The sequence below is a fragment of the Lachnoclostridium sp. An138 genome, from assembly GCF_002160765.1.
Classification (GTDB): domain Bacteria; phylum Bacillota; class Clostridia; order Lachnospirales; family Lachnospiraceae; genus Laedolimicola; species Laedolimicola faecalis.
Genome location: NZ_NFLF01000016.1, coordinates 1 through 57,671, shown reverse-complemented (window position 1 = coordinate 57,671; position 57,671 = coordinate 1). Strand labels below are relative to the sequence as shown.

At 50.0% G+C, this 57,671-nt stretch carries 54 protein-coding genes and 1 riboswitch (1 of these 55 running past the window's edge); of the genes, 51 read left to right on the top strand and 3 right to left on the bottom strand.

The features are described 5' to 3' along the window. The 16 genes from B5E82_RS13130 to B5E82_RS13050 form a co-directional block, all read left to right on the top strand. Positions 1-645: the 3' portion of an ABC transporter permease gene (locus B5E82_RS13130; RefSeq protein ID WP_087308015.1), read on the top strand. It extends 306 nt beyond the left edge of the window; the window shows 645 of its 951 coding nt (coding positions 307-951); the start codon falls outside the window, past its left edge; its stop codon occupies positions 643-645. 22 nt (positions 646-667) lie between these two features. Next, positions 668-1,840: a zinc-dependent alcohol dehydrogenase gene (locus B5E82_RS13125; RefSeq protein ID WP_087308014.1), complete on the top strand. Its 1,173-nt coding sequence runs from the start codon at positions 668-670 to the stop codon at positions 1,838-1,840. Positions 1,841-1,861: 21 nt separating this feature from the next. After that, positions 1,862-2,902 (top strand): 2-hydroxyacid dehydrogenase, encoded by a 1,041-nt coding sequence (locus B5E82_RS13120; protein WP_087308013.1) that lies wholly within the window; start codon positions 1,862-1,864, stop codon positions 2,900-2,902. A 15-nt stretch (positions 2,903-2,917) separates the two neighbouring features. After that, a complete protein-coding gene (locus tag B5E82_RS13115) occupies positions 2,918-4,396 on the top strand; it encodes an FGGY-family carbohydrate kinase (RefSeq protein ID WP_087308012.1) in 1,479 nt (492 codons plus the stop codon). Positions 4,397-4,490: 94 nt separating this feature from the next. Beyond that, the gene (locus B5E82_RS13110) at positions 4,491-5,498 is read left to right on the top strand and encodes a class II fructose-bisphosphate aldolase (RefSeq protein WP_087308011.1); all 1,008 of its coding nucleotides are present in this window, start codon (positions 4,491-4,493) and stop codon (positions 5,496-5,498) included. 12 nt (positions 5,499-5,510) lie between these two features. After that, the gene (locus tag B5E82_RS13105; RefSeq protein WP_087308010.1) at positions 5,511-6,728 is read left to right on the top strand and encodes a hypothetical protein; all 1,218 of its coding nucleotides are present in this window, start codon (positions 5,511-5,513) and stop codon (positions 6,726-6,728) included. A 309-nt stretch (positions 6,729-7,037) separates the two neighbouring features. After that, positions 7,038-7,310 carry a nucleotidyltransferase family protein gene (locus tag B5E82_RS13095; protein WP_087308008.1) on the top strand — a complete coding sequence of 91 codons (273 nt, stop codon included), beginning with the start codon at positions 7,038-7,040 and terminating at the stop codon, positions 7,308-7,310. After that, positions 7,291-7,719: an HI0074 family nucleotidyltransferase substrate-binding subunit gene (locus tag B5E82_RS13090; RefSeq protein ID WP_087308007.1), complete on the top strand. Its 429-nt coding sequence runs from the start codon at positions 7,291-7,293 to the stop codon at positions 7,717-7,719. Before B5E82_RS13095 ends, B5E82_RS13090 begins: the two co-directional genes overlap by 20 nt. Positions 7,720-7,763: 44 nt before the next feature. After that, the gene (locus tag B5E82_RS13085; RefSeq protein WP_087308006.1) at positions 7,764-8,957 is read left to right on the top strand and encodes a pyridoxal phosphate-dependent aminotransferase; all 1,194 of its coding nucleotides are present in this window, start codon (positions 7,764-7,766) and stop codon (positions 8,955-8,957) included. Then, entirely contained in the window at positions 8,947-10,428 is a 1,482-nt protein-coding gene (locus B5E82_RS13080) for an MBOAT family O-acyltransferase (protein ID WP_087308005.1), read from the top strand. Before B5E82_RS13085 ends, B5E82_RS13080 begins: the two co-directional genes overlap by 11 nt. 9 nt (positions 10,429-10,437) lie before the next feature. After that, a complete protein-coding gene (locus B5E82_RS13075; RefSeq protein WP_087308004.1) occupies positions 10,438-11,868 on the top strand; it encodes a hypothetical protein in 1,431 nt (476 codons plus the stop codon). 80 nt (positions 11,869-11,948) lie between these two features. Further along, the gene (locus B5E82_RS13070) at positions 11,949-12,854 is read left to right on the top strand and encodes a DUF2156 domain-containing protein (protein ID WP_087308037.1); all 906 of its coding nucleotides are present in this window, start codon (positions 11,949-11,951) and stop codon (positions 12,852-12,854) included. A 50-nt stretch (positions 12,855-12,904) separates the two neighbouring features. Next, positions 12,905-13,978: a histidinol-phosphate transaminase gene (gene hisC, locus B5E82_RS13065; protein ID WP_087308003.1), complete on the top strand. Its 1,074-nt coding sequence runs from the start codon at positions 12,905-12,907 to the stop codon at positions 13,976-13,978. Continuing rightward, a complete protein-coding gene (locus tag B5E82_RS13060; RefSeq protein WP_087308002.1) occupies positions 13,979-14,962 on the top strand; it encodes a diacylglycerol/lipid kinase family protein in 984 nt (327 codons plus the stop codon). Beyond that, positions 14,962-17,085 carry a glutamine synthetase III family protein gene (locus B5E82_RS13055; RefSeq protein WP_087308001.1) on the top strand — a complete coding sequence of 708 codons (2,124 nt, stop codon included), beginning with the start codon at positions 14,962-14,964 and terminating at the stop codon, positions 17,083-17,085. The genes B5E82_RS13060 and B5E82_RS13055 overlap by 1 nt, the downstream gene beginning before the upstream one ends. Before the next feature lie 283 nt (positions 17,086-17,368). Next, positions 17,369-19,480, top strand: coding sequence for a glutamine synthetase III family protein (locus B5E82_RS13050; protein ID WP_087308000.1), 2,112 nt, complete (start codon positions 17,369-17,371; stop codon positions 19,478-19,480). A gap of 105 nt (positions 19,481-19,585) precedes the next feature. On the opposite strand, the gene typA is transcribed toward B5E82_RS13050, so the two are convergent. After that, the gene (gene typA / locus B5E82_RS13045) at positions 19,586-21,412 is read right to left on the bottom strand and encodes a translational GTPase TypA (RefSeq protein ID WP_087307999.1); all 1,827 of its coding nucleotides are present in this window, start codon (positions 21,410-21,412) and stop codon (positions 19,586-19,588) included. Between the two features lie 275 nt (positions 21,413-21,687). Here typA and B5E82_RS13040 point away from each other — a divergent pair, with 275 nt between their 5' ends. The 9 genes from B5E82_RS13040 (at position 21,688) to B5E82_RS13000 (ending at position 31,406) form a co-directional block, all read left to right on the top strand. Continuing rightward, a complete protein-coding gene (locus B5E82_RS13040) occupies positions 21,688-22,317 on the top strand; it encodes a single-stranded DNA-binding protein (protein WP_087307998.1) in 630 nt (209 codons plus the stop codon). A 208-nt stretch (positions 22,318-22,525) separates the two neighbouring features. Next, positions 22,526-23,011 (top strand): cob(I)yrinic acid a,c-diamide adenosyltransferase, encoded by a 486-nt coding sequence (locus tag B5E82_RS13035; protein ID WP_087307997.1) that lies wholly within the window; start codon positions 22,526-22,528, stop codon positions 23,009-23,011. A gap of 66 nt (positions 23,012-23,077) precedes the next feature. Continuing rightward, positions 23,078-23,252: riboswitch (Lysine riboswitch) on the top strand. A gap of 305 nt (positions 23,253-23,557) precedes the next feature. Beyond that, the gene (gene dapA, locus B5E82_RS13030) at positions 23,558-24,448 is read left to right on the top strand and encodes a 4-hydroxy-tetrahydrodipicolinate synthase (protein ID WP_087307996.1); all 891 of its coding nucleotides are present in this window, start codon (positions 23,558-23,560) and stop codon (positions 24,446-24,448) included. Position 24,449: 1 nt separating this feature from the next. Further along, positions 24,450-25,205, top strand: a complete 756-nt coding sequence (gene dapB, locus B5E82_RS13025) for a 4-hydroxy-tetrahydrodipicolinate reductase (RefSeq protein ID WP_087307995.1) — start codon at positions 24,450-24,452, stop codon at positions 25,203-25,205. A gap of 293 nt (positions 25,206-25,498) precedes the next feature. Continuing rightward, a complete protein-coding gene (locus B5E82_RS13020) occupies positions 25,499-26,491 on the top strand; it encodes an ABC transporter ATP-binding protein (protein ID WP_087308036.1) in 993 nt (330 codons plus the stop codon). Beyond that, positions 26,475-28,586: a Gldg family protein gene (locus B5E82_RS13015; RefSeq protein WP_087307994.1), complete on the top strand. Its 2,112-nt coding sequence runs from the start codon at positions 26,475-26,477 to the stop codon at positions 28,584-28,586. Before B5E82_RS13020 ends, B5E82_RS13015 begins: the two co-directional genes overlap by 17 nt. Next, a complete protein-coding gene (locus B5E82_RS13010) occupies positions 28,586-29,284 on the top strand; it encodes a DUF4340 domain-containing protein (protein ID WP_087307993.1) in 699 nt (232 codons plus the stop codon). The genes B5E82_RS13015 and B5E82_RS13010 overlap by 1 nt, the downstream gene beginning before the upstream one ends. A gap of 265 nt (positions 29,285-29,549) precedes the next feature. Beyond that, on the top strand, positions 29,550-30,650 hold the full coding sequence (locus B5E82_RS13005; protein WP_087307992.1) for an Rpn family recombination-promoting nuclease/putative transposase: 1,101 nt from the start codon (positions 29,550-29,552) through the stop codon (positions 30,648-30,650). A gap of 120 nt (positions 30,651-30,770) precedes the next feature. After that, positions 30,771-31,406, top strand: coding sequence for a TIGR01906 family membrane protein (locus tag B5E82_RS13000; RefSeq protein ID WP_242966324.1), 636 nt, complete (start codon positions 30,771-30,773; stop codon positions 31,404-31,406). 100 nt (positions 31,407-31,506) lie between these two features. Here the strand turns inward: B5E82_RS13000 and B5E82_RS12995 are convergent, their stop codons facing one another. After that, positions 31,507-31,812, bottom strand: coding sequence for a helix-turn-helix domain-containing protein (locus B5E82_RS12995; RefSeq protein ID WP_087307991.1), 306 nt, complete (start codon positions 31,810-31,812; stop codon positions 31,507-31,509). A 261-nt stretch (positions 31,813-32,073) separates the two neighbouring features. On the opposite strand from B5E82_RS12995, the gene B5E82_RS12990 reads away from it, so the two are divergent. The 7 genes from B5E82_RS12990 to B5E82_RS12960 all read left to right on the top strand — a co-directional run bounded on the left by B5E82_RS12990 (position 32,074) and on the right by B5E82_RS12960 (position 36,627). Beyond that, the gene (locus B5E82_RS12990) at positions 32,074-32,733 is read left to right on the top strand and encodes a signal peptidase I (RefSeq protein ID WP_087307990.1); all 660 of its coding nucleotides are present in this window, start codon (positions 32,074-32,076) and stop codon (positions 32,731-32,733) included. Positions 32,734-32,813: 80 nt separating this feature from the next. Continuing rightward, positions 32,814-33,500, top strand: a complete 687-nt coding sequence (locus B5E82_RS12985; RefSeq protein WP_087307989.1) for a hypothetical protein — start codon at positions 32,814-32,816, stop codon at positions 33,498-33,500. A gap of 175 nt (positions 33,501-33,675) precedes the next feature. Then, positions 33,676-34,464, top strand: a complete 789-nt coding sequence (locus B5E82_RS12980) for a hypothetical protein (RefSeq protein WP_087307988.1) — start codon at positions 33,676-33,678, stop codon at positions 34,462-34,464. Then, complete coding sequence (locus B5E82_RS12975) at positions 34,439-34,963, top strand: signal peptidase I (RefSeq protein WP_087307987.1); 525 nt, start codon at positions 34,439-34,441, stop codon at positions 34,961-34,963. The genes B5E82_RS12980 and B5E82_RS12975 overlap by 26 nt, the downstream gene beginning before the upstream one ends. After that, a complete protein-coding gene (locus B5E82_RS12970) occupies positions 34,944-35,561 on the top strand; it encodes a hypothetical protein (protein WP_087307986.1) in 618 nt (205 codons plus the stop codon). Before B5E82_RS12975 ends, B5E82_RS12970 begins: the two co-directional genes overlap by 20 nt. A gap of 210 nt (positions 35,562-35,771) precedes the next feature. Beyond that, positions 35,772-36,182, top strand: a complete 411-nt coding sequence (locus tag B5E82_RS12965) for a hypothetical protein (protein ID WP_087307985.1) — start codon at positions 35,772-35,774, stop codon at positions 36,180-36,182. Positions 36,183-36,285: 103 nt separating this feature from the next. Continuing rightward, positions 36,286-36,627, top strand: a complete 342-nt coding sequence (locus B5E82_RS12960; RefSeq protein WP_087307984.1) for a helix-turn-helix domain-containing protein — start codon at positions 36,286-36,288, stop codon at positions 36,625-36,627. Between the two features lie 38 nt (positions 36,628-36,665). Here the strand turns inward: B5E82_RS12960 and B5E82_RS12955 are convergent, their stop codons facing one another. Next, positions 36,666-36,983 (bottom strand): DUF1622 domain-containing protein, encoded by a 318-nt coding sequence (locus B5E82_RS12955; RefSeq protein ID WP_330398372.1) that lies wholly within the window; start codon positions 36,981-36,983, stop codon positions 36,666-36,668. Positions 36,984-37,221: 238 nt separating this feature from the next. Here B5E82_RS12955 and B5E82_RS12950 point away from each other — a divergent pair, with 238 nt between their 5' ends. The 19 genes from B5E82_RS12950 (at position 37,222) to B5E82_RS12860 (ending at position 57,298) form a co-directional block, all read left to right on the top strand. Then, on the top strand, positions 37,222-37,653 hold the full coding sequence (locus B5E82_RS12950; protein ID WP_162610778.1) for a MarR family winged helix-turn-helix transcriptional regulator: 432 nt from the start codon (positions 37,222-37,224) through the stop codon (positions 37,651-37,653). Positions 37,654-37,741: 88 nt separating this feature from the next. Further along, positions 37,742-39,574, top strand: coding sequence for an ABC transporter ATP-binding protein (locus B5E82_RS12945; RefSeq protein WP_087307982.1), 1,833 nt, complete (start codon positions 37,742-37,744; stop codon positions 39,572-39,574). After that, positions 39,564-41,483, top strand: a complete 1,920-nt coding sequence (locus B5E82_RS12940) for an ABC transporter ATP-binding protein (protein WP_087308033.1) — start codon at positions 39,564-39,566, stop codon at positions 41,481-41,483. Before B5E82_RS12945 ends, B5E82_RS12940 begins: the two co-directional genes overlap by 11 nt. Positions 41,484-41,851: 368 nt before the next feature. After that, the gene (locus B5E82_RS12935; protein WP_087307981.1) at positions 41,852-42,247 is read left to right on the top strand and encodes a hypothetical protein; all 396 of its coding nucleotides are present in this window, start codon (positions 41,852-41,854) and stop codon (positions 42,245-42,247) included. Between the two features lie 101 nt (positions 42,248-42,348). Further along, positions 42,349-42,696 carry a hypothetical protein gene (locus tag B5E82_RS12930; protein ID WP_087307980.1) on the top strand — a complete coding sequence of 116 codons (348 nt, stop codon included), beginning with the start codon at positions 42,349-42,351 and terminating at the stop codon, positions 42,694-42,696. Between the two features lie 204 nt (positions 42,697-42,900). Further along, positions 42,901-44,292, top strand: coding sequence for an asparagine--tRNA ligase (gene asnS, locus B5E82_RS12925; RefSeq protein WP_087307979.1), 1,392 nt, complete (start codon positions 42,901-42,903; stop codon positions 44,290-44,292). A 166-nt stretch (positions 44,293-44,458) separates the two neighbouring features. Further along, entirely contained in the window at positions 44,459-45,865 is a 1,407-nt protein-coding gene (locus B5E82_RS12920; RefSeq protein WP_087307978.1) for a VWA-like domain-containing protein, read from the top strand. Between the two features lie 3 nt (positions 45,866-45,868). Further along, positions 45,869-47,359 (top strand): ATP-binding protein, encoded by a 1,491-nt coding sequence (locus B5E82_RS12915; RefSeq protein ID WP_087307977.1) that lies wholly within the window; start codon positions 45,869-45,871, stop codon positions 47,357-47,359. Positions 47,360-47,488: 129 nt separating this feature from the next. Continuing rightward, positions 47,489-47,854, top strand: a complete 366-nt coding sequence (locus tag B5E82_RS12910; RefSeq protein ID WP_162610777.1) for an RNA polymerase sigma factor — start codon at positions 47,489-47,491, stop codon at positions 47,852-47,854. A 321-nt stretch (positions 47,855-48,175) separates the two neighbouring features. Continuing rightward, the gene (locus B5E82_RS12905; protein ID WP_087308032.1) at positions 48,176-49,231 is read left to right on the top strand and encodes an ABC transporter substrate-binding protein; all 1,056 of its coding nucleotides are present in this window, start codon (positions 48,176-48,178) and stop codon (positions 49,229-49,231) included. A gap of 95 nt (positions 49,232-49,326) precedes the next feature. Beyond that, positions 49,327-49,665 (top strand): P-II family nitrogen regulator, encoded by a 339-nt coding sequence (locus tag B5E82_RS12900; RefSeq protein ID WP_087166024.1) that lies wholly within the window; start codon positions 49,327-49,329, stop codon positions 49,663-49,665. A 17-nt stretch (positions 49,666-49,682) separates the two neighbouring features. Continuing rightward, positions 49,683-50,831 (top strand): ABC transporter ATP-binding protein, encoded by a 1,149-nt coding sequence (locus B5E82_RS12895; RefSeq protein WP_087307975.1) that lies wholly within the window; start codon positions 49,683-49,685, stop codon positions 50,829-50,831. After that, positions 50,815-51,669, top strand: a complete 855-nt coding sequence (locus B5E82_RS12890; protein ID WP_087307974.1) for an ABC transporter permease — start codon at positions 50,815-50,817, stop codon at positions 51,667-51,669. Before B5E82_RS12895 ends, B5E82_RS12890 begins: the two co-directional genes overlap by 17 nt. Before the next feature lie 29 nt (positions 51,670-51,698). After that, positions 51,699-52,499 (top strand): ABC transporter permease, encoded by an 801-nt coding sequence (locus tag B5E82_RS12885; RefSeq protein WP_087307973.1) that lies wholly within the window; start codon positions 51,699-51,701, stop codon positions 52,497-52,499. Between the two features lie 13 nt (positions 52,500-52,512). Further along, entirely contained in the window at positions 52,513-52,956 is a 444-nt protein-coding gene (locus tag B5E82_RS12880) for a GNAT family N-acetyltransferase (protein ID WP_087307972.1), read from the top strand. A gap of 18 nt (positions 52,957-52,974) precedes the next feature. After that, complete coding sequence (locus B5E82_RS12875; RefSeq protein ID WP_087307971.1) at positions 52,975-53,814, top strand: purine-nucleoside phosphorylase; 840 nt, start codon at positions 52,975-52,977, stop codon at positions 53,812-53,814. A gap of 27 nt (positions 53,815-53,841) precedes the next feature. After that, positions 53,842-54,360, top strand: coding sequence for a cytidine deaminase (locus B5E82_RS12870; protein ID WP_087307970.1), 519 nt, complete (start codon positions 53,842-53,844; stop codon positions 54,358-54,360). After that, positions 54,357-56,462: a hypothetical protein gene (locus B5E82_RS12865; protein WP_087307969.1), complete on the top strand. Its 2,106-nt coding sequence runs from the start codon at positions 54,357-54,359 to the stop codon at positions 56,460-56,462. The genes B5E82_RS12870 and B5E82_RS12865 overlap by 4 nt, the downstream gene beginning before the upstream one ends. A gap of 41 nt (positions 56,463-56,503) precedes the next feature. Further along, positions 56,504-57,298, top strand: a complete 795-nt coding sequence (locus B5E82_RS12860) for a class I SAM-dependent methyltransferase (RefSeq protein ID WP_087307968.1) — start codon at positions 56,504-56,506, stop codon at positions 57,296-57,298. Positions 57,299-57,671: the final 373 nt, after the last annotated feature.

Genomic DNA, 57,671 nt, shown 5'->3' with positions numbered 1-57,671 from the left:
GGCTTGATCAATGGTATTATGGTGGCCAGGTTTGAAGTACCGGCGTTGATTACTACTTTGGCTATGCAAACAATGGCAAGAGGCGCAGCCTATATTCTTACATCAGGAATTCCGGTCTATGGACTTCCCGAGGAAATCCGGACCCTGGGTCAAGGATATCTTTTGGGAATCCCGATTCCAGTTATTATAATGGTTTTGATTTTTGTGTTTGGCTGGTGGCTCTTAGAACAGACACGGTTCGGAAGGTATACCTATGCAATCGGTGGAAATCAAGAAGTGGCCAGACTTTCTGGTATAAATATTATGAAAATTAAGATCATCATCTATACCTTAAGCGGTTTTTTTGCCGGCTTGTCGGGGGTAATTATGTTGTCACGTATTAACTCGGGGCAGCCGAATACTAGTGAAGGATTTGAGATGGATGTCATTACGGGAGCGGTTCTTGGAGGCATCAGTGTGGCAGGCGGTGAAGGAAAACTGATTAACGTAATTGCTGGAGTCCTGATTATGGGTATGCTGAGCAATGGTATGACATTGATGAATCTGGATGAATACTGGCAGTGGGTTGTAAAGGGCATTGTTTTGCTGGCAGCAGTAACTTTCGATAATTTACAGAGAAAAAGAAACGCGAAAGTAAAACTTTAGTTTGAAAGAGAGGAGAAAGCGCATGAATGGTACATGTAAAGCGGCTGTCTGGGTTGGAGAAGAGGATATCCGTGTAATGGATGTTCAACTTCCAGAGTGCAGAGATGATGGAATGATAATTAAAGTGGAAGCTGCAAGTATCTGTGGAACAGACCTGCACGTATTTCATAATAAACCTTCAGTACCGACTATTTTAGGGCATGAGGTTTGCGGTACTATTGTAGAAATGGGTAAAAACGCACATAAAACAATCAAATGCTATACTGGTAGGCTGAAAATAGGTGACAGAATTAACCTGTATCCGTGGATTACCTGTGGAAATTGTACCAGCTGTCTTCGTTTTGGCGTAGGAGCCTGTGGTGTGTGCGAAAATTCTTTTGTATATGGTCTGCCTTATGAGTGTCTGGGAATGTCAGGGAAACCGGTTATGACGTCTTCGATGGAAACAGAACCTTATATCAAAGGGGGGTTTTCTGAATATATGTATATACTGCCAGGAACTTATGTCTGGCAGGTGCCCAAAGATATGCCAAGCAGTGTGGCATCTCTTCTGGATCCGATGGCAGTAGCTATGCGTGCTGTAGAACTGGCCTGGCGTTCTCCAGGTGTTCTTGAGGATGTGCTGAATCCTGCGTCTGTTGCTTTAATTATTGGTGACGGACAGATAGGGGCTTTGACAGCAGGCTGCCTAAGAATGCTGGGAGTTAGCAAAATTTTAATCGCAGGAGGAAGAACGGAGCGTTTAAAAGTAGCGCAGGAGATTTCGAATGCAGACTGCATATTGAATTATCATACACAAAGCCTGGAAGAAAGAAAAGAGATTATTGGTTCCTATACCGGAGGTGCTGGAGCGGATGTAGTATTTCAGTGTGTCGGAAATGGACGAGCATTTCGAGATGGGATCGAGCTGATGCGTTCTGTAGGAACCCTGGTGGAAGTAGGCAATATTGCATCTACAAGTCCGATAGAGTTTGATCCGGCAAGAGATTTGTGTTCAAAGCATGCGACTTATATTGGAATGAGTGTCAATACTCCAATGGCTTTTAATAAAGCTTTCCATATGCTTTGCAAATACAAAGAGCTTCACTTGGAGAAGCTTTTGACAAATTGTTGCACACTGGATACTGTGCTTGAGACTATGATGAATTCAAGTGATCCTAACTATATAAAAGGATGGGTAGATCTGGCAAAATAGGATATTTCTTAGGAGGACAATATGGCTAAAAAAATTGTAGGAATCTATGATCTGGGAATTACAAAAGAAATGATGCAAAAGCTTTACGAGCTGGAGCAGTATGGCTATACGGTGGAACTGATCGAAAAAACAGTTGGAGAGGATGAACTCAGTTATCAGGCATCTATGTTGTCTGTGGAAGTAAATGGACCGGAGAAAACAGAAATAAATCCGGCAGTCTTTGACGCAGTCAAAGATGCAGAAATTGTGGTGACACATTTTGCACCGGTTAGCAAAAGATTAATGGATTCAGCTCCGGGGTTGAAAGTAATCGCTACTTGCAGGACGGGAATGGAAAATATCAATATGAAGGCGGCTGAAGAAAAAGGCATCCAAGTGGTCAACGCGCCGGGGCGGGCAGCGACTGCTGTAGCTGACTTTACTGTGGCAGCGATAATTTGTGAAATTCGCAATATTGCGCGGACAGATGAGGATATTAAACGTGGAGGTTGGGCAAAAAAATTTGGAAACTCTGTGAATTCCTATAACATGTGTGATTACCAGGTGGGCTTGATCGGTTTTGGAGATATTGGGCATAAGATTGCCACGCGTCTGAAGAGTTTTGGAACAATAGTGACGGCTTATGATCCCTATTGTGCGGATGAGAAAATTCTGGAGTGCGGCTGCAAGCCTATGGGACTGGAAGAATTGATTCGCACTTCTGATGTAGTTTCGATTCATGCGCGGCTTACCGAACAGACAAAAAATATGTTTAATGCAGAAATGTTTGCACAGATGAAGCCGACAGCAATTTTTGTTAATACAGCAAGGGCAGGTCTGGTAGATGAAGATGCACTGATAAGGGCGCTTCAGGAAAAGAAAATTGGCGGAGCTGTCTTGGACGTATTCAGGGAGGAACCTTTGCCTGTAGATCATCCGTTACGTAAACTGGATAATGTGACACTGGCTGCGCACCTGGCAGGTACAAGTCAGGGAACCTTTAAAGCTTCGATTGGGATTGTGACGGAAGACTTGGCCCGCTATGCGAGAGGGGAAAAACTGCAGCACATAATGCATGGATGACGGGGGGAATATTGATTGAAGTGGAAACGAGCGTTTTTGGCGTTGGATTTTGGAACCTCAAATGTGCATGTGACACTGGTTGATGGAGATACAGCAGAAATGATATTGGGCACCAGTAGAAAATACCGTTGGTATACACCGGGTCCCAATGAGATAGAATTGAATGCGGAAGAAGTATGGAAGGCTTCTGAAACAGCTGTAGAGGAGTTGATGCGTAAGTTACCGGAAAATTTGGAGCTGTTAGCTGTAACTTTCTCATTTTTTGGCGACAGTATTACACCGGTGGACAAGGACGGGAACGCTCTCTATGCGATGCTCCCGGGATTTTGCGGACGATCCCGGTCGGAAGTAGAATTGATGGATAAGGAGATAGGAGCTCAGGAATATGCTCGTATTACTGGAAATACACTTTCGACCTTAAGCTCTGTATCAAAAATATTGTGGTTAAAGCGACACAGACCGGAAGTATTTAAAAAAGCTTATGCATTCTATTCAAATCAAGAATATATCATGCACAGGTTGGGGTTACCTGGAGTACAGGATACGACGCTGGCAGCGAGAAAATTGGCCTATGATGTGAAAGGCGGACACTGGTCAGAGCCACTTCTGGAACTTATGGGAATTCCTGAAGCAAAACTTGGGACAAATATTGTGGAATCAGCCACGGCGATTGGAAAGATATCTTCCTATGGATCTGTAAAACTTCCCTGTGAACTGCCGGTTACAATAGGCTGCCATGATGTATCTGCTTCCCTGCTTTCCACAGGCGTAAAGCTGGAACATTCTGATATTTTAGGTGTGCTCATGGGAACTTATGAGCAGATTGGATATTTTTCAGATACATTTGTGGACGGGTGTAATGATTTTGGTGATTCACTGATTTTTTCCTGCTGTTATAATTCGCCGTTTAAAGGGAAGTATACCGTGATGGATGCATTCCCGACGGCCGGAGCGTTGTTGGAATGGTACTGCAAATATATTCTGCAGGATGAGAAGGCAGATGTAGGCAAGCTGATTGCAAATGTTCCGTTAGATGGGGAAAACCCTTTGATTTTTTTGCCGTATGCAGAAACCTTTCATGGAGCTGTTTTGGGCATGGGTTTGGGGACTACAACGGATATGATTTTTGAAAGTATTCTGGAGAGCTTGGCTTTTCAGTTTGTGGCTTGTGTAGAGTATATTCGTTCTACCAGGAAAGAACCATTTCATAGACTGCATTTTGGCGGTGGTGGTTCGCGCTCTGACAAATTGCTGCAGCTTAGGGCAGATCTTATTCATGCTCCTGTAGGAAGAATGGACAATATTGAACTGCCTTCTCTGGGAGCCTGTATGTTGGCGGGGCTTGGCAATGGGGTTTACCATGATTTGGATGAAGCTGGGAAAAACATGGTGAAAGGCGTACACTATTTTGAACCGCAGGAAGATAATTATAAGAAATATGAGAGCAAATACAGGATCTACCGGAAGTATTCAGCCGCGTATTTGAAAGTCTGATGAGTTCGGGCCCAAATACGCTGGTGTTTGTACTGTTGCGCCCCAGCTTGTTGGGGAAACATGGAAATGTGACGTGAAAGGAGAGGATAAGAAAATGCCGATTATCAAAAAAAGAGATGAGGTAGTACGGATTTACGAAGAGGCAGCTGCGAAGGGCTGGGTAATTCCCTGCCTGTGCACGGAAAATCTGACGACGACGGAAGCCATTATTTCTGCAGCCAGTGAGTTTGCAAAAGACAAAGGCCTGACGAGTGTTCCGGTGACGCTGGCCGCGACAGTACGCTATGAACACCGCCCCCAGGCTGTAAATTATACACACAGCCGGAACTGGAAGACAGGTCTGGAACTTTTCCGCCAGGACGCAGAGGTACTGATGCGGGAAGGCGGAGATTATGAGAATGTGGAACTGATGCTGCATCTTGATCATGTACAGCATGACTTGGACGAGGAACTCTGCGAAAGTGATCTGAGCGGTTATTCTTCCATTATGTATGATGCATCTACACTACCTTTGGAGGAAAATATTGCGAAGACAAAAGCTTTTGTAGAAAAAAAAGGACAGGAAATTCTTGTAGAAGGGGCTTGTGATGAGATTATAGACGCAGGCGGAGAAGCCCATAATGATATCACGACAGCAGAAAAATGCAAAGACTATGTGGAGAGGACAGGTGTTGATCTGGTAGTGGCCAATTTGGGGACTGAGCACCGGGCATCCGGAAAAGAGCTTCAGTACCACGGTGATGCAGCCCGGGCGATTAAGGCGGAAATAGGTCCGAAGATCGTGCTTCATGGCACATCTTCCGTTTCCAATGAACAGCTGAGAAAGCTGTTTGATGATGGCGTATGCAAAGTAAATATCTGGACAGCTCTGGAGCGGGATGCCTCCCCGAAGCTGTTTGAATTTCTGGTGAAGAATGCGTCGAAGGCAGCAGGGCCAGAGGTGGTGGAAAAACTGAAAGAAGAGGGCTGGCTTGCAGATAAGTGTGTGACCGGAGAGAAAGAGGCGCTGACAGCATTTACGACTGTGGCCCGTCAGGACATTATTTATCAGGAAATGAAGCGTATTGTACGCGAGTATCTTGATATGTGGTATGTGCTGTAAAGGAAGGTAAGTATGAAAAAGAAAGCAGTTATGTACGGTGCCGGTAATATCGGACGTGGTTTTATCGGAATGTTGTTTTCCCAGTCTGGATATGAGGTAACCTTTGTGGATGTGGCGGAAGCTGTGGTGGATACTTTGAATCGGGATCATGCTTATCCAATTCGAATTGTATCGAATGATGGCAGCCAGGATATTGAAGTACAGAATGTCAGGGCAGTGAACGGAAATGACACGGAAGCCGTAGCGGATGCAATCGCCTGCTGTGACATTATGGCAACTGCTGTAGGCGTTAATATTTTAAAATTCATAGTTCCAAATCTGACAGCCGGAATACGGAAACGAATGCAGAGAAATGGCGGCCCTCTCAATATCATTATCTGTGAGAATCTGATGGATGCCAATAAGGTGCTGGAAAGAATGCTCAAGGAGCAGCTGACGGAGAAAGAGACTCTGTGGTTTGATGAAAACGTAGGCCTTGTGGAAGCGTCGATCGGCCGGATGGTACCTGTGCAGACGGAGGAGATGAAAGATGGAAATCCTCTTCGCGTATGTGTGGAGAGTTATGGATTCCTTCCTGTGGATATGGCAGGATTCAAAGGAGAAATCCCGCAGATTCAAAATATGATTCCCTTTGAACCTTTTGATTTCTACATAAAAAGGAAGCTTTATCTGCATAACATGGGACATGCAGTGTGCGCATATCTTGGATTATATACAGGACGTAAATATATATACGAATCTATTGATGATGCAGAAGTGCAGCTCATGGTTACAGAGGCCATGTCAGAGAGCGTTTTGGCGCTTTCAAAAAAATATGAGGTTTCTGCAGAAAAACTCCTTCAACATGCGCAGGATCTGCGGATGCGTTTTACAAATCAGGCGCTGCAGGATACCTGTGCCCGTGTAGGAGGGGATCCGAGGCGCAAGCTTTCTCCGGCTGACAGACTGATTGGAGCATCACGCCTCTGCATGGAGGAAGGTATCTATCCGGCATTTATCAGCGTAGGAACTGCGGGTGCTGTCCGTGAATATCTGGAAGAACAGGGAAAAGAGCAGTCTTTGAAAAATGCAAAGGAGATTTTGACGGAAATCTCTGGCCTGAAAGAAGGAGAGCCTTTGATGGAGCTTGTGCTGCGGCTTTATGAGGCGCATGTACAGGGGCAGAGTGAGAGCGAGATTCGAAGGATAGCCCAGAAACTGAGAGACAGGCAGATGAAAGGAATTATTTAAAATTTTCAGAAGAAGCTTTTGTGACAGCGGGGCGGATTTTGAAAATGCGGATTGAAGGGAGAAAGTCCGGGGTACGGCGACGTATTCCGGGCTTTTACTATGTATATCTGGCAGCTTTTTCGGGTAGTTCCAGTACTTTTCTTTTCCATAACAATCCTATTTTTGTGTATGCTTCAGATATTTGGTACGTGATAAATACAGGTTCTTTCCGGGGAATTCTTGCCCTGCGGGTCCTGCTGTGCTAAAATAAGGCGTAGTATACTTCGAGCAAACGAAGTATAGCCCGGTGCAGGAAGGAAGAAACAGAGAATGCAGATCCAGGAGATACTTGAAGAGATTCAGAGAATCAGCAGGCAGTATGGAGCAAGAGAAGTGATTTTGTTCGGCTCCCGGGCAAAGGGGACAGAGACAGAACGGAGCGATATTGATATCGCAGTTTCCGGTGCAGAGCGCTTTGATGAACTGGAAGAAGCGATAGATGAGATTCCGACTCTTCTGTCATTTGATGTGGTGAATATGGATACCTGTCAGAATGAGCTTCTGTTAAAGGAGATCAGAGAATATGGACGAAAAATATTATAGAAGATTTGAAAGTTTCCGGAATTCGCTGGCCGCTCTGGAGGAGATCAGAGAGCGGGATCTGAACGATTCCTTCATCCTCAGCGGTGCGGGAGCAAAATTTAATATTACCTTCGATCTTGCCTGGAAAGTAATGAAAGATATTGTGATTCAGCGATTTGCTGTCGTAGATTTTCCAAAAGGCTCACCGAGAGAAGTGCTGCGGAAAGCATATGAGTTTCAGCTGATTTCAGACGACGCCTGGATGGACATGCTTCGTGACCGAAACGATCTGACGTATGACTATGATGGCGAGATTGTAAAGACAGTCTGCGAAAGGCTGATAAATTGTTATCTGGCTCTCTTCGAAGCATTTCAGGAGACAGTGGAGACCAGGTATCTGCCGGAACGGGAAGATAAAGCGTTCGAATGACGCATTTTAATAGAACTTCGAACAGAGAAAAGGAGGATGTACCAATGATTTCACAGGAGTGTTATGAATTAGGAAGCAAAAGTTCCATCATCAGAGAGATATTTTCTTTTGGCCTGAAGAGAAAAGCGGAGGTGGGAGAGGATAAGGTCTATGATTTCAGTCTGGGCAATCCCAGCATTCCGGCGCCGCCTTCGGTAAAGCAGGCGATTCTGGAACTCCTGGAGGAACCGGCGGAGAACCTTCATGCCTATTCTCCGGCGCCCGGCGATCCGAAGGTGCGGGCGGTGATCGCGGAGTCTCTGAACCGGAGATTCGGGGAGACTTTTACGGCAGACAATATTTTTATGACCTGCGGGGCGGCAGCATCCTTGAGCATCTGTCTGAAGGCCCTGTGCAATCCGGGGGATGAGGTGATTACTTTTGCGCCGTTCTTCACGGAGTACCGCTGCTGGGTGGAGGCGACCGGAGCGACGCTTCAGGTGGTTCCGCCGAGAATCCCGGATTTTCAGATTGATACAGACGTTTTCGAAGGTATGATTACTTCGAAGACAAAAGCGGTAATTGTAAATACGCCGAACAATCCTTCCGGTGTCGTATATTCAGAAGAGACGGTGAAGAGGCTGGGGGAGATTCTGCGCAGAAAATCTGAAGAATGCGGTTCTCCTATCTACCTGATCACGGACGAGCCCTACCGTGAAATCGTCTATGATGATATTCAGGTGCCTTACCTGACAAAATATTATGAGAATACGCTGGTCTGCTACTCCTACAGTAAGTCCCTGTCTCTGCCGGGAGAGCGGATTGGCTACATTGTGATTCCGGACCGTATTGCGGATCATGCCCATGTGGCGCCCGCGATCGCGGGCGCGGCCAGAGTGCTGGGCTACGTGTGCGCGCCGATCCTGTTCCAGAAGGTGATTGAGAAATGCGTGGAGGATACGGGAGATTTGTCTGCCTACCGCCGCAACCGGGATCTTCTGATGGGCGGCCTGGAGAAGCTGGGCTATACCTGTGTGCCGCCTCAGGGAGCGTTTTATCTCTTTGTGAAGGCTCTGGAGCCGGACGCATACGCTTTCTGCGAGCATGCGAAAAAGTATGACCTGCTGCTGGTGCCCAGTGATGATTTCGGCTGCCCGGGCTATGTGCGTATTGCGTACTGTGTTTCGGAAAAGACGATTGTAAACGCTATGCCGGCTTTTGAGAAGCTGATGGAGGACTACAGAACGAATGCTGTTTAATTCCCTGCAGTTTGCTGTCTTTTTCCCTGCGGCAGCATTGATTTATTTTGTTATACCGAAAAAGCTGCGCTGTCTCTGGCTTCTGCTTGCAAGCTATGTCTTCTACATGAGCGCGAATCCCAAATACGCGGTGCTGCTGCTTTTTACCACTGTGGTGACCTATGCGGGAGGACTGCTTCTGGGAAGAGTGCCGGAAAACAGGAAAAAGGCAGTTCTGGCTCTGGTCTTTGCGGCCTGTCTGGCAGTTCTGGCGCTTTTTAAATACTTTGATTTTCTGCTGGGAAACCTGAATACGGCGCTGGGAGCGCTGGGGTTCGGCGCGGTATCAAGCCCCTTCCGTTTTGCGCTCCCTCTGGGTATATCCTTTTATACTTTTCAGGCCCTTGGCTATCTGGTGGATGTATACCGGGGCGATACGGAACCGGAGCGGAACATCCTGCGATATGGTCTGTTTGTGTCGTTTTTTCCGGTGATTCTCTCCGGCCCGATTGAGCGATCCACTGGCCTGCTCCGCCAGATCCGGGAGCTGCCGGAGAAAGCGCTGTGGAAATTTGAACGGGTAAGGGATGGGCTGACGCTGATTCTGTTCGGCCTGTTTCAGAAAATGGTCATTGCGGACCGGATTGCCATTCTGGCGGACCAGGTCTTTGACAATTACCGGATGTACGAAATGTTTGCCCTGATGACGGGAGCGGCCGCCTATGCCATTCAGATTTACTGTGATTTTACCAGCTATTCCCTGATGGCGTTTGGAGTGGCAAAGGTGCTTGATTTCGGCATTACGGAGAACTTCAATACGCCGTATTTCTCCCGGTCCATGCGGGAATTCTGGAGAAGGTGGCACATTTCCCTGAGCAGCTGGTTCCGGGATTACCTGTACATTCCCCTTGGCGGAAGCCGGTGCGGGAAGATCAGGAGGTACTTCAACCTGATGGCCACCTTTCTGGTGAGCGGCCTCTGGCACGGCGCCAGCTGGAGTTATGTGGCCTGGGGAGGGCTCCACGGTCTCTATCAGATCATCGGGTACGAGCTGAAGGGTGTAAAGGAAAAGATAAACGAAAAACTGCACACGAAGACGGAGGCTCTCAGTTATCGCCTGGGCCAGGTGCTTGTGACTTTTGGGCTTACGGCGTTTGCCTGGATCTTTTTCCGGTCGCCCAGTATCGGAACGGCTTTTGACTATATACGGCGCATGGTCACAAAGCCGGATTTCTGGTCTTTCTTTAACGGCGAGCTTTACAATCTCGGCCTTGACAGAACAGAGATGAATGTGCTCATTGTGAGCCTTGCGGCTCTTTTCCTTGTGGAGCTGGTGCGGTATTTCAGAAAGCAGCAGCTGGATGCCTTCCTTGCAGAGCAGAATCTCTGGTTCCGCTGGGCCGTGCTTCTGGCCCTCATCGGCGCCGTGGCTGTCTTTGGAATCTACGGTCCGGGATATGACGCGCAGCAGTTTATCTATTTTCAGTTTTAGGAGTGCGGGATGAAGAAGAAGATAATCGGCACAGTGGTATTTCTTGCCCTTGCGGCGGCCTTTTTGTGGAAACTGAATGATATATTCAGCCTGAAGCAGGAGGATGGAATTCTTCCCATGGAAGTTTTTTACGAGCAGGAGCCGGGAAGTATCGATGTCATGTTCTATGGAAGCAGCCATACCTATTCGGATATTAATCCGGCCGTGCTCTGGGAAGAGGCGGGGATTCCCTCCTATGACCTGGCAGGAAGCCTTCAGCCTCTCTGGAATACCTACTACTATATGAAAGAAAGCCTGAAATATCAGCGTCCGAAAGTGATGGTGGTGGAGCTTGTACGCGCCATAGAGGACCGGGACTACATCGAAGAAGCCAGAACGGTTACGAACACCTTCGGCATGAAGTTTTCGGAGGAGAAGGTGGAAAACCTGAAAGCCAGCACAGCGGAAGAAAATGTGGCAGACTACCTTCTGGGTTACCCTGTCTATCATTCCCGCTATACAGAGCTGTCACGGGCGGATTTTGCGGATTATGGGGGAGATCCCAACGGCAGCGCCTCCAAAGGTTTTTATCCGCTTTTTGTGACGAAATCCTTTGAGAGTATGCCGGATATGAGCCAGGTGGCGGAGATTGGGGAGCTTTCGGAAAAGTCGGAAGAATATCTGAGGAAGATCATTGCTTTGGCGAAGGAAGAAGACATCCCTCTTGTGTTTATGATTTCTCCTTATCAGGGAATCATAGAAAGTGAGCAGGCAGTTTTTAACCGCTGCGCGGAAATCGCGGCGGAGGAAGGGGTGCCCTTTCTGGATTTCAACCAGATGTATGAGGATCTTGGGCTTGATCCGGCTTCGGACTTTGCTGAGGCGTCCCATCTGAATTACCGTGGTTCTACAAAGCTCAGTGCCTGGCTGGCGTCCTGGCTGAAAGAGATGTATGAACTGCCGGACAGACGGGGCGGCGAACTTTATGCCAGCTGGGATCAGAATGCGGCGGACTGGAACCAGAAATACGAGAACCAGCTTCTTGCAGAGGAAGAGGGCTGGTATGACCTGCTGCAGCTGCTGCCGGAAAGCGGAGACGGATACTATACGTATGTGATTTCGTTGAACGGAAATTATGATAATGGGGAGCAGCCGCTGAAAGAGACGCTTACAGAAATTGGGGTTCCGGAAGTGATTGCGGAGCAGGGCGGCGTCTATATCGGCGGAGCAGACGGAGAGACGGTTCTTCCAGCCGGGACAGACGGTTTCTGCCATCTGGAATGGGAGCATTCCGACCTGGAAGTGACGGTGAGCCCCGGTGGAATGATATTCCTTTATGAAGGAGAGAATCAGATTCGAGCGGCAGACGGGCTGAACGTGCTGGTGTACGACCATTTTACAGAGAGCCTGGTGACAGCAGTGGGATTCAGCGCTGCAGATGGGTATTCCTGCGTAAGATAGAAGAAACGGCGTGGGACAGGATGGAAGCCCGCTGTCTGCCGGAAAATGCGGCCGGAACAAAAAGAGCAAAAAGGAGTCTTATGGAAATTAAAATGAAACGCCCGGAGCTGGAAGACCGGGACCTGATAAACAGTTACCTGAAATACGCGGATACAAGAAGCTGTGAAATGACCTTTGCCAATACCTATCTCTGGTCCAGGCATTACGGGACTGGTTTCACAATTGTGGATGATATGCTGATCTTTGGAGAGGTGGACGGAGTCTATTCTTATACCTTTCCGGTAGGTCCCGGAGACCTTAAGGCCTGTCTGGAGACGCTGATGGCCCACTGCAGGGAAAAGCAGGTGCCGTTTCAGCTTCACAATATTACGAAAGAGGATTTCGCGAAGCTGGAAGAGCTGTATCCGGGAAGATTTGACATCCGCTATGAGAGAGATTACGCGGATTATGTGTATGAGACGGAAAAGCTGGCGTCTCTTTCCGGAAAGAAGCTGCACAGCAAAAAGAATCATGTCAACAAGTTTAAGAGCCTTTATCCGGACTGGAGTTATGAGCCTATCACAAAGGACAATGTGGAGGAATGCTTTCAGATGGCGCTGCGCTGGCGGGAGCTGAACGGATGCGAGGCGGACGAGGAGAAGCATGCAGAGATCTGCGTGACTCTGAATTTCCTCCGGCTGTTTGAAGAGCTGGAGATGCGGGGCGGCGCCCTGCGGGTGAATGGAGAAATTGTGGCTTTTACTGTGGGAGAACCGGTGGGTATGCGTCAGGATACTCTGGTTGTCCATATTGAAAAGGCATTTTCAGACATTCAGGGAGCCTATACCATGATCAACCAGCAGTTTGCCATTCATGAGGGAAAAGGCTTTCAGTATATGAACCGGGAGGACGATGTGGGGGAAGAAGGACTGCGCCAGGCAAAATTGTCCTATAAACCTGTCTTTTTAATCGAAAAAGGGGTTGTAAGAGAGCGCGGACTTTTGTAAGATAGAAGAATAGCGCTGGAGCGCTGAGAAAAGAGGAGTCAGAAAGTCTTATGAAAAAATGGGAAGAGCATGTCCGGAGGGTGGTTCCCTACACACCGGGAGAACAGCCGAACCGTCCGGGTATGATTAAGCTGAACACAAATGAGAATCCATACCCTCCTTCGCCTGAAGTGCAGAAGGCGCTGGAAGGGCTGAAGGCTGACAGCTTCCGTCTGTACCCGGACCCGTCAGCCTCGGAGCTGATTACCGCTCTGGCGGAGTATTACGGAAAGGACAGAGAGCGCTTTTTTGTGGGGGTGGGCTCAGATGACGTGATTGCCATGGCCTTTCAGACCTTTTTCAACTCAGAGAAGCCCATTCTATTTCCGGACATCAGCTATTCCTTTTACAGCGTCTGGGCGGAGCTTTTCGGGATTCCGTACCGGCGTCCGGCTCTCGATCAGGAGTTCCGGCTGGTGAAGGAAGATTATTTTGCGGAAAACGGAGGCATTATTTTCCCGAATCCGAACGCTCCCACCGGTATTTATATGGAGCTTGACGGAGTGGAAGAGATTCTTGCGCGCAACCCGGACTCTGTGGTGATCGTGGATGAGGCTTATGTGGATTTCGCAGGCCCTTCTGCGATGGAACTTGTGGATCGGTATGAGAATCTGATGGTAGTGCAGACCTTTTCCAAATCCCGCTCTATGGCGGGAATGCGCATAGGGTTTGCTTACGCGCAGCCGGCGCTGATTCGGTATCTGAATGATGTGAAGTATTCTTTTAACTCTTATACTATGAACCTGCCGTCACTGAAGCTGGGGGCGGCGGCACTGAAAGACCGGTCTTATTTTCAGGAGACGGTGGGAAAGATTGTGAATACGCGGGAGAGGGTAAAAAAGGAGCTTTCTGCTCTTGGATTTTCCTTCCCGGACTCCAGAGCGAATTTTATCTTTGCCTCCCATGAAAGCTGTCCGGCCAGAGAACTGTTTGAGGCGCTGAAGGAACAGAATATCTATGTACGATATTTTTCCTCTCCCGGAATCGACAATTATCTTCGGATTACGGTGGGAACGGATGAGGAGATGGACGCGCTTCTGGAATTTTTGAACAGATATCTGAATGGAAAGAAGGAGAGAGAGTAAGTGGGACGCCCGGCAAAAAAGCTTTATTTTATCTACAACCCACATGCGGGCAAGGAAAATATACGCGGTAAAATGTACGGAATTCTGCAGACTCTTGCAGACGCAGATTACGAGCTGACAGTCTATCCGACCCGGGGGCCCCGGGATGCCATCGAACAGATTCGGGATCTTCCGGAGGGCTACGATCTGGTGGTATGCAGCGGAGGAGACGGGACGCTGGATGAAGTAGTTACGGGAATGATGCAGAGAGAACAGAAGCTTCCCATCGGTTATATTCCGGCAGGGTCCTGCAATGATTTCGCCCGTTCTCTGCAGCTGCCGAACAATATGCAGCAGGCGGCGGAGATCGCCGTGCGGGGAGAAAATTTTCCGGTGGATGTGGGAGCGTTCAATGACCGGAACTTTATCTATGTGGCAGCTTTTGGGATTTTTACCGATGTATCCTACACTACGAAGCAGGAGATGAAAAATGTCCTGGGGCATATGGCCTACATTCTGGAGGGAATGAAGCGGCTGACCAGCGTAAAATCCTATTATATGAAGGTGACCAGCGAGGAAATGAGCTTTGAGGGGGATTTCCTGTTTGGCATGGTGACCAATTCCAGGTCTGTAGGCGGTTTCAAGAGCATCATCGGAAAAAACGTGGTGTTTGACGATGGAATTTATGAGGTGACCTTTATCCAGCGTCCCAGAAATGCCATGGAGCTGCAGGAGATTCTTGCGGCCCTTACCATTTCACAGATTGATACAAAGTATATGTATTCATTCCGCAGCGCCCGCGTAGTGGTGGAGGCGGAGGAACCGGTGTCCTGGTCGCTGGACGGAGAATTCGGCGGAGAGTATACGAGAGCGGAGATTTCCAATCATCCGCGGGCAGTAGAGATTCGAATCGCTTCAGACATGTTGGAAAGCCTGAAGCGGGATGAGATAAAAACAGAGGAAAAAACAGAAGAAAGAATAGAAGAAAGAGCAGGGAGAGAGTAATGGAAGGAAAGACGATGATTTCTGAGATTTTCGGAGAAAATGTATTTAACGACGCTGTGATGGAGAAACGGCTTCCGAAAAAGATTTATCAGGAGCTGAAACGGACGATCCGGGAGGGCAAGGAGCTTGATCTGGCCGTGGCGGATGTGGTGGCCCATGAGATGAAGGAGTGGGCTCTGGAACAGGGGGCGACCCATTATACCCACTGGTTTCAGCCGCTGACCGGAGCCACTGCGGAGAAGCATGACGCCTTCCTGTCCGCTCCGAAGACCAACGGAAAGGTACTCATGGAGTTTTCCGGAAAGGAACTGGTAAAGGGCGAGCCGGATGCTTCTTCTTTTCCGTCCGGAGGCCTGCGCGCGACCTTTGAGGCCAGAGGTTATACGGCCTGGGACTGCACTTCTCCTGCCTTTGTAAAAAAGAGCGAGGACGGCTCCAGAGCGATCCTCTATATTCCGACGGCCTTCTGTTCCTACAAAGGAGAGGCCCTGGATCAGAAGACGCCGCTTCTGCGTTCCATGCAGGCGGTCAATAAGCAGGCGCTCCGTCTGCTGCGCCTGTTCGGCAATACCACCTCTCATAAGGTGACTCCTTCTGTGGGAGCGGAGCAGGAGTATTTCCTTGTGGACAGAGAAAAATATCTGAAGCGCAAGGATCTGATTTTTACGGGAAGAACTCTGTTCGGAGCTATGCCGCCCAAAGGCCAGGAGCTGGACGATCATTATTTTGGCGTTATCCGCGAGCGGATTGCGGACTTCATGGATGATGTGAACCGGGAACTCTGGAAACTTGGCGTATCTGCCAAGACCCAGCACAACGAGGTGGCGCCGGGACAGCACGAGCTGGCGCCCATCTACGCGGAGTGCAACGTGGCTGTGGACCACAATCAGCTGATTATGGAGACCCTGAAAAAGGTGGCCTACCAGCATGGTCTTCAGTGTCTGCTGCATGAGAAGCCCTTCGCGGGAGTGAATGGTTCCGGAAAGCACAATAACTGGTCCCTGACCACGGATGACGGCATCAATCTTCTGGACCCGGGCAAGACGCCCCATGAGAACGTGCAGTTCCTTCTGGTGCTGACCTGTATTCTGAAAGCAGTGGATACTCACGCGGCCCTTCTTCGGGAGTCTGCCGCGGATGTGGGAAATGATCACCGTCTGGGCGCGAACGAGGCTCCGCCTGCCATCATCTCCGTCTATCTGGGCGAGCAGCTGGAGGATGTGCTGGCGCAACTGATCAGTACCGGAGAGGCGACCCACAGCCTGAAGGGCGGACATCTGCACACCGGTGTGCGCACGCTGCCCGATTTTGCGAAGGATGCCACGGACCGGAACCGGACTTCTCCTTTCGCTTTTACCGGAAATAAATTTGAATTCCGCATGGTAGGATCACGGGATTCCGTGGCAGAGCCCAATGTGGTGCTGAATACCATTGTGGCGGAAGCGTTTTCCGATGCCTGCGATGTGCTGGAGAAGGCGGAAGATTTCGACATGGCGGTCCATGACCTGATCAAGAAGTATGCTTCTGAACACCAGAGGATTGTATTTAACGGAAACGGATACTCTGAGGAATGGGTGGAGGAAGCGAAGAGAAGAGGACTGCCGAATATCCGGACCATGGTAGATTCCATCCCTGTCCTGACGGAAGAGAAGACGGTACATCTGTTTGAAAAATTCAGCGTCTTTACCCGGGCTGAACTGGAATCCCGCGCGGAGATTCAGTATGAGACCTATTCCAAGGCCATCAACATTGAGGCCCGCTCCATGATTGATATTGCCAGCAAGCATATCATTCCGGCGGTGCTGCAGTATACGACTGCTCTTGCCACATCCATCAACCAGATCCGGGAAGCATGTACGGAGGCCAATATCAGCGTACAGATTGAGCTGCTCAAAGAGTGCTCTTCCCTGCTGGCCGCCACAAAGGCTGCTCTGAAGGAGCTGACAGAGGTGACAGAGAACGCGTCTTCCAAGGAAGAGGGACGGGAGCGCGCCGTCTATATTCAGGACGTGGTGGTTCCTGCCATGGAAGCGCTGCGCCGTCCGGTAGATAAGCTGGAGATGCTGGTGGCAAAGGATATGTGGCCCATGCCGTCCTATGGAGATCTCTTATTTGAAGTGTAAACCGCAAATAATACGGCGCTGCGTGCGGAAAACAGAAAAATATCCGGCGCAGAACTTAAAAAAAACAAAAACAACGGTATTTGCTTTAAAGCTTGCTTTTTAAAAAAATTTCGTGTATGGTATAGGAAAATATAAAAAGCACGAGATGAACGAGGGCGTTCCAGAGATGGAATGCCCTTCTTTTTTTGCGTGATACATCCGCGGTATCGCGGCGGATAGAGGAAGCTGCTTCCCCTGTCCGGTTTTCACCGGATTCTGGCTGCTTTTGTCTAAGGAGGGTATTATGAAAGAGTTTACGAATGTAACAGAGATTTTCGGCTCTAATGTATTCAACGACGCAGTGATGCAGGAGCGTCTGCCCAAGAAGGTTTACAAAGAACTGAAGAAAACCATTGAGGAAGGAAAAGAGCTTGATCTGGCTACGGCTGATGTAGTCGCTCATGAGATGAAGGAGTGGGCCATCGAGAAGGGAGCGACCCATTACACCCACTGGTTCCAGCCTCTGACAGGTGTGACGGCTGAGAAGCATGATTCTTTTATCAGTGCCCCGGATAAAACGGGAAAGGTTCTGATGAGCTTTTCCGGCAAGGAGCTGATTAAGGGTGAACCGGACGCGTCCTCATTCCCGTCCGGCGGCCTGCGCGCCACCTTTGAGGCCAGAGGCTATACGGCCTGGGACTGCACCTCTCCCGCGTTCGTGAGACAGGACGCCGCGGGCGCGACACTCTGCATTCCGACTGCTTTCTGCTCTTATACCGGAGAAGCGCTGGATCAGAAGACGCCGCTGCTGCGTTCCATGGAAGCAATCAACAGCCAGGCTCTCCGCCTGCTGCGTCTGTTTGGAAACACCACCTCAAAGAAGGTAACGCCTTCCGTAGGACCGGAGCAGGAATACTTTCTGGTTGATAAGAAGAAATATCTCCAGAGAAAGGACCTGATTTATACCGGACGCACCCTGTTCGGAGCCATGCCGCCCAAGGGACAGGAACTGGACGATCACTATTTCGGAACCATCCGTCAGCGCATCGCCGCGTTTATGAAAGAAGTAAATGAGGAGCTGTGGAAGCTGGGTGTCACAGCCAAGACCCAGCACAATGAGGTGGCTCCGGCGCAGCACGAGCTGGCTACCATCTACACAGAGGCCAATGTGGCCGTAGACCACAACCAGATTGTCATGAAGACTCTGAAGATGGTGGCATGCAGACACGGCCTCCAGTGCCTGCTTCATGAGAAGCCTTTTGCAGGCGTGAACGGCTCCGGAAAGCATAACAACTGGTCTATCACGACAGACGACGGTATCAATCTGCTCGATCCGGGCACGACGCCCCATGAGAACATTCAGTTCCTTCTGGTGCTTGCCTGCATTCTGAAAGCTGTGGACATCCACGCGGATCTGCTTCGTGAGTCTGCGGCTGATGTGGGAAATGACCACCGTCTGGGAGCCAACGAGGCTCCGCCCGCTATCATTTCCGTATTTCTGGGTGAGCAGCTTCAGGATGTGGTAGAACAGCTGCTGAGCACCGGAGAAGCGACCCATTCCAAAGAGGGCGGCAAGCTGGAGACGGGCGTGAAGACGCTGCCGGATCTGACAAAGGATGCCACGGATCGCAACCGGACCTCACCCTTTGCCTTTACCGGAAATAAGTTTGAGTTCCGTATGGTAGGTTCCAAAGATTCCATCGCGGCACCCAATACCGTGCTGAATACCATTGTAGCGGAAGCGTTTTCCGATGCCTGCGATGTGCTGGAAAAGGCGGATGATTTTGATATGGCGGTTCATGACCTGATCAAGACCTACCTGACAGAGCATCAGAGAATCATCTTCAACGGAAACGGCTATTCCGAAGAATGGGTAGAAGAAGCAGCCCGCAGAGGCCTGCCGAATATTAAGTCCATGGTAGACGCAATTCCTGCTCTGACCACGGAAAAGGCGGTAGCTCTGTTTGAGAAGTTCCATGTATTTACAAAAGCTGAGCTGGAATCCCGCGCGGAGATCCAGTATGAGACTTACGCAAAGGCTATCAATATCGAAGCCAAGGCAATGATTGATATTGCCAGCAAACAGATCGTTCCGGCTGTGGTGAAATATACAAAGACTCTGGCAGATACGGTAAATTCCGTGATGACGGCCGGAGCTGTAGCAAATGTGCAGATAGAGCTTCTGAACGAAACCTCCGCGCTTCTCTCAGAGACGAAAGAAGCGCTGGCAAAGCTGGTTGAGCTGGATGGCAAATCCGCGGAGATTCCGGAAGGAGAAGAACTGGCGCGCTACTTCCATGATGAAGTATTTCCGGCTATGGAGGAGCTTCGTTCTCCGGTAGATAAGCTGGAGATGATTGTGGATAAGGAAATGTGGCCCATGCCTTCCTATGGCGATCTGATGTTTGAAGTATAAGACAGAAAGAAATCTTAGAATTCTTCCATTGTAAACAGAAAAAGACCGGGACCGGCAGATATTTCCTCTGCCGGTCCCGGTCTTTTTCCGCTGCAGGAGGCGGAATTAGGATTTCTTCATGGCTGCCCGCTTTCTCAAGGTCGGGTCCAGAATCTTTTTCCGGATACGCAGATTTTTGGGAGTAACCTCCAGAAGCTCGTCCGTGTCAATGAATTCCAGGCACTGCTCCAGGCTTAAGATCCGGGGCGGCGTCAGCTTCAGCGCCTCATCCGCGCTGGAGGAACGGGTATTGGTCAGCTTCTTGGTCTTGCAGACATTCAGCTCGATATCCTCGGCCTTGCCGTTCTGTCCGATGACCATGCCGGCGTATACCTTTTCGCCAGGCCCGATAAAGAGGGTGCCGCGCTCCTGAGCGTTGAAGAGGCCGTAGGTGATGGCTTCTCCTGCCTCGAAAGCGATCAGGGAACCCTGCTTACGGTACTGGATATCTCCCTTATAGGGACCGTAGCCGTCAAAGATGGTGTTCAACACGCCGGTGCCCTTGGTATCTGTCAGAAACTCGCCCCGGTATCCGATCAGGCCTCTGGCCGGGATCAGGAATTCCAGCCGGGTGGAGCCGCTGCCGTTGCTGTGCATGTTCAAAAGCTCGCCCTTGCGCTCGCCCAGCTTCTGAATGACGTTTCCGGCGTACTCGTCGTCCACGTCGATATAGGCCCGCTCCATGGGCTCCAGCTTCTTTCCGTTTTCATCTGTATGGTAGATTACCTCAGCCTTGCTGACGGCAAATTCGTAGCCTTCCCGGCGCATGCTCTCAATCAGGACGGACAGGTGAAGCTCTCCTCTGCCCGATACCTTGAAGCATTCGGTGGAATCCGTCTCCTCCACCCGGAGGCTCACGTCCGTATTCAGCTCCCGGAACAGGCGGTCACGCAGATGGCGGGAGGTGACGTATTTTCCCTCCTGGCCGGCCAGCGGGCTGTCGTTGACCATGAACTGCATGGAAATCGTGGGCTCGGAGATCTTCTGGAAGGGAATAGCCTGGGGGTTCTCCGGGGAGCAGAGGGTGTCTCCGATATGGATGTCCGCGATACCGGAAATGGCCACGATGGAGCCTATGGTGGCTTCCTGCACATCCACTTTTTTCAGGCCGTCAAACTCATAAAGCTTGCTGATTTTTACCTTTTTCATTTTGTCCGGATCATGATGGTTTACGATGACCATTTCCTGGTTGACCCGGATGGTGCCGTTGTCTACCTTTCCGATACCGATACGGCCCACATATTCATTGTAGTCTATGGTGCTGATCAGTACCTGTGTTCCGGCCTCCGGATCGCCCTCCGGAGCGGGGATGTAGTCGATGATTGTCTCGAACAGGGGAGCCATGTCTTTGGGCTCATCATCCAGGCTGCGCATAGCGTATCCGTCCTTCGCGGAAGCGAACAGGAAGGGGCAGTCCAGCTGTTCGTCAGAGGCTTCCAGATCCATCAGCAGCTCCAGAACCTCGTCCACGACCTCCAGAGGACGCGCCTCCGGACGGTCGATTTTATTGATGCAGACGATGACCGGAAGGTCAAGCTCAAGGGCTTTGCGCAGCACGAATTTGGTCTGAGGCATGGAGCCCTCGAAGGCGTCCACCACCAGAATAACGCCGTTTACCATCTTCAGGACGCGCTCCACTTCGCCGCCGAAGTCTGCGTGGCCCGGGGTATCCACAATATTGATTTTCACGCCGTTGTAGGTGACGGCTGTATTTTTGGAAAGGATTGTGATTCCGCGTTCTCTTTCAATGTCTCCGGAATCCATGACGCGCTCCGCTACTTCCTGATTTGCGCGGAAGACGCCGCTCTGCTTTAAAAGTTCATCTACCAGTGTGGTCTTGCCATGGTCTACATGGGCAATAATCGCAATATTTCGAACATCTTCTCTTTTCATAACTGTTTCCTCAATAACTTGTATTACTTTGTATTACTCTGATTTCCCGTTAACTTATACAGTTTACCACATTCCGCCGCAAATACAATAAAAATTAAAAAAAATTATGGAAAATGGTTCTAAAAGCGGAAAACGGGACATATATATCATAAAGGCGGCGCGGGATCGGCAGGGATACTCTGTGCTGCCCGGAGTAAACCGGAAAATACAAAGGCCCCGGCTGCAAAAAGCGCGCGTACCTGCAGGCCAGGGGAGAAGAAGGGAGAACAAACGTTATGTCAGATAAGGTCATTGAGAACAATCAGGTGTCTGTAATCGGAGAGATCGTGTCAGGTTTCACATTCAGCCATGAGGTATTTGGAGAGGGATTCTATATGGTAGACGTGCTGGTCCGCCGGCTGAGCGATTCAGCAGATGTGATACCAGTCATGATTTCGGAACGGCTGATCAACGTGGAGGAAGATTACACGGGAGAATTCATCCGCGTGGCGGGACAGTTCCGTTCCTATAACAGGCATGAGGAGAAGAAAAACCGGCTGGTGCTTTCTGTTTTTGCCAGGGAGGTGGAATTCCTGGAGGAAGAAGTGGAAAATGCGAAAACCAATCAGATTTTTCTGGACGGTTATATCTGTAAAGCTCCGGTATACCGGAAGACGCCTCTCGGCCGGGAGATCGCGGATCTCCTGATTGCAGTCAACCGCCCCTATGGAAAGTCGGATTACATTCCCTGTATCTGCTGGGGAAGGAACGCGCGTTTCGCCTCGGGCTTTGAAGTGGGCGGCCGCGTACAGATCTGGGGCAGAATCCAGAGCCGGGAGTACGTGAAAAAAATCAGTGAGACCGAGTCTGAGAGACGGGTGGCTTACGAGGTATCCGTCAGCAAGCTGGAGTATGCGGAATCATAAGTTCGCTGTGAATAGCAGCCGTAATAGAGCATAACAAAGCATACGCTTAGAAAGAATCTTGCATTTTATGTATGATTGGTGTATGATATAGACAATTATGATACCTGATTCTGGCAGAAATTGTGCACAATTCTGCCAGAAAAGGCACTTCAGGAGAAGAACACTGAATTCACATGTCTGCCGGAAGGGGACAGGAAAGGAGTGTAAAATGGGGAAAGGGCATGTTACCATATTCTGTGGGGGAGGAAAAGGCAAGACTTCTGCAGCTTTGGGACAGGGAATCTTTGGAGCCAGTGCCGGAAAATCTGTCATCATCATCCAGTTCCTGAAAGGAAAGATGGGAGAGAGGATTGATTTTATCAAGCGGCTGGAGCCGGAGATCAAGGTATTCTGTTTTGAAAAATCAGAAAAGGATTACCAGTCTCTTTCACCGGAAGAGCAGCAGGAAGAGGTCATGAATATAAAAAACGGCCTGAATTTTGCCAGAAAAGTGCTGACTACGGATGGCTGCGATATTCTGATTCTGGATGAGGTTCTGGGCCTTGTGGACAAGGGCATCATTACGCTGGAGGAGCTGCTGGCGCTGATCGAGGCAGGCGACGGGGACACGGAGCTGGTGCTTACGGGCATTCAGATGTTTGACGAACTGTACCCCTATGCGGATGATGTGTTCCGTATCAACACATTGAAGTAAGCCGTTGGTTGACAAGGCAGACAGGCTGTGTTATTCTGGACACAGGTAATATGATAACTGAATAACAGGCGAGATAGAGGTTGCGTTTTCCAGGAGTACCTTTTCGGATATGGCAGGCATAGACGAAGAAGAGGGAAAGGGGCTGACGCCGAAAGAGGTCGTTTCCTGCGGGCGGTTTCTTGGGCATGCCGTGAAGAACGGTATGACTGTCATCAGTTTCTGATGGGGCGCTATCCAGAGAATACAGGCATAAAGGATTTGATTCTTTTGGGGCGTACTTCAGAAAGTACGCCTCGTTTTTTGCGCGAAGGTAATGAGACCTGCGAAAGACTCCGGACAGTTCCTCCGGGTGAGCTGGCTCACAGAGGGGGACTGTCCGGAGGATTTCATAGGGCGAAGCCCGCGAGCCGGATTTTCTTAAAATCCGGCTGTGCAGGGCTCATGGCTGAAAAGGGGAAGAGAAGGCCCCCTGGGGCAGAGTAATGAGACCTGCGAAAGATTTTTGCACAGGATATCCGCAGAGGCGGTGGACAAGGAGGAAGAGTTATGTCTATTTTCAAGGGAGCAGCGGTAGCAATTATTACGCCGTTTCAGGAGAACGGGGAAATCAATTATCCGAAGCTGGCAGAGATACTGGATGATCAGATAGCAAATCATACGGATGCCATTGTCATCTGCGGAACGACGGGCGAGTCGTCCACACTGACACACGAGGAGCATCTGGAAGCTATCCGTTTTACGATTGAGCATGTGGCGGGCCGCGTGCCGGTTATCGCGGGAACCGGTTCCAACTGTACGGAGACTGCCATCTATCTGTCTACGGAGGCGGAGAAATATGGAGCGGACGCCCTTCTGATTGTGACGCCCTATTACAACAAGGCGACCCAGAAAGGTTTGATTGCCCACTATACGGCCATTGCGGAGTCGGTAAATCTTCCGATTATCATGTACAATGTGCCTTCCCGGACGGGATGCAATATCCTCCCGGAGACGGCGGCGCATCTGGTGAAAAACGTGAAAAATATTGTTGGCATCAAGGAAGCCAGCGGGAACATTTCACAGGTGGCGAAACTGATGCGGCTTACAGACGGCCAGATTGAGCTTTATTCCGGAAATGACGATCAGGTAGTTCCGATCCTGTCTCTTGGCGGACTTGGCGTGATTTCCGTGCTGTCCAATGTGGCTCCCCGGCAGACCCACGACATGGTTATGAAATTTCTGGAGGGCGACGTGGCGGGCAGCCGCGAGATTCAGCTGAAGGCCCTTCCTCTTGTGGACGCGCTTTTCTGCGAGGTAAATCCCATTCCCGTAAAGGCGGCCATGAATATGCTTGGCTGGGAAGCGGGACCTTTGAGAATGCCGCTTACGGAGATGGAGCCGGAGCATAAAGAAAAACTGAAGAAGGCTATGATTGATTTTGGAATTGAGGTGAAATAAAATGACAGATATTCTGCTTCACGGCTGCAACGGCCGTATGGGACAGATGATCGCGGGACTTCTGGAGAATGACGCGGACGCCAGGATTGTGGCAGGCGTGGACGCGTACACAGGCCGGGAGAATCCGTTTCCGGTCTTTTCAAAAATTGAGGACTGTGACGTAAAGGCAGATGTGGTGATTGATTTTTCCAACGCCGGAGCAGTGGACGCGCTGCTTGCCTGGTGTGTGGAGAACAGGACTCCTGTGGTGCTCTGCACGACAGGCCTTTCGGAAGAGCAGCTGAAAAAAGTCGAAGAGGCGGCCAAAGAGACGGCGGTACTGAAATCCGCCAATATGTCCGTGGGAATCAATCTTCTTCTGAAGATTCTGAAAGAAGCGGCTCCCACGCTGGCAGCCGCGGGCTTTGACATTGAGATTGTGGAAAAGCATCACAACCAGAAGGTGGACGCGCCCAGCGGCACGGCTCTCGCCCTGGCGGATGCCATCAATGAGGCTTCCGGCGGCGTCTATACTTATGTTTATGACAGAAGCCAGGTACGCCAGAAACGGGACAGCCGCGAACTGGGAATCTCAGCTGTCCGGGGCGGTACAATCGTGGGAGATCACGACGTTATTTTCGCGGGTACCGATGAGGTGGTTACCTTTGAGCACAGAGCTTATTCGCGGGCAGTCTTTGGCAAGGGGGCCATCCAGGCGGCCAAGTTCCTGGCAGGAAAGCCGGCGGGACGCTATGATATGAGCGATGTGATCGGGTAGAACACAGAACTTTCACAGAAAAATCACATAATGATTTCAGAAAATACACAAAAGAGGAATATTCTTAGATAGATTACGCAGTCTGTCTGGAGTATTCCTTTTTTATTCCCGCGTGCAGTGAGCCAAGCGGACGCGCTCGCGCGTCCATTTGGCGAACGCCGCGAGGGTCAAATACCCCGATTTTACATCGGGGTATTTGACTTACCCTGAGTTGGCAGGGGGATGTGCTCTGGAACCGCAGGGCAGGGAAACGCCGGAACGGAAAAACAGTCTGCCAGAAGGAGGAAAAGAATGTGATAGAGGTCAAAGACCTGGTGAAACGGTATGGAAAGCATGTGGCTGTGGATCACCTGAGCTTTCGTGTGAAAAAGGGCCAGATATATGGGTTTCTGGGGCCAAATGGCGCCGGAAAGACTACGACCATGAATATGCTGACCGGTTATCTGGCCGCGTCAGAGGGACAGATCGTCATCAATGGACACGATGTTTCGGAGGAACCCATGGAGGCACGCAGGTGCATAGGATACCTTCCGGAGATTCCGCCGCTGTATCTGGATATGACGCCGCTGGAATATCTGGAATTTGCGGCAGAGCTGAAAGGAATATCAAAGGATAAGAGGGGCGCTGAAATTGACAAGGTGATGGGGCGGACGCAGATTCGGGAAATGCAGGACAGACTGATACGCCATCTGTCCAAGGGATACCGGCAGAGAGTGGGCCTTGCCCAGGCCCTTCTGGGAGACCCGGAGGTTCTGATATTGGATGAGCCTATGGTGGGTCTTGATCCCAAACAGATTATAGAGATTCGTGAGCTGATCCGTTCTCTTGGGAAAAAGCATACGGTTATCTTAAGCTCACATATTCTTTCGGAGATCACAAGCATCTGTGATCATGTGATGATTATTTCCCATGGAAAGCTGGTGGCCAGCGATACCCCGGAAAACCTGGGGCATTATATGAAGAATTCGGATATGATGGAGCTTCAGATTCGCGGAAGCCGGGAGGCCTGTGAGAAAGCGAGAGAGCTCTTGAAAAAGGTGAAGGGACTTGAGATTAAGACGGCGGCAGCCTCTCTGGAGGATGTGTTCCTGGAGCTGACCTCGGGAGATCCGGAGACGGCAGAGACAGAAGAGACAGAAGAAACAGAAGAAACAGAGATGGAGGAAACAGAGACAGAAGAGACAGCTGCAGAAGAGACGACAGCGGAAGTGGCGGCAGCCGGCGGCGCGGCTGCGGAAGAAAATAAAAACGGAGAGGAGGAAGAGCGGAATGCGGGCGATTTATAGAAAGGAAGTGCGGGCCTATCTGACCTCCATGACAGGATATATTTTCATGGCGGTGCTCCTGGCGGTAGCCAGCCTGTATTATGTGGCGGACTGTCTGCTGGGCGGCTACCCGGTCTTTGGCGTGGTTCTGTCGTCAGTGTATTTTGTTCTGCTTATTGTGGTTCCGATCCTGACAATGCGGAGTATGGCAGAGGAAAAGCGTCAGAAGACGGATCAGCTTCTTTTGACGGCTCCGGTGCAGATCTGGAAGGTGGTGGCGGGAAAGTATCTGGCTATGCTCACGATCTTCCTGATTCCCATGCTGATTCTATGCCTGTATCCGCTGATTCTGCTTCAGTTCGGCAGTGTTTCCCTGCCTATGGCCTACACGTCGATTCTGGGATACACGCTGTTTGGAGCGGCCTGCCTGGCTATCGGCCTGTTTCTGTCCGCTGTGACAGAGAGCCAGGTGATTGCGGCGGTTCTGACCTTTGGCGTGCTCTTTTTCCTGAATATGTCTGTGAGTATCTCCAGCCTGATTGGAGCGGGAGGAATTCTGGCGGATATTCTTTCAGCCATCTGCATTTACCAGCCCTTTATCAATTTTGTACAGGGCATTTTCGACATGACAGGCATAGTCTATTATGTCACGGCAGTGCTTTTGTTCCTGTTCCTGACAGTCCAGCTGCTCTATAAAAAGCATGGGACTTACCGTGCCAGTATGTCGGCTTTTGCCTGTATAGCGGTGGTGCTGGTGAATCTGATTGCGAATCATCTGCCCTCACAGTATCTGAAATATGACGTCAGCGATCAGCAGCTTTTTACCACGGGAGAGCAGACCGCAGAAATTCTGGCCAATCTTGACGAGGACGTGACCCTTTACCTGATCGCCCAGCAGGGCGGCGAGGACTCTACGCTTCTGGAGCTTCTGGAGAGATATGAAGGACTTTCTTCTCATATCACCGTAGAGACCCGGGACCCGGTGCTGTATCCGAATTTTGTGTCTCAGTATACCGATGAGAGCCTGTCGGAAAACAGCGTGCTGGTAGTGGGACAGGAACGTTCCAAGGCGGTGGACTATTATGATATCTATCAGTATTCCATGGATTATTCTACCTACAGCAGCAGCCTGGACTCCTTTGACGGGGAGGGACAGATCACAAGCGCCATTGATTATGTGACGGCAGAGGAAATACCTGTTCTTTATACATTGGAGGGACATGACGAGGCTGCGCTGGGTTCCTCCCTGACTTCTTCAATAGAGAAGGAAAACATAGAGGTTCAGTCCCTGAGCCTTCTGACTAATGACGCGGTGCCGGAGGACGCGGCGGTTCTTCTGATTTACGGCCCGCTTTCGGATATTTCCGAGGATGAGAAAAACAAGATAACTGATTATATGGATCAGGGCGGCCGGGTCATTTACCTGCGCGGCTACACAGATCAGGAGACGCCTAATCTGGATTCGCTTCTGGAGGAGTACGGAATTTCCGTGGCGGAGGGTCTTGTGCTGGAAGGCAGCAGCGATCACCATCTGACCAATTATCCATATTATCTGCTTCCCAATATTAATTATTCGGATTATACGTCAGATGTAAGCTCCCGTTATGTCATGATGGCGTTTGCGGAAGGACTGACGGAAACGGCGGCAGAAAGCAGCAGTGAGGATGAAGAAGAGACGGATGACGGACTGACATATGAGAGTCTGCTGACCACTTCTTCGGAGGCTTACTCCAAGGTGAACCTGGAGTCGGAAAATCTGGAAATGGAGGAAGGCGATATCGCCGGCCCCTTTGATCTTGCCGCAGTTGTAACGAAAACGATTGACGAGGAAGCGGGAACAGAAGCTAAGCTGGTGGTATTCTCATCGGAGACACTTCTTGACGAGCAGGTGGACAGCATGGTATCCGGCGGCAACAGCACGCTGTTTATGAATGTGTTGAGCCAGCTTGTGGATCATGAAAGCACGGTATCTATCGAAGCGAAAAGCCTGGCAGTTTCTTACCTGACTGTCACAGCCGGTTCCGCAATTTTCTGGGGACTGCTTACAGTTATTATCATACCGCTGTTTCTGCTGTGCCTGGGCGGCGTGATCTGGTTCCAGAGGAGGAAACGATAATGACAAAAAAGAAAAAACGAACCCGGATGATTGCGGCGGTTCTGTTGCTTGCGGTTCTGGCGGTGACCTATGTACTGGTGCTCAGAGCGGACTTTAACGGGGAGGATGTGGAGGAAGAGACAGAAGAAATCACGGTCCTGGAAATCGAGCGAGAGGATATCAGCACGGTGCGGCTGGAGAATTCCTACGGCACGCTTCAGTTTGCCTATGACGGGGAGACCTGGACCAGCGAAGACGATCCGGCTTTCCAGCTGAATCAGGATTCCATGAGCGCGCTCTTCAACCGGCTGAATCCGCTGACCGCAGTCCGCGATTTGGGAGAGCAGGAGGATCTGGAAGCCTACGGCCTTGCGGAACCGGTTATCACAATCTCGATTACGCTTCAGGATGGCCAGGAAATTACCGTCTACCTGGGAAATGATTCTTCAGACGGAAATCTGTATTTTATGACCTCTGAAAGCGGCAGTATTTATACAGGAGACAGCTATCTGGCGACAGCCTTTGACTGCCAGCTTTCCGATCTGGAGGCTGAAGAAGAGGAAGAAGAGGATGCCTCCTCAGAAGAAAGCGCGGAGAGCAGTGAAGACGCATCAGCGGAAGAAGAAAGTGCCGAGAGCAGCAGCGATTCATCGGAAGAGGAAAGCAGTGAGAGCGCTGAAGAATCGTCTGTGGAAGAGGAAACAGTTTCCGGCGAGTAAATTTTCTTGACATTTATCAACAGATTATGTAAACTGAAATCGACAGCTGAGTTTTATCCGGCTGTCGATTTCAGCTTTACAAAAGCAAAAATTCCCGGATTTTCGATTCAGAAAATCATAATCCCCAGACAGGAGCCATGAAATTGTAACAATCAGACAAAATATACGGAATATGAAAAGGGATTTTCTTTGTCATTCTCTAGTGTTATAATAAAATCAGCAGACGAGTCCGCTTTTCATATCTCCGGGAAAAGGAGGAAAAGTTATGGAAAGCAGACAGGATATTACAAAAGACGGCACTGCGGCAGGTGCGTTCAACGACGCAGGGAATCCCGCGGTAAGCAGTACGGGGAAGCACACTGTGAATAACACCAAAGCCCACGACAATGGCGCAAAGCTTATCTTTGATGATCCGATTCTATGCGCGCAGTTTCTGCGGGGCTATACGAATATCGAACTTCTCAGGGACGTGCAGCCGGAGGATATTGAAGATATTTCGGAACGCTTTCTGCCCATGTGGCAGGAGGGGCGTGATTCAGACTCTGTGAAAAAGGTGCGTCTGAAGGACTGCGAGCTGTTTCTGATTGCCATTGTGGAGCATCAGTCAAAGGTGCATTATGATATGGCGTTTAAGCTGCTGCGCTATATTGTCATGGTGCTGACAGATTACGAAAGCGAACAGGAAAAGAAGAAGCCGGGAGTTACCCACACAAAAGAATTCTGTTATCCGCCGATTCTGCCGGTTGTATATTATGAAGGGACAGACAGGTGGACAGCGGCCCGGAATTTTAAAGACAGGGTGTATTTAAACAATGTGCTGGGGCGGTACATACCGGATTTTGAGTATGTGGTAGTGCCTGTGGCTTCTTATACAAACGAGGAACTGATAGAAAAGAAAGACGAGCTGTCGCTGATTATGCTGATCAATAAGCTCCGGAGTTCTGCGGACTTTAAAAATCTGAAAGGAATCCCGCAGGAATATTTCGAGGAGCTCTCAGAGAAGACACCCCGGTACCTGCTGGAGCTGATTGGGAAAATCATAGCCGTCTTTCTGTACCGCCTGAATGTGCCCCGCAAGGAAGTGGAGCAGTTTACGGATCAGATTAGAGGAGGCGAATTTCAGATGCTGTTTGACAGTTTTGAGGCATATGATGTGCAGGAAACACGAAGGGCAAGCCGGGCTGAGGGTAAAGCCGAAGGTAAAGCGGAAGCTGTTCTGGAGCTGCTTCTGGAACTGGGAACAGTGCCGCAGGAGTTGCAGGATATGATTATGGGAACTGCAGATATGGAGAAACTTGGAATATGGCTGAAGCTGGCTGCAAAGGCAGAAAGCGTAGAGCAGTTCCAGGAGCAGGCCGGACTTTGAGCATTGGAGTGAAGAGAGAAACGTACGTTTGATGTCTGTTGCCTGCCGGAATTTCCGGCAGGCAGAAATATTGTGCTCAGGCAGAAATTCTATACACAGGAAGAAATGAGGAGATTATTTATGAAAAAGAAAGTGATTCACACACTTATGGCTCTGGTGCTGACGCTGACGATTATCTCGGTGTCGGTTGTATTTACACTGGCCTTCCGGCCCCTGTATTATGCTGATATAAACGCGCTGAATATTCCGGAGAGAACAGGCTATTCGGAGGAAATGATCAGGGAAAACTACGATGTGCTGATAGACTACAATCTGTCCTTTGGAGACGATCCTCTGGAATTTCCCAGTCTTGCCATGTCAGAGTCCGGACGGATTCATTTTGAGGAAGTAAAGGATATTTTCAATCTGTTCAAATATATGGCCATCGGAGGAGTGCTGATAAGCGCTGCCGGGATCTGGCTGATGAGCCGCCGGAAAGAATATCTGTACCTGAAGCTGACCTCGATTCTGGCGGTCGCCCTGCCGGCTGTGATAGGGCTTTTTGTGGCGGTGAACTGGGACTGGGCTTTTGTGACCCTCCACCATATTGCTTTTAACAATGATTACTGGATCTTTGATCCGGCGACAGATCCGGTTATCAACATTCTGCCGGATACGTTTTTCATGCACTGCGCGCTGCTGATTCTTGGATGTGTAGTGCTGGGAAGTGTGGTCTGTGGACTGGTGTACCGGAAGCTGCGCAGAAAAGAAAAATAGTGATTAAAATTGGAGACAAAAAGCTCCCTTTGGTTCCGCCGGGATCAAAGGGAGCTTTTTGCGTTAAGAAAATCCGTAAAGAAATATTACCGGGACCTGATTACAGCGTTTCAAGAAAATAAATTAAGGCATTCTGCTGTTCTTCGCTGAGCTGACTGATATTTTCCAGCAGTTTTCTTTGTGTATCGGTCAGAGTAAAAGTGTCATCTTCGGAGGCAAAAAACTGAGACAGAGTGATTCCGAAAGCTGCACAGATTTTTTCAAGTGAAGGGATAGATGGAATCAAATTCTTGCGATACCAGGACGATATGGTGGATTGAGTCAGGCCGGATTTCACAGATAACTGATATTCTGTCCATCCCCTTTTATTTCTGTAATAAGAGATACGATCTAAAACATCAATCATGATTCACCACCTCGCAATATGTAATTATATCGTTAATATTATTAGAAAATTCGTAATAAAATAATATGTTTTATCGTAAATATTTAACGAAAGCTGATTGTTACTATAAAAACATATATTTATTGGAAAAAAGCTACAATCTGATGGTATTTTGCGAAATGCGATATATCGAAAAAATATAACGTAAAATCGTTGCAAATTAATACGCTTTGTCGTATAATAAATACGATTAGTGGAAGTGATTAACAGGGAACGAGAGTGATGAAGGAAAAAATAAAGAAAATCAAGCATGGGTCAAGAGATAAATGGAGGAAAAAGACACCCAAGGGGAGTTCTGTCAAAAAGTTTGCTGATATCGTCGGTACCGTACTGTGCGTTATTTTGTTTCCGGTGGTGCTTGTCAATATAACGTTGCTGGTACAGTCTCTGATGCATCCGGAGCTTCCGCCCAATTTTCTGGGCTATACTCCACTGGCGGTTCAGTCGGGTAGTATGTCTCCGTTTTTTGACACGGGAGATTTAATTATTATCAAAAATGCAGGAGAGAATCAGGGGCCTTATCAGGAAGGGGATGTTGTGTGCTTTCAAAGTGGTACAGGCTTTGTGACGCATCGCATTACGGGAGTGGAAACGGGAGAGGACGGTTCCGTTTTGTATACAACCCAGGGTGACGCGAACAACGCGCCTGACGGAATTCAGATTACACAGGAGCAGATTTTGGGCTCCTACGTTGCGCATATAAGAAGGGCAGGAGATTTTGTCATGTATGTTCAGACTCCGAGAGGAATGGTTGGCTGTGTGCTCCTGCCAATAGTAATCATGTTATTGTGTTTTCAGATACCCGTTTGGGCAGACAGGTGGACGGACAGAAGAAGACGGAAATCCCTTCCGGGTGAAGAAAAAGGCCATGAGCGGGGGTAACGCATTCTTTTCGCCACAAAAAGAATTGTTACATAAATAGCAGATGTTATGACGGAAAACGTCAGACAAGGAGGATATGTATGGAAAGTAAGAAACGCTCCAAAACAATGAGAGTCGCAGGTGGAATGCTGGCAGCCAGCCTGGTTATGACCTGCCTGATCAGCGGCACGATGGCAAAGTACACTTCTACGGCCAGTGGATCTGATACGGCAAGAGTAGCGAAGTGGTCGATTAAAGTAAATGAGCAAGAGATTGCTACTAACACGTCACAGGGAATTACATTTGATCTGTTTGAAACAATTGGAGATGACTGGGATGGATTGGGTGATGATGCCAATGTGGTAAATGGAGTAGACGGCGAAAAGATCATCGCCCCAGGTACAGGTGGTGTGTTTGAAGTAAACGTTGAGAACGAGTCGGAAGTTACAGCTCACATTGATGTAGATTTGAACGAATCTAAAACAAATAATATTCCGATTGTATACTCCCTGGACGGCACTAACTATTATACTCTTGATCAGTTGAATAATTTTGGAGTTGTCGATGGTGGATTAAAAGATGGTGTGGAGCTAAAAGCAGGTGAATCCCAAGCGTTCGATATTTATTGGGCATGGGCATTTGATGATGATGCAGTTTACGACTTGGGGTTAGGAAGCAATCCTTCCAGTGACAATCATGATACAGACCTTGGTATTCTTGCTCAGACAGATGGAAGTGAACCTAAGATTACAATTGAAGCAAACGTAATCGCTACACAGGTAGATTAACTTGTCACATTTACAGAAGGCTTTGCGAGTGGCGGCAAAGCCTTCTGCAAACATAGCTGAATGGAAGACATATGTAATAAAATACCATCTTTTCAGGTTTTATCAGAGCACGGCTGAAAAGCCCTATTGTGATGAGGTCTGAAAGACATGAAACTCAAAAGGAGGGACTGAAGTGATGAATCATAGAAGAAAAGCGAAATTTTCGCTTTTACATCGTCTGACAGCACTTGCTGTTCTGACATTCTGCTGTTTGGCTGCGGTAACGGAACCTCTTTCTGTTCAGGCATCGGCCGGCGGTACAGAGGAAGGGCTTATCGTAATAGAAGATAACGGGCAGAAACGCTGGGAAAAAGAGATGGCTCTGAATCTCTTTTCAAACAGCGATTTTGGAGGGCAGAAGCTGATTGCTCCGGGAAGCTCGGGAAGCTATCAGTTCACAGTCTGCAATTCTGCCGGATTTCCCATGGAATATAAAATAGAAACCAAAGGAACAAATCAGAGAGAAATACCTTTATATATACGGCTCCATGAGAAAGACGGCCAGTATCTGATAGGAAGCGAGACAGAATGGGCAGACCTCAGAGAGAATGTGACGGCTGTTCGGGAACTGGCTCAGGACGCAAAGCATACTTATATTCTGGAATGGAAATGGGAAACGCGGAGTGATGCGGATGACACGGCTATCGGGATTGATGCCCGTAGCTATGTAGACTGCACGATAAATCTCAGTGTATATGCGGAGCAGAAGACAGAAAATGGGCAGGGAGGAAGCGGCGGAAACGGGAGTGGAAGTGGAGGTTCTTCTGCTTCTCCAGATCGGATAGAGAACAGCCCGAGAACAGGAGATGTACAGAGCCCGGTGTTCTATATGGTATTTCTGGCATGCGCTGTGTGCGGCATTGCTGTGACTGGAATCTGTTACATGAGAAAGAGCAAAAATGAAAGAAAAACTGAGAGCAGGTAGCTGGCTGCGTGGACTGATTGTGCTTCTTGCGCTGCTGTTTTTTGCCGGATCAGGCTCTTTTCTGTACGGGAAACTGTCAGGAGATCCACTGCCGGAATTTTTGGGATGGAGCCAGGCGGTAGTAATGTCAGGCAGCATGGAGCCTGAAATACCGGTGGGCGCGCTGGTTCTTATCAGAGAGCAATCATCCTATACTTCTGGAGATGTGGTCGTGTACGAGGATGACGCAGGAAATCTTATTACACACAGACTGCTCAGGATGGAAGATGGAAAAGCTGTAACAAAAGGGGATGCAAATAATGTCGAGGATGAACCAATAGAGACAGAGCAGATACTTGGAAAGGTCAGGGCAGTGCTCCCCGGAGCTGGCGATACAGTACTTTTTTTCAGAACCCCCATGGGAATGGGAATTGTGCTGTGTGCGGCGGTGCTTTTGATTTTCGCCCCGGGCCAGTGGAAGGCGAGAAAGGAAGAAAGAGATGATGGGACAAAGAAATAAGGAAGGATATAAAAAAAGACTGAAGAAAACAGGATTTGCGGCACTGGGGCTGCTTCTGGCGCTGGGAGGAATATTTGCAGCGGGGAAAACCTATTCCAGTTTTTCTACCTCTGCGGCAGGAAGCAGTCAGGCAAGAGTGGCTGCATTTGTTGTGGATGGAGAATTAGTCTCAGAACAAAACGAAGTCATGATAAATTTATCCGATGAACAGACAAAGGCAAACCCAGCAGAATGGCAGTTTACTGTGTCCAATACTGATGAAGCGACAGGAAAACCCAGTGAAGTGTCCTGGAAGTATGACATTATTGTGAAATTTCCCGACAATTTAGATGAAAATGTTAAAAAGGCTCTGACAGTGAAGGTAGATGATGTTGCAAGTGGAACAGAGACTGGGGAAAGTAATGAATGTCGTTTTGAAAGCGCTGACTGGAAATTTGACAGCACAGAAGCAAACGGATCAGCACGGACTCATACTCTGACAATCATGTTAGATCCAGCAAAACTTTCCAATGATTCAGCCACAGAACCGGAGAATACGGATAGTTCCATTGAAATCGAGGATATCCAAATTTCTGTTCATGCAGAACAGATAGACTAGCAGGGAGGGAAACTAGCTGTGAAAAGATGGAATAGAAAATACTGTGGAATAATTACAGGTATGCTTTTTTGTATACTCTTTCTGTTCACCTCAGGTGAGGTACTGGGTAAATATAGTAAAGAAGTACCAATAGCGAATGTCAGCCTGACAATTACTCAAAAGTCAGACGAGTCAACAGAAGGGACAGAGAATATTTTAGGAGATGAATCCTTGGAGAAGCTGCCTGAAGAATCATCAGAAGAGGTTCTGCCGGAAGAAGAGATACCGATTATGCCGGGAACTGAGCCGGAAGAAGAGGGAGAAATAAGTCAACCGGATGGAGAAATGGAAGAAAATCCGGAGAATGGAATGAATGAAAATTTGGAGCAGGAGCCGGAGAATGGAATGTCAGAGGATTCCTTGAGTGATCCGGAGAACGGAACGCCGGAGGATTCAGAGAGTATTCCGGAGAATGGAGTGACAGAGGAACCAGTTCAGGAGCCTGAAGCTGATAGTGGAGAGAATGTCACTGTTGAAACACCGGAAGAGAATCTGGATAAAGAAACGGATAGCGCCACGGAAGAATCTGTTGTAGTGTCCGGGCCGGAGAAAGCGGAGACAGAGGACTCTTCTATTTCCTGAGAAAAACAGCAAAAGGAAATGCCGCAGAGCATGTTTTTAAGGGCTCTGCGGTGTTCGTTGCGTATATTCTTATTTATGAAAAAGAGAGTGACGTGAGGTTGTCATGGATCAGGACAGACAGATATATGACAGATGTGGGGCTGGAAAACGGATGCGAATGCGGCGGGAAGAGCTCGGGCTTGCGCGTTCAGAGATTGCGGAACGGATTGGGAAAGCGGAAAAATATTATGCCGATATTGAGAGAGGATACTGCGGAATGTCGCTGGACACGCTGGTAGAGATCGCGGGCTGTCTGGGTGTTGCCACTGACTATATTATTTTTGGAAAACAGGAGGACAGAGAATATCCTGATGAGGCTGGAGGAATCCTGTTCTTTCTCCAAAACTGCGAAGAAGACAAAAGAAAAAAAGCGGTAAAATTGCTGCAGCTGTATCTGTCAGATTAGGGTAGCAAAACAGAAGAGATCAAAGAGGGAGGAGAAGCCTACTGCTTCTCCTCCTCTTTGATCTCCCAGTGAATCAGAAACGTCAGCGCCGCCCGCAGGGCGATGATTCCGGCTACGATTCCGATTTCCTTCCAGTCGCGGACAACTACGGTACGCAGGATCTCGCTTCCCAGCTTGAACTCCAGGCCCATGGCCAGGCCTTTGGCCAGAGTCAGCTTTGTGTCCGGCGAACGGCGGATATACAGGAAAAACCCCCGGATGCCGGAGAAGATGATGATTCCCACCCCGATAAACTCAAAAAGAAGTATGGCTCCGTCTACAATGTTTTCCAGAATAATATGAAGCATGTCCAGCATATCTGTCTGTATCCCCCTTCATTCCTCATAAGTGATAAATCCAGTATACTGGCTTTCCACAGATACGTCAAAGGCTGTTTATATTTTTTTAAGATTTCTTTTATTGACAACCGCACGCTGTCGTATTAGCATATAGGATACTATGTATCAGGTTATATATCAAGCTATCTATTTACAGCATTACCTGCCGGTTATAATCTATACATCCGACATTCTGACAGAAAAGGAGGGGAAAAGTATGCAGAAGCCATTCCCGATCGGCAGACAGCTTCGAATGCTAAATAACAAGTTCCGGGAATTAGGGGACAGAAATCTTCAGAAATACAATCTGACAGCAGCCCAGCTGGATGTGATGATTTACCTGAAATGCAGCGGTGAGGAAGAGATACATCAGCGGCAGATTGAGAACTGGTTTCAGTTGAAGAACCCTACGGTTACCGGTCTTCTGAACCGCCTGGAGGAGAAAGGGTTTATCATTCGCAGGACAAATCCTGCCGACAGAAGGTACAGGGTGATCGAACTGACTGAAAAAGGAGAGCAGATACTGGGACAGATGTGGGAACAGGCGTGGAATCTTGAAAACAGGATTTACGACTGCCTGTCCAAAGAGGAACAGGAGCAGCTCATGGTTCTTCTGGATCGCATTTTGAACAGTCTGTCAGAAGTCTGAAAAGAAGAAAGCCTTGAAGTATCAGAGAAAGGGAGCGTCTTTTTTCAGATACCAGGGGAAAAAGAGGAATAAAACGAGGAGGAAATTTATGCTGAAGACATTGAAGGCCTATGTAGGCGAATACAAGAAGACAGCGATTGCGGCCCCAGTCTTTATTATATTTGAGGTCATATTTGAAATGATTATACCGCTTCTGATGTCGGAAATCATTGACAACGGCCTTGGAGCGGGGAATATTAATTACGTAGTCAAAGTCGGGATTATTATGCTTCTGGTCTCATTCGCGTCTCTGTTCTGCGGAGCGATGGCGGCCCGGCAGGCGGCAATCGCGTCTGCAGGATTTGCGAAAAATGTCCGGGAGGGCATGTACAATCATATCCAGGAGTTTTCTTTTTCCAATATTGATCATTTTTCCACAGCAGGTCTGGTAACGAGGCTGACCACAGACGTGACCAATGTGCAGATGGCGTTCCAGATGATGATGCGTATGTTCACAAGAGCGCCGATTACGCTGATTGCAGCCATGTTTATGGCGTTTATGATCAATTCAGAGCTGTCCATGGTATTCCTGGTAGCCCTTGTGTTTCTGGGCTTTGTGGTAGCGTTTCTGATGAGCCGTGTAGGTCCTTATTTCCGTGCCATGTTTGACCAGTATGACGCTCTGAATGCCAGCGTGCAGGAGAACCTGACCGGCATCCGCGTGGTCAAGGCGTATGTGCGTGAGGACTATGAAACAAAGAAATTCAAGAAAGCGTCTGAGGCTCTGTACCGGTTTGCGATCCGGGCGGAGAAGCTGATGGTGAGCATGATGCCTACCATGCAGTTTACGGTATATGCCTGCATTATTGCGATTTCCTGGCTGGGCGCGCAGATTATCGTTGTAGGGGATATGAAGACAGGACAGCTGATGAGTCTGTTTACCTATACCATGAACATTCTGATCAGCCTGATGATGATTGCAATGGTGGCTGTTATGCTTTCCATGGCAAAGTCCTCCGGAGAACGTATCTGCGAGGTGCTGAATGAGACCAGCAGCCTGACAGATAAAAAAGATCCGGTAATGAGCGTAGAGAACGGGGAGATTACTTTTGAGGATGTCTGCTTCAGTTATCAGGGCGATCCGGACAATCTGCATCTGTCCCATACGAATCTGGAGATTAAATCCGGTGAAACTGTGGGCATCATAGGCGGTACGGGAAGCGCAAAATCTACATTGGTGCAGCTGATTCCGCGACTGTATGACGTGACCTCCGGAAGTGTGAAGGTGGCAGGCGTTGACGTGCGCGATTATGATATCGAGACACTGCGGAATGAGGTTTCCATGGTGCTGCAGAAGAATGTGCTGTTTTCCGGCACCATCAAGGAGAACCTGCGCTGGGGCGATAAGAATGCTTCAGACGAAGAGCTTGTGCGCGTCTGCAAGCTGGCCTGCGCGGATGAGTTCATCGAGCGTTTTCCGAATAAATATGATACCTGGATAGAGCAGGGCGGAAGCAACGTGTCCGGCGGCCAGAAGCAGAGACTCTGCATTGCCCGCGCTCTGCTGAAGAAGCCGAAAATTCTGATTCTGGACGATTCTACCAGCGCGGTAGATACGCATACAGACGCAATGATTCGGAAAGCGTTCCGGGAAGAAATTCCAAATACGACGAAAATCATCATCGCCCAGAGAGTATCCTCCGTACAGGATTCGGATAAGATTATTGTGCTGAATGACGGACATATCGATGGAATCGGAACGCATGAAGAGCTTCTGAAGACCAACGCTATTTACCGTGAGGTATATGAATCCCAGCAGAAACACTCTGAGGATCAGGAGGATTTGCCGGAACAGCAAAGCGAAGGCTGCCTGGATGGCGAATCGGAATGTTCTGAAGCGGCGGACAAATCAGGGAAAGGAGGAGACGCAGATGAGCAGTAAACAGTCAGGACCTGCAATGCGCGGACCACGGGGAATCAAGGGCGGTCCCAAGGCCAAGAATCCTGTTCAGACACTGAAGAGAATCCTGAAAATAGTTGTGAAAGGATATCCGGTTCACTGTGTGTTTGTAGTGATAGGGATCGTGGTCAGCGTATTGGCGAATGTGCGCGGAAGTCTGTTTCTCCAGACATTGATTGATGATTACATTACACCAATGATAGGAGTGGAAGCGCCCAATTTTGCGCCGCTGTTCAAGGCGCTGTCCACGATGGCTCTGATTTATCTGGTGGGCGTATGCTCCACTTACCTCTATAACCGTCTGATGGTGGTTGTGGCGCAGGGAAGTCTGAAAAAAATCAGGGATCAGGTGTTTGAGCATATGGAGACTCTGTCGATTCCGTTTTTTGATACCCATCCCCATGGAGATTTGATGAGTATCTACACAAACGATACGGATACCCTGCGTCAGATGATCAGCCAGAGTATACCGCAGCTGCTGTCTTCTTCGATTACGATCGTCAGCGTCTTTGTTTCCATGCTGATGCTCAGTCCGATTCTGACGGCCCTTGTGGTTCTGATGGTGTTCGTCATGGCTCAGGTAACCAAAAGAATCGGCGGACAGTCAGGACGCTACTTTGTGGCGCAGCAGAGAGATCTGGGTATTGTAAACGCCTACATCGAAGAAATGATGGATGGCCAGAAAGTGGTGAAGGTCTTCTGCCACGAGGAAGAGGCGAAGGAGAGATTTAAAAAGCTCAATGACCAGCTTTTTGACAGCGCGAGCAACGCGAACGTCTTTGCCAATATTCTGATGCCGGTAATGGCCAATATTGGAAATATCAATTACGTGCTGACTACGATTGTGGGAGCTCTGCTGGCTATCGGAAATGTGGGTGGCCTGACGCTTGGAGGTCTGGCGTCTTTCCTGCAGCTGACGCGAAGCTTCAACCAGCCGGTAACGCAGATTGCGCAGCAGTTTAATTCCATTATCATGGCGCTTGCAGGCGCGGAGCGTGTCTTTGCTCTGATGGATGAGCCCTCTGAGGAGGACAACGGGTATGTAACGCTGGTTAATGCCCGCTGGGAGAACGGCCAGCTTGTGGAGGTTCCGGAGAGAACGGGTACCTGGGCATGGAAGCATCCGCACCATGACGGAACCCTGACTTACACGGAGCTGAAGGGCGACGTGGTTATGGATGGCGTGGATTTCGGATACACGGAAGATAAGATGGTTCTGCACGACATCCGGCTTTATGCGAAGCCCGGCCAGAAGGTGGCCTTCGTAGGAGCGACGGGTGCCGGAAAGACGACGATCACAAACCTGATCAACCGGTTTTATGATATTCAGGACGGAAAGATCCGCTATGACGGCATCAATATCAACAAGATCAAAAAGCCGGACCTGCGCCGTTCTCTGGGAATGGTGCTTCAGGACAGCCACCTGTTTACAGGAACGGTAGCTGACAATATCCGTTACGGAAATCTGGAAGCCAGCGATACGGAGGTGAAGGGAGCGGCCATGCTTTCCGGAGCCGACACCTTTATCAAGCATCTGCCTGACGGTTATGACACCATGCTTTCCGGTGACGGGGCCAACCTGTCACAGGGCCAGAGACAGCTTCTGACCATTGCCCGCGCGGCTGTTGCGGACCCGCCGGTGCTGATTCTCGATGAGGCTACATCAAGCATCGATACACGTACCGAAGCCATTGTGCAGAGAGGTATGGACAGCCTGATGGAGGGAAGAACCGTGTTTGTCATTGCGCACAGACTCTCGACAGTTCAGAACTCGGATGTTATTATGGTACTGGAGCAGGGACGCATTATCGAGCGGGGTACGCATGAGGAACTGATCGAGCAGAAGGGCAAATATTATCAGCTTTACACGGGAGCTTTTGAGTTGTCATAACATTGCGGTGGTTTTCTGCATCCCGTGCTCATCCTGGGGATTAAAAACAATTCAATGCCAGGGTTAGCGTCGGTGTACAAGGGGCAATACGCCTCAGCCCTGTAAATTCGCCTGTTTTCTGCGTTATCCTCAGTTAGCGTACGTTCAGTACGCCGCCATCGTCTGCCTTGAAAACAGGCGAATTTCCGAGGGCTGAGGTCGCAGAGTCAAAAATGAGCTGATTTGTGTCCCTGCAAGGCACTTGAACGACGTGTACATGGCGTACGCGGAGTGAAAGTAACGCAGCAGGGGCGCAAATTCAGCCATTTTTGACCGTATTGTCCCTTGGTACACCGACGCTATCATTTTGAAAGGCAGCAGGAGGAAAAATGAGAGATAAGTTTCAGCGGTTTATGCAGGGGAGATACGGGGCTGACGAGCTGTGCCGTTTTCTGACGGCGCTCGGCCTGATACTGATTGTGGTCAATCTGTTTGTCAGAAGCGGTATTTTATCTTATGTTGTGCTTGCTATTCTGATTTACTGCTATTACCGGATGTTTTCGAGAAATTACAGCCGGCGATACGCGGAAAATCAGAAATTTCTGAGCTGGAGAAGTAGGCTGAGATCCGGACCATCCAGATGGAAGGCGGATCTGGAGCAGAGAAAGGTTTATCATATCTACCGGTGTCCGTCCTGCAGACAGAAAATCCGCGTGCCCAGGGGAAAGGGAAATATTATCGTGACCTGCCCCAAGTGCCGCACAGAATTTCGAAAGAAGAGCTGAGGGCTGCCTGTATCTGATTTGTTGAAAATTAAAAAAACATGTGTATAAAACGGGGCTGAACTGCTCATAATGTGGATAAAGCAAGAAAGGAGAGTTCTGTTATGAGAAAGTTCAGAAAGCTTGCGGCAGGCATGCTGCTGGCGATGCTTGTACTGTCCGCAGCCGGCTGCGGCAATTCCGACGATAAGACCACGGATAATAATACGACTACGCAGGACAATACCACGGAGGATACCACAGACGGCACCACGAATGACACCAATGACACCAATGACAGTATGGTCAATGACGTGACAGATGACGCCGGAAACGCGGTAGAGGATGTGGGCGACGGCATTATGGACGGCGTGGACGACGTTGTGGACGGAGCTGAAAACGCGGTGGATGATATGACCGGAAATGACGGCGGCACCACGAATACCACGAATGGAACCACGGACGCAAGATAACCATTGATACATGACGGGAAATTCAGACAGATTCGGCAGAAGCTTTTGAGGCTTTTGCCGGATCTGTTTTGTGTCGGGGAAGACAGTTGCAGGAAGAGAAAAAATGCGTTATACTGATACATACGTGGAAAAGGCGCTCCGGGAAAGAGGTGTTTCCGGCGGGCCAAAAAGAGAAAACTGAAATAAAAGGACAGGGATAGGATTATGAATTGTATTACTGTGAAAGAGCTGTATCTGGATACAGCGAAATATGCGGATCAGGAAGTGACCGTGGCAGGCTGGCTGCGCAGCAACCGCGGTTCCAAAGCTTTCGGCTTTCTGGTTTTAAGTGACGGAAGCTGCTTCCAGACGCTCCAGATTGTGTATCATGATACAATGGAGAATTTTAAGGAGATTTCCAAGCTCAATGTGGGCGCGGCTGTCATTGTAAAAGGAACGCTGGTGGAGACTCCGGAGGCGAAGCAGCCTTTTGAGATTCAGGCATCGGAGGTAACGGTGGAGGGAGATTCCGCGCCGGATTACCCCCTGCAGAAGAAGCGTCATTCTTTTGAATATCTGAGAACGATTTCCCACCTTCGTCCCAGAACGAATACCTTCCAGGCGGTGTTCCGGGTACGTTCGCTGATTGCTTATGCCATTCACCAGTTTTTCCAGGAGAGAGGCTTTGTCTATGTGCATACGCCGCTGATTACGGGAAGCGACTGCGAGGGCGCCGGCGAGATGTTCCAGGTGACGACTCTTGATCTGAAAAACCCGCCGCTGACAGAGGACGGGGAGATTGATTACAGTCAGGATTTCTTTGGAAAAGAGACGAATCTGACGGTAAGCGGACAGCTGAACGGTGAGACCTATGCCATGGCTTTCCGGAATATCTACACCTTTGGCCCCACGTTCCGGGCAGAGAATTCCAATACTACCCGCCATGCGGCTGAGTTCTGGATGATTGAGCCGGAGATGGCTTTTGCGGATCTGGAGGATAACATGGAAGTGGCCGAGGCCATGCTGAAGTATGTCATCGGCTATGTGCTGGAAAAGGCTCCGGATGAGATGAATTTCTTCAATCAGTTCGTAGACAAGGGACTGCTGGAGCGCCTGCAGGGCGTGCTGAATTCCGAGTTCGGCCATGTGACCTACACGGAGGCCATTGAGATTCTGGAAAAGAACAATGACAATTTTGATTATAAGGTAAGCTGGGGCTGTGATCTGCAGACGGAGCATGAGCGCTATCTGACCGAGCAGGTATTCAAGCGTCCTGTATTCGTTACCGATTATCCGAAGGAGATCAAGGCATTCTACATGAAGCAGAATGACGACGGCAGGACCGTGGCGGCCATGGACTGCCTTGTTCCCGGCATCGGCGAGATCATCGGCGGCAGCCAGAGAGAGGATAATCTGGAAAAGCTGTCTGCAAGAATGAAGGAGCTGGGACTTAATGAGGAGGATTATGGCTTCTACCTGGATCTTCGCAAGTATGGCTCGGCGCGCCATTCCGGTTTCGGACTGGGCTTTGAGCGCTGCGTGATGTATCTGACCGGAATGTCCAATATCCGCGATGTGATTCCGTTCCCGCGGACGGTCAAGAACTGTGATCTGTAAACAGGAAGAATAGAAGAAAAGGAGGCGTGCAAAGATCGCGGAGATTTTTTGCGCGCCTTTTCTGTGGGGCTGTCTTTCGCAGGCAGTATGCGGAAGAAAACCGGGCCGCAGATGAGGGGCTGTTCCGCGGGAGCACAGGCGGACAGCCGGGCCGGGTGGAAATTGTATGAATGAGAGAACAGAGAGAAGTCCGGGAGAACTCCCGGCGGAACAAACAGCTGAATATGAAATCCTGGATCTGGCGAAGCTGAAGCTCTACCAGCGGATGCATGGTCTGGGTCCTGTTCTTGGCGCCCTGGAATTTCGTGTGGAAAGCCGGACAGGAGATGGAAGAGATATTGCCCGGCCCCTGGATGGGAGCGCCAGCCTGCAGACAGAGCAGACTCCATTTACAGGCTCAGGCCCGTACCGGACAGATGGAAAAGTATTTTATCTGGACGCGGAGCGTATGCGCGCGGAATTTCTGTGCGGGGGAAGAGAGCGGAATTTTCTGGAGCAGGATGGAGAGCCGGTGCCTGTAACAGAGAAGAGCAGACCCGGCGGCTGCGAATGGCTCTGTCTGGAGATTCTGCACATGCTGGGCCACTGCCTGCTGGGGCATCCTTTCCAGGCCTGGAAGGTGCAGAACCGGAAGGAATGGGAGCAGGGATGTGATCTGGCGGCATGGCGGCTGGCGGAAGAGCTGTGGGGAGAAAAGCTGCCCTTTCTGCGGAAGGCCGAAAGGCTTCTGGAAGAAGCAGACGGGAGAGAGGTAGAAGGCTCTTTGTCTGAAGACTGCAGGGAGAAGGCGCAAGCCCTGCTTTTTGTGGACAGCCACGAAGGCTGGGGGCACCTGGACCAGCGGCAGGCAGCCTGGTGGCAGGGCCAGGGGGAGAAACTCCGGAAGCAGGGAAGTCCGAAGGGCAGAAGAAAAGCAGGCGCGGCCAGACAGAGCAGGGAGCGCCGCCTGGTGCCTGCGGCAGGAGAACGGGGTGATTACCGGGACATTTTAAGGAGCCTTTCTTCCTGGCGGGAGGACGCCCGCATCAATCAGGATGAATTTCAGTATTCCTGGTATGCCTATGGCCTTCAGCTTTATGGAAATCTGCCGCTGATAGAGCCTCTGGAATACAGCGAGGAGAGAAGAATTTCCGCGCTGGTGATTGTTCTGGACACCTCGGGCTCCTGTGAAAAGGAGCTGGTACAGGTCTTTCTGGAAGAGACCCGGGGAATCCTGGAACAGGAAAGATTGTTTTTCAGACGTTTCTGGCTTCATATTATTCAGTGCGACAATCAGATTCAGAAGGACGACTGTATCCGCAGCCGGGAAGAGTTTGAAAATTATCTGGAGAATCTGACTATCCGGGGCGGCGGAGGCACAGATTTCCGTCCTGCCTTTGAGCGTATTGCGGAGCTTAAGAGGACAGGAGAGCTCTCAGCCCTTCGGGGAATTCTGTATTTCACGGATGGCTGCGGCCGGTATCCGGAGCAGGAGCCGGATTATCAGGTGTGGTTCGTGATGCTGAAAGGACACTATGACGCCATCGATATGCCGGGCTGGATACACCGCCTGGTACTGGAGGAAAAGAGATAGATCATGAATATACAGGAAGCAAAGGAAGAAATTGAAAAAGCGGTAAAAGCCTATACAGCCAGGACGGAGGCCGGGACTTTGAGAATTCCCATACAGAGGCAGAGGCCGGTTCTGCTGATTGGCCCGCCGGGAATCGGAAAGACGGCAATTATGGAACAGATTGCCCGGGACTGCGCTATCGGCCTTGTGGCTTATACGATGACTCATCATACAAGGCAGAGCGCTGTGGGGCTTCCGGTGCTGGAGCGGCGAAAATTCGATGGAACAGAGTATACGGTTACTTCTTATACCATGAGTGAGATTATCGCTTCTGTCTATGAGCAGATGGAAAAAAGTGGCTGCCAGGAAGGAGTTTTATTCCTGGATGAGATCAACTGTGTATCTGAGACGCTGATGCCTGCCATGCTGCAGTTTCTTCAGTACAAGACCTTCGGAGGGCACCGCCTGCCGGAGGGATGGGTGATTGTGGCTGCCGGGAATCCTCCTGCCTATAACCGCTCTGTCCGGGAATTTGACACAGTGACCCTCGACAGGGTCCGCCGTATGGAAGTGGAGCCGGATCTGCAGGTCTGGAAAGAATATGCCATAGAGCGCAGGCTTCATCCGGCAGTGCTTTCTTTTCTGGAGCTGCGGCCGGAACGCTTTTATGTGATGGAGCCCGGAAGCTCAGGCTTTGTGACCGGGCGGGCCTGGGAGGATCTCTCGGAGATTCTTCTGACTATGGAAGAGCTGGGGCTTGAAGTAGAGGAAACGCTGTTCGGCCAGTATCTGCAGGACGAGGACACGGCCCTGGAATTTTCTTTTTATTACCGGATTTACGAGCGGTGGAAAATAAAACTGAAGCCGGAAAAGATTCTTGCGGGAGACTGGGAGGAACCGGGAGAGACGGCTTCAGCTCTGCCGTCTCTGGCTCTTGATGAGAGACTCTGTATCGTCTGGCTTCTTCTTCAGAGTATTCTGGATCTGGGAGCCCGGCTGGGAGAACAGCAGAAGCTTTCCGAGAGCCTGCGGTTTTTCGTGGAGGGTCTGAATCTGGCGGAAAGTCCGGATGAGCAGGCGGCAGAATGGGAAAAGCTGATTTGTGAGCGTCTTGCCAGCCGGCAGAAGGGGCTGGCAGTCCGGAAGGAGAACGGTCTTCTGTCCCCGGAGGAGGAAGAAAGAGAGCAGAAGCTCTCTGTGATGATCCGCGCCTGCACGGAAGATATGCGGCTGAAAGGCGATTTCGGATGCCTGGCCGGAAAGAGCAGAGAAGAGTCGGAGAAGACAGAGATACAGAGACAGAAGCTGGCTTCCGCTATGGAACATGCCGCCGGATTTATCCGCCGGATCTTTGGAAAGAGGCAGGAGCTGGTTATCTTTCTCACCGGACTGACAGAGCATTCGGTCTGCCAGGAGGTGCTGAAAAAGGAAGAGCCGAAGCTCTGGTTTGAGGCGGAAAAGCTTCTGAGCGCAGACAGCCGGGAGGAAGAGCTGCGGAAAAAACTGCAGGGCTGAGTCCGGGAATGTTCAAGATCAAGTTTCAGAGTGGAGTCACCAAAAAAATTGTAATCCTGTGATATATTCCCTTTCTGTTCCGTTCTTACAGTGAAAGGCCTTTTAAAGAGCAGAATGGGAGGTGGACAGTTGGAGCAGAGCGAATATGCCGGGATAGTGGAGAACTATCTGGATACCGTATACAGGGCGGCGCTGAGCTTCTGCGGCAATGTGCAGGATGCAGAGGATGTGGTGCAGAATACCTTTTTGAAGCTGTTTCTGAAAGCGCCTGCGTTTCAGAGTGAAGAGCATATCCGCAGGTGGCTGCTCCGGGTGGCGGTACTCTTGCTGATGTTCAGCAATGTGATTGCCTATGCGGCCACCGGGCGGACCTGGATTTCGACGGTCATACTGCCGGACGGACAGGAGAGGGAAGTACTGCTGGAGGAGCATTACGATGAGGACGGCAGCCGGTACTTTACGGGCAGATTTCAGAAAGATGATCCAGGAAGATGAAAAAAACCATTGACGTACTCCGTATTTTTGTATATAATCCAAAGTGCGGAGGAACACAGGAAAGCTGTGGGATGAAAAAGAACTCCGCCTAATATGGTGGTTTCGCCCGCGTGCGGGCGGAGGTCATTGGTTAGTAGAAGCACATAGGACGGGAAAGTCAGTAAAGCTTTCTCCCGTCCTATTTTTTGTGTATATGAAAGTCTGAAAGTTTTTTCGGCGCCGGAAAAAGGAGGCTTTCATGGCGCAGAACAGGCTTTGAAACATCCGTGGCTTCTGACAGGCAGGACCGCCTTTTATCACAGAGAAGAGGAGAATGAATGGATGAAAAAGAAAGGTATTGTTTTGGCACTGGTTACTGCACTCTGCACGGCAGCGCTGGCTGGCTGCGGGAGTTCTGACAGCGGAGAGAAGCTGTATCTGTATAACTGGACGGAATATATTCCTCAGGAAGTCTATGACGCCTTTGAAGAGGAGACGGGAATCGAGGTTATAGAGTCCACTTTTTCTTCCAATGAGGAGATGCTTGCGAAGCTGACCGCGGGCGGAACAGATCAGTACGATATGGTAGTGGCCAGCAATTATGTCATCAAGGCCATGCAGGAGCAGGGACTGATTCAGGAGCTTGACAAGACCCAGCTTGAGAATCTGGGAAATATCAGCGAGGCAGCTCTGGGCATGGATTTTGACCCCGAAAACCAGTATTCCATTCCGTTCATGGGTGGAATTACCGTAATTGCGGTGAATACAAAGATGTGCCAGGAGCTGGGCGTGACCATCGAGTCCTTTAATGACCTTCTGAACCCGGCCCTGGAAAATAATATGGTAGTAGTAGACGATGTGCGTGAGATCGTGGGAATTGCCCTGAAGGCACAGGGTCAGGATTCCAACACGACGGATCAGGCAACCATCGAGGGAACGCTTCCCTGGCTGAAACAGCTTGTTCCCAATATCAAGGCTTACGACAGCGACAGCCCGAAGACGCTGCTGGCTTCCAATGAGGTGGCTGTAGGCGTGGTTTACAATATCGACGCCGGCATGGCCATCAACGAAAACCCGGATATCGATGTGGTGTTTACAGAGGAGCCCTGCGAGATGTCTATGGATAATTTCGTGCTGACTTCCGGAGCGCAGAACGTGGAGAACGCCATGAAGTTTATTGACTTTGTGCACCGCCCGGATATTTACAAAATGATTCTGGACGTATTCCCGGGTGTCTGCGCAAATGACGCGGCCCTGGAGATCATGGATTCCCGTTACCTGGACAATCCGGGAAGCAACGTAGACCAGTCCGAGATCGCCCGCGCAAATCTGATTGAAGAGGTTGGCGACGCTGTTACTTATTATGATGATGTGTTCACACAGATGAAGACGAATTAAGAGCTGTATTTTTTGTGCTCCCGCCATATCGCTGCGATACGCACGGTATGGCGGGACAGCAATGGCTGAGTAACATATTTAAGCGGAGGTGGCTTATGAAGAAAATAGAGATTATTACGAGACCGGATAAACTGGATATCATCAAAAAGATTCTTGCGCAGAATGAATATTCCGGCATGACGGTGACTGCGGCCATGGGCTGCGGACGCCAGAAGGCTGACGCCAAGGATTTTGAGGAGCTGAATCTGGAGATGAATCTTTTGCCGAAGATTCATGTGATGACGGTCGTGTGGGACGAGGATCTGGAGGAAATCCTGGTGGAGCTTCAGCAGAAGCTGACGACGGGAAGCGTAGGAGACGGAAAGATATTTATTTCCACAATTGACGATGTGGTGAGAATCAGAACAGGGGAGCGTGGATACAAGACCCTGTAATACAGGAGGAACAGCAGATGAGTGATACCCGGGGGAACGTAATCATCAGACTTACGGATGTAGATAAGAGCTTTGATGATGAGCGCGTCGTAAAGAAGCTGAATCTGGACGTAGAGGAGGGAGAGTTCCTGACCATGCTGGGACCCTCCGGATGCGGAAAGACGACGACGCTCCGTATGATTGCCGGATTTGAGGTGCCCACATCAGGCCAGATTTTTCTGGAGGGAGAAGACGTGGATGACAAAAAGCCCAATGAGCGGAATGTCAACACGGTGTTTCAGAATTATGCCCTCTTTCCCCATATGAACGTATTTGACAATATCGCGTTCGGACTGGTGGAGAAAAAAGTAAAAAAAGATGAGATCCGCAGCAGGGTGGAGGAGATGATCAAGCTGGTGCAGCTGGACGGCATGGAAAAAAGGATGCCTGCCCAGATGTCTGGCGGACAGAAGCAGAGAGTGGCGATTGCGCGGGCCCTGGTAAATCGTCCCAAGGTGCTCCTTCTGGACGAGCCTCTGGGAGCTCTGGATCTGAAACTCAGAAAGCAGATGCAGGGCGAGCTGAAGGCGCTGCAGCGCCGGCTTGGAATCACCTTTATCTATGTAACCCATGATCAGGAGGAGGCCCTGACCATGAGCGACCGGATTGCGGTTATGAACAGGGGACGCCTGGAGCAGGTGGGTACGCCGGAGGAGGTTTACAATCATCCGGAGACCAAGTTTGTGGCCGACTTTATCGGCGAGTCCAACATCATCGAGGGATATATAGAAAACATGACGGATGATTCCATCGAGGTCACAATGGAATCCGGCAAGGCCGTGATCCATGAGACAGGCTACCGGATGGAAGAAATGGTATATCTCTGTATCCGCCCGGAGAATCTGAAGATTTCTATGGAAGCAAAGGAAGGCTTCCGGTTCCGGGGACAGGTGAAGGAGCATATTTTCATCGGTTCCACCAATAAGACCATGATTGAGATGCCGAATGGCCAGATGCTCAAAAGCGTGACTCCGGCGGAGGATGAGCTGATTCCGGTAGGAACTGCGGTCAATGTGTTCTGGAATCCCGGAAAAGCCGTGGTGATGCGGACGAAGGAAGAGCAGATTTATAATGTAATTGAGCAGTCGGTAGAGATAGAGGGAATGACAAATGATCAAATCTTTTAAGAAGCGCATCGGCGCGCTGGTGACGGTAGGGCCGACCGTGCTCTGGCTCGGCTTCTTTCTGATGATACCGCTGATTTATGTGATCGGTATCAGCTTTTTGACGAAAAACGCCTATGGAGGCGTGGATTTTACCTTTACGCTTTCCAACTACGCGGCTCTGTTCAATAAAGAGTATGTGAAAGTATTTGCGGATTCCCTGTGGCTCTCACTGGAGACTACAGTGATCTGCCTGATTGTGGGCTATCCCTTTGCCTATATCATAGCGAACGCGCCCAAGAAATGGAAGCCGGCCCTGGTGCTGCTTCTCATGCTTCCGTTCTGGACGAACTCTCTGATTCGTACCTACGGATGGAATACACTGCTTCGGACAGAAGGCATTATCAACCATTTCCTGCAGTGGGTCGGCATCATCGATGAGCCGTTGAATATGCTGTATACAGACGGCGCTGTCCTGCTGGGTATGGTGTATGCGCTGCTGCCCTTTACGGTGCTGCCTCTTCACACGTCCATCGAAAAGTTGGACAATTCTCTTCTGGAGGCGGCCAGCGACCTTGGCGCGTCCAGAGCGCACACTTTTACGCGCGTGATTCTGCCCCTTACGATGCCGGGCATCTTTGCGGGGTCTATTCAGACCTTCATCCCGTCCCTGGGATTCTTCTTTATCTCAGACATGATGGGCGGCGCAAAGACCATGTATATCGGAAACCTGATCAAGAATCAGTTCCTTTCAGCCCGGAACTGGCCGCTGGGCGCGGTGCTTTCCATTGTGCTGATTGTGATTACGCTGGTTCTGATGAGACTGTACACGAGAGTCGGTTCCCTGGAAGACATGGCGTAGCTCATGCAGCAAAAGAGAGGAATACCAAGATGAAGAAACGTAGAAAAGTCAGAGAATTTAAGCCGGGCAGCGTATTTTATGCCTGTTTGGTCTATCTGTTTTTATATCTGCCTATTTTTGTGGTGATTGCGTTTTCGTTCAACACTTCAGAGATGAATATTACTTTTCAGGGTTTTACTTTTGAATGGTATGGGCGGATGTTTGAAAACCGGCAGCTGATGCAGTCCTTTTTCAATACCGTGATTGTGGCTTTCTGGAGTACAATCCTGTCTGTTGTGATCGGAACGCTCTGCGCGCTGGGAATGTATAAATTTGAATTTAAGCTGAAGAATCTGATCAGCAGCTCTCTGTATATTCCGATCGTGATCCCGGAGCTGGTATTCGCGATTGCTCTGCTGATTTTCTTTTCTTCCATCAATGTCAATATGAATATGGTTACGCTGATCATTGCGCACGTGACCTTTTCCATGCCCTTTGTGGTGATTACTGTGCGGGCAAGACTGGCAGGCTTCGATAAGTCTATAGAAGAAGCAGCCAGAGACCTGGGAGCCAATGAGTTCCGTACCTTTTTCCGCGTGACGCTTCCGATGATTTCGCCGGGCGTGATTTCCGGCGGGATGCTGGCTCTGACCATGTCTCTTGACGACGTGGTGGTAAGCTTTTTCACCGCAGGCCCGGAGAGCCAGACGCTGCCTCTGAAGATTCTTGGCATGGTGCGCAAAGGCGTTTCCCCCGATGTAAATGCGCTGTCTACTCTTATGATTCTCGGAACCATCGTGATCCTGTTGACGGCTACGCTGATTCAGGGTAAACTGGAGAAAAAGATGTAAGAAGGAGACTTCTATGTTTGCAGTGGAGAAGATGACGGAAGAGATGCGCTCCGAGGTGCTTCCCATGGTGGACGCTTTTTACCAGAGTGATGCGGTCAGCCATCCGGTGGAGCAGGAGAAACGGGAGAAGACTTTCGAAGACGCGGTCAGCGGGGACCCGGTTCTGGAAGGCTATGTACTGAAAGAGGACGGCAGAATCATCGGGTTTGCCTATGTGACAGTCTATTATGCCTGTGAGGTGGGCGGACGCTGCCTGATGTTTGAAGAGCTGTACCTGAAGGAGGAAGCCCGGGGCAAAGGATATGGAAGCCGTTTTTTCGAGGCTGTGATGAAGGAAAGACCGGAAATCCGGCGTTTCCGTCTTGAGGTAACGGGAAGCAATGAGAAGGCTGTCCGTCTCTACAGACGGCTGGGCTTCGAATTTCTGGACTATGATCAGATGGCGCTGGATCGATGAAGAACAGGAGGGGTACCGATGAATCCCATATATGAGAAACTGGCTGGCTGTTATGAAAGCATCAGGGAAAAGATTCCCCTTGTCCCGAAGACAGCGCTGGTGCTGGGTTCCGGACTTGGAGGATATGCGGATACGGACAATATCCGAATAGCAGGAACTCTGGATTACCGGGATATGGAAGGCTTCCCGCGCTCCACAGTGGAAGGTCATAAAGGCCGTTTTGTGTTCGGATATGTGGGCGAGGTGCCGGTAGTCTGTATGCAGGGACGGGTTCATTATTATGAAGGATATGCCATGAGTGATGTGGTGCTGCCCATCCGCCTGATGCGTCTGATGGGAGCAGAGACGCTGTTCCTGACCAACGCGGCGGGCGGTATCAATACGGATTACAGGCCGGGAGACCTGATGCTGATCCGGGATCATATCGCCCAGATGGTGCCTTCTCCGCTGATTGGCCCGAATCTGGACAGCCTGGGCCCGCGGTTCTGTGACATGACGGATACCTATGACGCGGAGTACCGGGCCATTCTGAGAGAGACTGCCGGAAAAGCCGGCATCCCCCTTCAGGAAGGCGTGTATATTCAGTTTTCCGGCCCCCAGTATGAGACTCCGGCTGAGATACGGATGGCAAGGACGCTGGGAGCGGATGCGGCCGGCATGAGTACGGCTTGTGAAGCAATCGCCGCTCACCATGCGGGAATGCGTGTCTGTGGGATTTCCTGCATTACCAATATGGCGGCAGGCGTTACAGGAGAAAAGCTTTCCCATGAGGAGGTCCAGGAGACGGCGGACCGGACAGCGGAGCAGTTCCAGAAACTGGTGACGGCGGGAATTCTGGCTATCAATGGGAGAGCCTGAAAGGAGCTCTTGGCGGAGGCAGTGAATATGGATGATAAGGCATTAATGCGGACAGCGATACAGGCAAGAGAATATTCTTACAGCCCCTATTCGAATTTTCGGGTAGGGGCAGCTTTGCTTTGTGCGGACGGCAGCGTTTATACAGGCTGCAATATGGAAAACGCGGCTTATACGCCGGGCATCTGCGCGGAGCGCACGGCCATTTACAAGGCGGTCAGCGAGGGAAAAAGAGACTTTCTGGCGATCGCCATCGCAGGAGGCCCGGCCGGGGGCATCCAAGCCGGCGGAACCGGAAGAGAGGAAAGTGAAAAAGAAAGCACGGAAAAGAAAGAAACCGGGAGAGGGGGAGCGCTGGCCCTGACAGCCCCCTGCGGCGTCTGCCGCCAGGTCATGAGGGAATTCTGTGATCCGGAAAGCTTCCGGATCATACTGGGAACCGGAGAAGAGGATCTGCGCACGTATCTGCTGAAGGAGCTTCTTCCTTTAAGCTTTGGCCCGGAGAATCTTGGAAAGACGGCGGTGGAAAAGGAGGACGAAATTCCATGAATATGTGGAAGAGGCTTTCGCCTGTAAAAAAGGAAATATTTCTGCTTCTGATTATGGCGGGCTTCGGTCTTGTGAAGCAGTTTCTGGTATATAATCTTCCGATCATGGCAGTGCCGAAGGGAATTCATGACGACTGGATCATGGTGCATCTGGCGGATACCTTAAGAAGCGGCCAGTGGCTGGGGGAATACAACAGCCTGACTCTGACCAAAGGCATGTTTTTCCCGCTCTACCTGGCAGTCATCAATTTCTTTCATCTGTCTTATCTGAATGTGACGGCATTTTTGTATACGGTAAGCTGCATGGTCTTTGTCTATGCGCTGCGGCCTCTGGTGAAAAAGCCTCTGCCGCGGCTGGCGCTTTATCTGGCCCTGCTCTGGAATCCGGTGTCCTATTCCCTGCAGGCCTTTCAGAGGGTGTACCGGAACAGCATTTCCTACATTCAGGTACTGTTCATTTTCGCAGGTTTCCTGGCGGTCTATCTGCGGAGACGGGAGCCTGTGAAGAAACATATTTCCTGGATGATCGCGGCTGCGGCCGGAACTGTCAGCTTCTTTTACACGCGGGAGGACGCGATCTGGATTGTTCCCTTTCTCGTGGTGTTTGTCCTGGTGTATCTGGGAAGTCTGTTTGGGATGTGGAGAAGAGAGCGGAAGACAGAGATGCCTGTTTCTGCAGCAGGAACGGCCGGGAAAAAGACTCTGGGGACAGCCAGACCCTATATGCTGAAAGTCCTGCTGGTGCTGGTACCGTTCTTAAGTCTCTGGGGAGCGGGAAAATGGATTGCCCGCCAGAATCTGAACCATTACGGAATTGAAGTCACGAACGAGCTGCAGTCCGGCGGTTTCGCCGAAATGTACAAGAGCATGATGTCGGTCAAGCCCGAAGAGGATATTCCGGGCGTCACCATGACCAATGAGAAAATTGCCCGCATGTGCGAGGTCTGTCCGACCCTGAAGGAGCTGGAGCCCTATATCCAGAGCAGCAAGGAATACTGGGCCGGAGAAGAAGGTGACGCGGAAAACTGGGAGGTACGGGACGGCTGGGTGTTCTGGATCTTCCGGACAGCTCTGGAGGAAGCAGGATATTACACGGACGGAGCTGCAGCCAATGCCGTCTGTCTTCAGATACGGGATGAGATCGAGGCGGCTCTGGACGCAGGTCTTCTGGAGCGGCAGGCCACGATGCCTTCCACTTATATGTCGCCCTGGCGAAAGGGATATCTGGGCGATCTGTTCGGAGCGATGGGAAAAGCGATTGCCTACACGACCACCTATGACGAGATGGAGACTCTTGTCTACCTCTACAGTGAGCCGGACGAAAACGGTGGAATTCCGTTGTTTGAGCGGATTACCGGGGATAAGGCGGTCTGGTATGAGTCAGATCTGGTGGAAATGGCAGGCTGGTATGTGTCCTATGAGGGCATGGAGGGCGTGACCCTGCAGGCAGAGCTCTCAGATGGAACCGTTCTCGGAACGGCGGAGTTTACAGAGAGCGAGGATGTGGCTTCCTATCTGGCCCAGCAGGGGATCGATGCGTCCGGCAGTGAAAAATGCCGGTTCTCGCTGAAGCTTTCCGTGGAGGACAAACCGCAGACAGTATATTTACGCGCATATCGGAACGGGGAACTTCTGGATGAATATGAACTGTCAGAGGACGTGGCTCAGGTGGAGCGGGAGAACTCCCGGCTGAATCTGGACTGGTACTGGGATGTGCCGGAGCGGCATGGCTTTCTGGCATCCATCAACTATAAGGGTGGGATTCTGAACGGTATTCTTCAGGTATACCGCTGGACGGGACCGGTTCTGGCTGCGCTGGGCTTTGTCTCCTGGCTTCTTCTCAGCGTCCGCCGGATACGCTGTCTGGTAAAGAAGGAAAAGGATGAAGACAGTCTGGCACGCTGGCTGGTTGTGACCTCTCTTCTTGCCAGCTATCTGGTGCTTCTGGGAGGTATTTCTTATTCGGAGATTTCCGGATGGAATGCGATTCTCTACTGGTACCTGTCGGGTGGATATCCGGTGATGATTGCCTTTGAGGTTCTGGCGCTGATTTTTGCCTGGTATGACCTGAAAGCTTTTCGCGCGGAGAGAAAAGGAAAATAGCGGTTTTTGAAAATGAGAAGCTATGGAAGGAGGGCTGGAAAATGGAACGTTCCGACATAAACATTGACGGAGGAAAGCCCTTTGACTGGGGAAGGACTTCTTTGGATTACGCCAGATACAGGGATATCTATCCGCAGGAATTTTATGACCGGATTACCGGGCGGAATCTGTGCGCGGCCGGGCAGAGGGTGCTGGATGTGGGGACCGGAACGGGTGTGCTTCCGAGGAATATGTACCGTTATGGCGCCCGGTGGACGGGAACCGACCTTTCGGAAAATCAGATTGCCCAGGCCAGGCTTCTTTCGGAAGGCATGGAGATTGAATATAGAACGGTTCCCGCGGAAGAGCTTGATTTTCCCGAAGCTTCCTTTGATGTGATCACAGCCTGTCAGTGTTTCTGGTATTTTCAGCATGAGAAGGTTATGCCGGTATTCAGGCGCATACTGAAGCCGGGAGGAAGAATATTGGTCCTTTATATGGCCTGGCTGCCTTTTGAGGACAGAATTGCGGGAGCCAGTGAAGAGCTGGTACTGAAATACAGCCCCAAATGGAGCGGAGCAGGGGAGACCATGCATCCGATAGCCATACCGGACTGCTATTTGGAGAGCTTTGACCTGGTTTACCATGAGGAATATCCTATAAGAGTTCCGTTTACCCGAGAAAGCTGGAACGGAAGGATGAAAGCCTGCCGGGGAATCGGAGCATCCCTTACGGATAAGGAAATTGAGTTATGGGAACGGGAGCACAGAAAGCTTCTGTCTGAGATTGCGCCGGAAGAATTTACGGTTCTGCATTATGGAGCAATGGCAGAACTGAGAAAAAAAGAGACCGAATAGGAAAGATAAGATACGGATATTTCCGGAAACGGCGTAAAAAAGCGCCATAAAAAGCGTCATAGTGCTGTTATAAAAAACGTCAGGGACAATCAGGAGCATCGGGAGTTGTATTCCGCAGAAAATATATTATAATGAGGGTAGCTATATTGGAATATGGCTCAGGCATGAGCCTCAGAGGAAAGAAAAAGGTAGTGTCAAATGAGTTATGAAAAAATGAAGTCTAAGAAATAGGCTCAGATTGAACCTTGAAAATCGCAGATATGATGTTTGATGGCAGCTTACGCCACCCTTGACAGCACACAAAAGCAATGCTCTGAGTGCCTTATCGACGGCGAAGAACTCAGGAACAGGCTGGTTTCTCCGTCTGGATCAC

Bases quoted from the DNA above. Each gene is read 5' to 3' on its own strand.
- B5E82_RS13125 (WP_087308014.1), top strand. From the start codon at position 668: ATGAATGGTACATGTAAAGCGGCTGTCTGGGTTGGAGAAGAGGATATC.
- B5E82_RS13120 (WP_087308013.1), top strand. From the start codon at position 1,862: ATGGCTAAAAAAATTGTAGGAATCTATGATCTGGGAATTACAAAAGAA.
- B5E82_RS13110 (WP_087308011.1), top strand. From the start codon at position 4,491: ATGCCGATTATCAAAAAAAGAGATGAGGTAGTACGGATTTACGAAGAG.
- B5E82_RS13105 (WP_087308010.1), top strand. From the start codon at position 5,511: ATGAAAAAGAAAGCAGTTATGTACGGTGCCGGTAATATCGGACGTGGT.
- B5E82_RS13095 (WP_087308008.1), top strand. From the start codon at position 7,038: ATGCAGATCCAGGAGATACTTGAAGAGATTCAGAGAATCAGCAGGCAG.
- B5E82_RS13090 (WP_087308007.1), top strand. From the start codon at position 7,291: ATGGACGAAAAATATTATAGAAGATTTGAAAGTTTCCGGAATTCGCTG.
- B5E82_RS13085 (WP_087308006.1), top strand. From the start codon at position 7,764: ATGATTTCACAGGAGTGTTATGAATTAGGAAGCAAAAGTTCCATCATC.
- B5E82_RS13080 (WP_087308005.1), top strand. From the start codon at position 8,947: ATGCTGTTTAATTCCCTGCAGTTTGCTGTCTTTTTCCCTGCGGCAGCA.
- B5E82_RS13075 (WP_087308004.1), top strand. From the start codon at position 10,438: ATGAAGAAGAAGATAATCGGCACAGTGGTATTTCTTGCCCTTGCGGCG.
- B5E82_RS13070 (WP_087308037.1), top strand. From the start codon at position 11,949: ATGGAAATTAAAATGAAACGCCCGGAGCTGGAAGACCGGGACCTGATA.
- hisC (WP_087308003.1), top strand. From the start codon at position 12,905: ATGAAAAAATGGGAAGAGCATGTCCGGAGGGTGGTTCCCTACACACCG.
- B5E82_RS13055 (WP_087308001.1), top strand. From the start codon at position 14,962: ATGGAAGGAAAGACGATGATTTCTGAGATTTTCGGAGAAAATGTATTT.
- B5E82_RS13050 (WP_087308000.1), top strand. From the start codon at position 17,369: ATGAAAGAGTTTACGAATGTAACAGAGATTTTCGGCTCTAATGTATTC.
- typA (WP_087307999.1), bottom strand. From the start codon at position 21,412: ATGAAAAGAGAAGATGTTCGAAATATTGCGATTATTGCCCATGTAGAC.
- B5E82_RS13040 (WP_087307998.1), top strand. From the start codon at position 21,688: ATGTCAGATAAGGTCATTGAGAACAATCAGGTGTCTGTAATCGGAGAG.
- B5E82_RS13035 (WP_087307997.1), top strand. From the start codon at position 22,526: ATGGGGAAAGGGCATGTTACCATATTCTGTGGGGGAGGAAAAGGCAAG.
- dapA (WP_087307996.1), top strand. From the start codon at position 23,558: ATGTCTATTTTCAAGGGAGCAGCGGTAGCAATTATTACGCCGTTTCAG.
- dapB (WP_087307995.1), top strand. From the start codon at position 24,450: ATGACAGATATTCTGCTTCACGGCTGCAACGGCCGTATGGGACAGATG.
- B5E82_RS13015 (WP_087307994.1), top strand. From the start codon at position 26,475: ATGCGGGCGATTTATAGAAAGGAAGTGCGGGCCTATCTGACCTCCATG.
- B5E82_RS13010 (WP_087307993.1), top strand. From the start codon at position 28,586: ATGACAAAAAAGAAAAAACGAACCCGGATGATTGCGGCGGTTCTGTTG.
- B5E82_RS13005 (WP_087307992.1), top strand. From the start codon at position 29,550: ATGGAAAGCAGACAGGATATTACAAAAGACGGCACTGCGGCAGGTGCG.
- B5E82_RS13000 (WP_242966324.1), top strand. From the start codon at position 30,771: ATGAAAAAGAAAGTGATTCACACACTTATGGCTCTGGTGCTGACGCTG.
- B5E82_RS12995 (WP_087307991.1), bottom strand. From the start codon at position 31,812: ATGATTGATGTTTTAGATCGTATCTCTTATTACAGAAATAAAAGGGGA.
- B5E82_RS12990 (WP_087307990.1), top strand. From the start codon at position 32,074: ATGAAGGAAAAAATAAAGAAAATCAAGCATGGGTCAAGAGATAAATGG.
- B5E82_RS12985 (WP_087307989.1), top strand. From the start codon at position 32,814: ATGGAAAGTAAGAAACGCTCCAAAACAATGAGAGTCGCAGGTGGAATG.
- B5E82_RS12980 (WP_087307988.1), top strand. From the start codon at position 33,676: ATGAATCATAGAAGAAAAGCGAAATTTTCGCTTTTACATCGTCTGACA.
- B5E82_RS12975 (WP_087307987.1), top strand. From the start codon at position 34,439: ATGAAAGAAAAACTGAGAGCAGGTAGCTGGCTGCGTGGACTGATTGTG.
- B5E82_RS12970 (WP_087307986.1), top strand. From the start codon at position 34,944: ATGATGGGACAAAGAAATAAGGAAGGATATAAAAAAAGACTGAAGAAA.
- B5E82_RS12960 (WP_087307984.1), top strand. From the start codon at position 36,286: ATGGATCAGGACAGACAGATATATGACAGATGTGGGGCTGGAAAACGG.
- B5E82_RS12955 (WP_330398372.1), bottom strand. From the start codon at position 36,983: ATGCTGGACATGCTTCATATTATTCTGGAAAACATTGTAGACGGAGCC.
- B5E82_RS12950 (WP_162610778.1), top strand. From the start codon at position 37,222: ATGCAGAAGCCATTCCCGATCGGCAGACAGCTTCGAATGCTAAATAAC.
- B5E82_RS12945 (WP_087307982.1), top strand. From the start codon at position 37,742: ATGCTGAAGACATTGAAGGCCTATGTAGGCGAATACAAGAAGACAGCG.
- B5E82_RS12940 (WP_087308033.1), top strand. From the start codon at position 39,564: ATGAGCAGTAAACAGTCAGGACCTGCAATGCGCGGACCACGGGGAATC.
- B5E82_RS12935 (WP_087307981.1), top strand. From the start codon at position 41,852: ATGAGAGATAAGTTTCAGCGGTTTATGCAGGGGAGATACGGGGCTGAC.
- B5E82_RS12930 (WP_087307980.1), top strand. From the start codon at position 42,349: ATGAGAAAGTTCAGAAAGCTTGCGGCAGGCATGCTGCTGGCGATGCTT.
- asnS (WP_087307979.1), top strand. From the start codon at position 42,901: ATGAATTGTATTACTGTGAAAGAGCTGTATCTGGATACAGCGAAATAT.
- B5E82_RS12920 (WP_087307978.1), top strand. From the start codon at position 44,459: ATGAATGAGAGAACAGAGAGAAGTCCGGGAGAACTCCCGGCGGAACAA.
- B5E82_RS12915 (WP_087307977.1), top strand. From the start codon at position 45,869: ATGAATATACAGGAAGCAAAGGAAGAAATTGAAAAAGCGGTAAAAGCC.
- B5E82_RS12905 (WP_087308032.1), top strand. From the start codon at position 48,176: ATGAAAAAGAAAGGTATTGTTTTGGCACTGGTTACTGCACTCTGCACG.
- B5E82_RS12900 (WP_087166024.1), top strand. From the start codon at position 49,327: ATGAAGAAAATAGAGATTATTACGAGACCGGATAAACTGGATATCATC.
- B5E82_RS12895 (WP_087307975.1), top strand. From the start codon at position 49,683: ATGAGTGATACCCGGGGGAACGTAATCATCAGACTTACGGATGTAGAT.
- B5E82_RS12890 (WP_087307974.1), top strand. From the start codon at position 50,815: ATGATCAAATCTTTTAAGAAGCGCATCGGCGCGCTGGTGACGGTAGGG.
- B5E82_RS12885 (WP_087307973.1), top strand. From the start codon at position 51,699: ATGAAGAAACGTAGAAAAGTCAGAGAATTTAAGCCGGGCAGCGTATTT.
- B5E82_RS12880 (WP_087307972.1), top strand. From the start codon at position 52,513: ATGTTTGCAGTGGAGAAGATGACGGAAGAGATGCGCTCCGAGGTGCTT.
- B5E82_RS12875 (WP_087307971.1), top strand. From the start codon at position 52,975: ATGAATCCCATATATGAGAAACTGGCTGGCTGTTATGAAAGCATCAGG.
- B5E82_RS12870 (WP_087307970.1), top strand. From the start codon at position 53,842: ATGGATGATAAGGCATTAATGCGGACAGCGATACAGGCAAGAGAATAT.
- B5E82_RS12865 (WP_087307969.1), top strand. From the start codon at position 54,357: ATGAATATGTGGAAGAGGCTTTCGCCTGTAAAAAAGGAAATATTTCTG.
- B5E82_RS12860 (WP_087307968.1), top strand. From the start codon at position 56,504: ATGGAACGTTCCGACATAAACATTGACGGAGGAAAGCCCTTTGACTGG.